Raw genomic sequence first — 45,244 nt, 5'->3', positions numbered from 1 at the left:
TTAGAGTTTTCTTTTTAATAATATTTATTCATGGGGTTGACCAGACACTTCAGCAGATTGAGTTCCAAAATCAACAGTTAATACAGTTACATATTCATGTGTTAATGATACCTTTAAATTAAACGAACCTTTAAAGTGAGCCACTGTATCATCATCAGTCAACCAACTTTTTGTGCTCATACTATTTGTAGTACCAGACCATGCTTGTCCAAAATTAATTCTTTCAATGAGAATAGCACCATCAGTTATGCTTGTTATTCTACCAGTAGCTCTGTCCCAAACATATGTTCCTTTTAAATACCATGATATTTCACCATTAGCTTGATTCTTATGAAGTTCTTTATAAACATGTTTTGAAACTGAATTAGTAACAAATGGAGATCTTGATAAAGAGTTTTGTTTAATTTCTTCTACATAAATTTCATCAATATAATTATTATAATATTCCTTAATTTTTACAAAATTGTTATTTTCAAAATATTGATTATTTGCTTCGAAGAAATCTTGAGTAATATCCTCTTTATTTTTATTTAAAACCGTTACTTTATCAGGATTCAAAAAAACTTCAGTAAAATAATCTTTAAACAATTCAGATACTCGAATCTCGTTTGCAGCAGACACATTAATCCAACTCGAACAAATAAAAGAAATTGTTAAAATAAATGTTAAAATTACATTCTTGATTTTCATAAATATCCTCCTCATACTATATTTCTTAATCTAATTATAATATTGCCTCTTATTATCTATATACTGGAAGTTGAAATACAACTGTATCATTTGTATATTTTGTATGGAAACTCAAAAAAATTTCCTTTGTATTTTCATGAATAGAATACGCTATTTGAGCTGAATATATTTGATTTTTCTTTATGAGTTTAGGTTTGTTATGAATTAATAAACAATCAATATACTCAAGTTGTTGATTTAAATCATCAATTACCTCAAAATTATTTTGATCAATTATGAAATTATCCTCAATATTATTGTTTTTATAAGTAAAATCTATGATAACAATTTCTTGATTAGAGTAATTCTGTACTTTTGATATATTATTGATAGTAAAAGTATAAAGATTTTTATCATTCACTTGAACTCCATACTCTGTTCCAATCGAAAGAGGATTATTATTACTTCTATCATTTTTTCTCATAAGACCAACAAATATAATGACTACAATAAATCCTATCAATATAGCTAGTATCATTTTCTTTGTTTTCACACTTTTAACTCCTCCCTCAAAATATTCTCATATCTTTTCAACAGGAAAAGAATAGATGATTTTAATCTATAAATTTATATTTTAGTAATTCAAAAATAAAATTCTTTTACAGAAGAAATTGCTATTTTAAAGTATTTCTCACCTCTTGTTTATATTCTTCTATGGTTTGATGAGTATCAGACATTTCTTCCTTAACAATCTCATATGCTCCTAAATTTCCACCACAAACCATTTTTACCTGAGAAGCAATAGGTCCTTCATAATCATAGAGATAGAGTATATATTGATGATTTTTTTCAAGAGGTGTAAACATTTCTTGCTCTCTTAAAATGGTTATATTGTCTTTTAATTCAGATTGAGAGTGCAATATATCAGTGATATGAAATGTTATTTTAACAAATGGTATGCCTCCATATTCAAAAGAAGGGCTTATATTAGTCACTGTCCCTTCAAGGATATAAGGTGCTTTAATAAGATCGTCTTCATCTAAATAATCTCCTACTATTTTTGCAGTAGAGTTATCTGGGATATGCTTAACAATAGTGACTTGATTGTTATAAGAATAAAATATAAATGTCATAAAGGCAAACACAATAGCCACAAAACAAACAATTAAAATTTTCCATTTTTTGAGTACTAGTTTCATACAAATCCCTCCTACCATATTTTATGATAACCAGCAATATCCCCAGCATATAAACTGGCTGAACCTTTTAATCCTGTTGAACGCATCAACTCACTTTGACAACTTACATGTCCCAATCCTAAAGTATGCCCTAATTCATGTGCAACTACTTCTGACCTCTGTGTATCATTTTTAACTGCAGAATCATTTAAAAATATTGTATATTTTGTAGTATCTCCAGCCCATGAGGCAGTACCATAAGCTTTACTCTCTATCTTATAAGTGGAATCCCCTAAACTAATGCTTGTCCCTTCAGCGTTCCATTGTTTCATACCATTTTTAATTGAAGTAGTCCAATTTGTACTTCCTTTTTTTGTATATTGAAGCTTAAAACTTTTCTTTCCATATTTTACAGAAGAACTTATTACGTAATGTGTTGCATGTATTTGATCTTCTGATATTCTAGGCGTTAAGGCATTAACGATATGATTTGATGAAATTAAAGTTAAAAATGTAATTATAAATGTAAATATAAATATTTTACTATATTTTATTATACTTGATAACATATATCATACCTCCTTTTAAATACACTCTAAATTTTATGGTTATTGATAAAACACAAAACAATAAGTATAATATTAGTATTTACGCTATGTTATATATTTTACTCATTTACTTTTATAACTATACACTTATGCATTGGAATCACCTTCTTCTATGTTTTCTAACTTTTTGAAAAATAATTAATATGTTCATGATTAATAAGTTTAAGATATAAAATTTAATTTTGAACATTGATAAATTGAGCTATTTTTGACAAATCCTATTCTTTTTCCCTTAAAGAACACTTAAACTATTAAACATTATTTTGAATTATTTTATTAACATAGTATATTAAATCATGTTAAATTGCTAAATATATTTTTTTGTAGACCACTTGGTGCACTTGACATATATTAATGAGAATTCACATTTGATTTGTATTAAAATAACCTAGTTATTTTAGTCAAATCTTTATTTAAATGCAAAAATATTTTATCAAATGGCTCAGATAATCTATAATACATTTTTTATTTTCAAAAATATAACTTTTAACTATTTAAAATGTATCATACATATAAAATAATTAATAGATTTATTGTATAAGTGGTATTATTTTTGTATATTCTGTTTAACTACATAACAATTCTGAATGTCACTATTAATTCATATAACTATCCTAACCGAAGTTAATAGTTCCATTATACACGATAAATATTACATCACAATATTCAACAAACAAAAGCTCTACAAAAAAATCACTATTTGTTATTTGTAACTAAATCTAATTTAAACCGATATAATGAACCATTTTGGACTCTATATTGACAATATTCATTATATGCATAATAAAACATTAACTCTTAATTGTTAATGTTCATATTATATAATTCTTCTTAAATATATTTTAAAATCATTAAAGGAGTATGCTTATTGAGAATATTTTGTGCTTTTTCACGAAAAATTTGATAAGTAATACTTTTTTGCAATACATAGTAATATTTTTATCAATGAAATAATTGGTATCATAAAATACTATAAAAATTGAACAAAATTTTTAATAGATAATAAAGATTCAAGATAGAATCTTTTTTTATCCTATGCACAAAAATAATGACTAGTCATTTTCTCTGGCTTTTTTAATTAATTTATTCAAAAAACAAACTGTTAATAATGAGCATTATTGAAATTATGAAACCATAAATAAAAGTTTACCATTTATAATAATAATTATAGATAATCAATTAATAAATTATTTGATAACAAAAAAACGGATTTCGTTATTTTTTTAAAGTATACATTTGTTTCATAATCTTTGTGATAAAAAATTAATCAATAAAAGTTTTATATCATAAAAAGTAATTATAATAAGATAATACCATATCCAATTATAATTTTATTATTTATCCTGTACTTCTTTTCTCTACATTCATCGTTACTGTTACCTTCTATTGTATAAATAAATTGACTATCTACTGATTCTACAATACCTACATGATCAGGATCATTGTTATTATTCCAGTCGAAAAATATCAAGTCTCCACTCGTGGGCTTATAATTCTTATCAGCCCATTTTTTGTTATCCTTAAACCATTGTATTCCATCTTCAACTCTAGAAAATTTCGGTATACTAATATTCAAATCACCACTTTCGTTTGCACACCAACTTACAAAAATAGCACACCATTCTACATGGGAATCAAAGCCATACCATTCCCAGTATTTTTTTCCACCAACATTGCCTATCTGTGATTTTGCTACTGCAACAATATCCCCATTTGCTATGTGATAATATCTCAAAACGTGTTCTACATAGTCAGGATCACCATAGACATCTACCTTCAGCTTTGCTTTCATTTCATCTGAAAACAGTTTTGCATTAGCTCTGGTATAACCTTCAAAATGTTCTAAAGCCTAATCAATATAACCATTTCCATAGTTATATCCTTGTAAAGCTAACGATATATTTTTCATATCTGATATACTTTTTACATTTGCTGCTTTTAAGCAATCTGATAAATAAAGAATACCACAGTCAATCGAATATTCAACATCTTGAATTCCATCTGGTTGTTTAGAATATTTTTCATTATATGGGCACTCTGAAGATTGCATCGGGTCTAATCCCTTGCCACCACTTTCCTGCATCATTATTGCTTGAATAAGGGGAACATATTCAGAAACTTCATATTTTTCTGCATACCTTTCTATGATTTCTGTATATCCAAGAACTTCAGCCGAAACATACATTGTTCCATTTTCTACACTCGAATCATCTGATAATGCTGAAAAGACACCAATAAAAAGAACTATGACTATCAACAATATCAATCCCGTACCTAAAGATATGATGTTACTGACTCCTGTCACAGTTTTCTTGATTGCACCAACTGTACCTTTAAAAAATTTAATTGAGTGATGAGATGACTTCTCTATCGTAGAAAAAGAATCTTTACTCATTTTTATCTTATTTTTTTGTTTGGCTATAAAAAAAGATTTCATTTGTTGATTATAATGATTTAATACATTCTCATTTGAAATCATAGTATTGTCATTCTTTATTTTTATAACTTTTTGATCTGTTGATTTTTCCATTTTTTTATTCACAAATAAATCTTTAGAATTATTATTTGTCTTTGCTTTTTTGAATTCATTGTTTTGTTCTTCATTCTGTTTTCTATTCTTTCTCTTCATGAATAACTTCTTATTATAACGAAAGCTCTGATATGCTGTTTTCTTTTCTCTATCCACTACCTTATTGACTGCATAATTATTATCCTGCACTTCAGCATTATTTTCTTCTTTTTTATGCCTTTTAAATTCAATACAATTTTTCTTGATGAAATGCTTAAGATTGTCATTCTTCTTATTCGTTTTAATGGTATGATTCTTTTCTTTTGTCTTTATGTTTTTCATTTTTAGCTTCCTTTAAGTTAATGTTTAATTGTATCATTTCTAACACTCCCTCTCAATGATATGAAATTCAACATTCGTACATTTGTATGAAAAAGGCATTATGTTTATGATGTTACTGAGGTGATTGACAAATGGATGAATATTTAAAACAAATTTTTGATCTGTATCTAAACGATGAAATATATTCAAATCAAATTACACACGATAAGCAGTACATAGCTTTACTCGAAGAAATACATAACCTGCAGAAAAAAATAATAAAAAGTTTAAAATGTAATTCAAAAGATTCAAATATGGATTTATTAGTACAGAACCTATTCAATGCACATATGGAACTTTCCAATCTATACCGATACTATGATTTCGTAGAAGGATTTGCTCTTGGTACCCTAAATGGCATAAATTGCACAAAGCATGACGATAAAACTGTCTATAAAATAAATAAAATAATAAAAGATTTAATATTAAAAAACAAAAATATAGATTAAAAAAGAGATTTTCAATTCCCTTAATCAGCCTTTTTTCATTTTTAAAGTATTTAGATACTTTATCCTGCAATAATTAAGAATCATTCATTTGTTCTAGAGATATTATCTATTTTCTAGCAAGTTTTCTTAATTCTTTCTTTTTGAGAAATTCCTTTTTCTATTCAAATAGCACGATAACTTTCCATCTTTGCTAAAGCTAATAACTCATCAATAGAAACAAAATATCAAATATTACCCTGTTAATTTGAGATTTTCAATTCTCCATTGTTTTACTATTTTACATACTTACAATTCAATTGTTCATTTTTTAAATCTTTTCACAAAAATATCTTGATTGCATCTGTATGAATTCTATAATTGATTTTAGATATTTCTCTATGCACATTCCAAGAGAACGAGAACTTAAAATTTTCAGTTAATCTGAAATAATAATCATCTTAAATTCTGCAGAAATCCTCGATGCAAACTCAAAAGCCATACCACTTCTTCCATATCTTTCTGGTTTTCAAATCAGAATTATTAAGAGTTTCCCATAAATCTAAAAATTTCATTGTATATCTACTGTTTATCCCATTTCTAATAACTTCATTTAGTTCATCATTTTTATATTTAGCAGTATCTCTTAAACTTATAAATTCATATGTAAACACTTATTACGCCTTGTGCTTCAATAATTTCATTTGTTTTGACCATAATTTATCTTTCACATATATTTTGAAATCAATAAAGAGAAATAAATTATTTAATATATTCTTATCATATATAAAAATTCATTCGTCATTTTCGACAAATATCAATTTCAATAATAATCATTAATAAGTGATCTATTGATTTATGATGATTTCTCGATAATTGATTCTTATTTTTGTATCTCATCTCAATTATTCTCACAAAATAATATATTTAAAGAGACTACCTAAAACGCTAATAGATTTCGTGAGTTGCTTACATATTGTATACAAATCTTAAAAATTATTTTTTATAAAAATCCTCTAAGATTTATTAGAACCTAAATAGATTTATAAACTGATTCAGAAAATACGCAAACTGTCTCAATCAAAGAGATCTATAAATTATTCTTGCTTTATTACGAGATCATTAACAACCATAAAAAATGTTTCTAACTACAATAGATAGAAATTTTATTTTACAATCTTCGCATCTTAGCTAACTATCATGTTTTTAAGACGTTTACATCATTATCATGACACATGCCAAATAGATTTATCATCTTTTACAATAACAGATTATGATAACTGTAATTTCGTAGTTATGCACTTGTATTGAATGCACAATTTATAACTAACTCAAATTTTGACAAATCATTTATGAAATATATACTCCAATTCCATAATCAATATACAAATATTTTTGTTACTCGTAATACAGATTACTCTTTCTGATCACCAACATAATCATCTGTAATATAAAAAATGAACATCATTTTTATGACATTCATTTTTATCATCTATTCATTTTGGGAAGGATAAAAAGAATAGATTCAACAAAATATGATAATATAACAGAGCAAATATTAGATTTGTCTAGCTGCTATAAATCCTTCATGAATAGCATCGTAAATTTGACGAACTTTCTTGCTATCCCCTATATTATAAACTTCCATTTCTGTATTTTCTTCTAATTGATTTGCAAGATCATACTGAGGAGTAAATCCTGCTGCAATAACAACATTATCAGCATCAACAGTATTTTCGTTACCCCATCTGTCAATTAAAACTACCCCATTATCTTCTACAGCAACCAAACGTTTACCAGTCATAATTTTTATATTTGATTGAGCAATGGCAATATTATAAGCTTGACAAGATGAACCAGAATTAGCTAAGAAAGTATCTGCCATTTCTACAATGGTTACATTTTTTCCATCATTATCTAATTCTAGTGCTGTTTCAGCTCCTGTAATACCTCCACCAATAATAACGACATTTTTTCCATCAACAACTCGAGAACCATTTAAATAGTCATTTGCATAAACAACTGATGACTTATCACTACCTGGAACATCTAAAATTCTTGTTTTACCTCCTATGGCAATAATAACAGCATCATAGCCACCTTGAACAAGCATATCATAATTTGCTTCTTTTTTAACTAAAGTAATATTAGAATCATGAGTAATATGGTCTTCATAATAATTAATCAAACGTTTGATATTTGCCTTATTGTCTGGTTTACTTGCTTCTATCATAGCGCCACCAAAACTTCTCTTTTCAAAAATAGTGACTTTATGTCCTCGTAAAGATGCCGTCAACGCTGCCTCACATCCTGCTGGACCAGCACCTACAATTGCTACATTTTTCTTAACTTCAGCTTCAACAATAGGTTTGCATTCAAATCTGTATAAAGTTGGATTCACTGTACAATGGATTGGTGTATGACCTAACATTCCTTTATCAATACAACCGATCATACAATTGATACATGGTTTAATATCTCTTGCTTTCCCTTCTTTCGCTTTTTTAGCCCATGCTGGGTCAGCCAATTGAGAACGTCCTAAAGCCACAAAATCACCATTTCCTTCAGCCAGCATTTTTTCTGCCTCTTCAGGAGAGAAAATATTGTGTCCAATAAATACAGGAATATGAACAGCCTCTTTAATCATTCTTGTATGTTCAGCATTAAAAGCATTTGGCAATAAGAATTGTCGAGATGCAGTTGCATGTGTCCCACCCATCATATTTAAATGAGATACACCTTCTTTTTCTAATGCTTTCGCAACTTCAATTGTTTCCTCTATACGAATTCCTTCTGGTTCCCAATCTTCAGTACTTAATTTAACACCAATAGGAAAATCAGCTCCACATTTCTGTTTCATATTTCTGACAATCTCTATCAATAATCTCATACGATTATGCAGTGAACCACCATACATATCAGTACGTTTGTTATCATGAGGTGATAAGAAATTTGTAGGAATACATCCAGCAGCCCCATGAATTTCAAGGACTTCAAACCCAGCTTTTTTTGCTCTTAAAGCAGCATCTCCAAATTTCTCTACTAAATCATGAATTTCTTCAATAGTTAAAGCTCTAGGCATTTTAAATCCCATTTCATACCATGGTTCAAAAGTAATTGGTGATGCTCCAATAACATCAGCACTTCCTACAAATGCTGCATCTCTACCAGGATGTGCCAATTGTAGACCAGGAATTGCTCCATGTTCTTTGACTGTTTCTGCCAACAAAGTTAATCCAGCAATAAATTCATCTTTGTCCGCTCTTAAACCACAAGATGTCATAGGAACAGGTACAGCATTATCCATAAAAATAAGTCCAGCACCACCATCAGCAGCTTGTGCATAAGCTTTAATTTGTCTATCAGTGACTGTACCATCTGGATTACCTAAGTACGTTCCCATAGAATTACGTACAATTCTATTTTTGATAACAACGTTTCCAATTTTTCCTTTTTCAAATAGATGAGGGTAATATTTGTTTTTCATACTTTATCTCCTTATATCTTTATTATTTCTATAAATAATGATATAATTATGATAAATAATTAACAAGCGATAAATCACTTAAAAAAGTTGCATATGCAACTTTTTCACAATGAATGTTGCATTAGAGAGGAAAAAATGAGTAAAGATTTAAGAAACATCAAAACAAAAGAAAATATTGAATCACATTTTATCAATTTATTAGAACGCTATAAATTCCAAGACATTACCATTAAACTATTAATTAATGAATGTCAAATCAATCGTTCTACTTTTTATAGAAATTATGAAGACAAATACGATTTAATTTATAAAATAGTTGAAGAACTCATCAAGCAATTTAAAAAAAATATTCATTGCCAATTTATTACTCTTCATTTAAAAAAAGAGAATGATTTTAAACCATATTTTAGTTCATTATTAGATTATTTTAATAAACATAAAGATATTTTTATAGTGTTATACAATAATGATTTACCCATAAATATTTTTGATGAAATGCTGACAATCTATAGTCATTATTTATTAAACGAACTTATTTATCATTATCACATTAGTGATTCTCAAATCAAAATTGCTAATTATTTTTCAAAAATTATTGCTTCAAATATCTTAGTTGCTATAAAATGGTGGCATTTAGAAAGCCCACAAACATCAAAAGAAGAAATATTACAAATCATCACTATTACTATCACAGAAGGTATTTTAGCAAGCTTACAGTCCCAATTTTTATAAATAATTTGAAAATAAAATAATTTTCTCATAACAATACTAGAACACGAAATCATTGCTTTATGACAATTCATTTCTTGTTCTTTTTTTAATCATAAACATATGATTACCAATAATTTCATCATAAATGAGCTAAAAAATATACAAATAAACATTTATATTCAAGATAAAAAAATGAATCCGCATCTTAATTATCAAACTTTTATATCTAGTGAATATTCTTAAGCTTCATTCGTCTTGCTTTTATCTTTCCAAGAACACCCGACAAGTACATTGCAATCACAATTAACATACCAAAGTCCAAACCCAGCCCTGCACTTGCTATATATTCGTATAAACTGTCTGGTGTATTCAAACCTAATGTTTCAATTACTAAAAACGCTATCATTCCTAACAAAGCAGCAATCGTTAACCAAAATAATTTTATTTTTATTTTTTGATTTATTGTTTCCGCATAATCCGATAACTTTAATACTGTTTCTTTGACTTCTTCATTCATTTTCTCGCTCTTCCCTTCTCCATCAATAATTTCAGGGATACTCACATTATAGAACTCAGCCAGATTAACCAAAATGCTTATGTCCGGCATATTTATACCAGTTTCCCATCGTGATACTGTTCTTCCAGAAACATTGAGTTGTTCTGCAAGCTGTTCTTGCGTTAAATTTTTTTCTTTTCGAAGTTTTTTAAGAAAAGCTCCGATTTTCACTTGATCCATATGAGTTACCTCCCTCATTAACAAAATACCATTAACATCATTTTTTGAACACGACACAAAGCGAGAAAAAGTCATTTTCTTTCAATTAGACAAGATTGTCAGTTCTGGTAATATCAAGTTTATACTTCTAAATAAGAATAAAGTAAATCATCAATCTTTACTTATCTTAAAATATATTCTGTGATTTATTTTCACACTTCTGCTATCAAATAGATTATTTTATAGTCCTATACCGAAAGTTATTGGATAATGATCAGAAAATGTAATATCTTCATGCACCTTCATACAAGAACACTTTGATACAAGTTCTCTTCTAACAAAAACATGATCAATACAACTTTTTCTTAAAAGTTCACCTGTTGAAGAAAGGATAACTTTTGTTGGCATATTGCAGATACATACATGACTTTCTAATATATTCCTAAAAATTTTCCAATATGGATATTGATCATAATCACCCGCATTAAAGTCTCCTACAATAATATCTGCATGATTACTAATACTTTTTATATAGGAAAGATTTTCCTGTCCATTTTTTGCATGCAAACCTAATAAACTGTATTTGTCATGAAGTTTAATAGCAACTTCTCTATTTGATGCTATAGCATGAGGATAAACCACATCATCACAATAGTCCCATGTCTTTAATTTTGTGATAATAACAGTCATCATGATAATATATCCATTATTAAAATTGTCATTCTTTATTATGGAATATTCAGTCTCTGGAAAAGCTTCTAAAATTCTCATATATATTGCATGTAAATTCCATTTATTTTCATAATCTTTATATGGTATTTGTTGTAATACAGCAATTGAATTGTTCTGATCTAGAAAACCTTTAATATATTGTAAGATTTCTTCTAAAAATTGATCATCTTCCGTTAATCCTGTATTCCAATTAAGTATATGATACATTTGCTTATCTCCTTTAAACCACTCGAATCAATTCTTAATTTATGCCTTTCTATTTTCTTCTTTATTTAAATATAACATAGCAAACAACAACATCAAACCAAGAAGAATCCAGGGTAATGCGCCATTTATAAAATCAATAACTGGATTATCTTCGAAAATATTTCCAAGAATAATCACAATAACACCCAATACAATAGATATCCAAGCAAACTTTATGATTTTTTTCTCTGCTTTCACTGCCATAGCATCTTTTTCTATTTTTTCCATTAATACTTTATCTCCTTTCAGTAATTCATCAAGACTCACATCATATAAATCACTCATTCGAATAATACTCACAATATCTGGTAAAGATTTTCCATTTTCCCAATTAGAAATAGTCTGTCTGGAAACCATAAGATTTTCTGCTGACTGCTCTTGTGTATATTCTTTTTGTATGCGAGCACTTTTTATTTGATCGGCTATTCTCATTATCCCCACTCTCCTTCACTTACGAGTTTATCAAAATAATATAAATCTTTCTATCAAACATCTTTTACAAAAAGAAAAATTTATGTAAAAATTCTTTAACATCTTCTAAAAAACACATATTATTCAATAATCAAATCATATTCTCTTGGAGACTTAGCATTTATGGTACAAAAACGATATTGTTCTCTTTGTTGATAGGCATGATAACAGATACTATAACCATTTTTTGTTATTGTGGTGTTTTTATAAACTATCTTTTTAAGGTCATTAAAAAGTTGATTAGATAATTCATTTTCATAATGTATAGTTGAAATTTCGGTTGGAAAGAGAATAGAATTATTATACAATCCACCTAAATCAATAAAAATATTTTCTAAATTTTCTTCAGTTAATGTAGAATATTTTTCTGTTGAGAATAATTAGGAACATAATATACTGCAAAATTTTGTTGAAAAGTTAAAAATATGTTTTGTAAATCTTCTTTTGTTGCAAATATTTTCATACTTTTCTTCATTTGATTTACCTCATAAATTTCATTTTTAAAATCTTATAAATATTTGATATTCAACAATAATCCTGAATCAAATCTATTAAATAAATCATAAATAATCTAATGACCCTATTTTATTCTAAAAGAACATTATAAAATATATTGGTAGATAAATAATTTTACCTTTAACCTTTATTTGTCTTTCGTTAGATAAAACATATGCTTTTTGAATATGATAGCTTTCATTTTTCAATAAATTATTAAGAGCACTATGAACTGTATAATCTTTTCCTGATTGCACTTCAGTAGGAACAGCAGATAAGCTATCATAATCATCATATAAGAAATCTACTTCCCCTTTTGAACGATTGTCATAATAATATAACCTCGAACCATGAGCAATAAGCTCACTGGCAACAACATTTTCATAAACTGATCCTAAGTTTATACTTTTTTCATTATCCAATACTGCTCGTATATTAGGTCCATAGAGAATACTTGTAAATATACCAACATCATTGAAATAAAGCTTGAGCAGATTCTTTCCCATTGATTCTATTAACGGAAAAGATGGGTTAGATATTGCTTGTACAGCCAAAGCAATACCAGAACTTATTAAATATTCAAATTCATCAACATAGTCATTGGATGTTTTTCCTTTTTTATTCTCTATATCCTTTATAATCATACGTTTCTTTTTGTTCTCCATATTTGATGGAATCATGTCATATATACATCGTATTTTCAATTTGTTTTCTTGGCCATATTTAGAAGCATCTGTTGCATAATATTCATGAATTTCATTTTGAATTTGACGTACCTCTTGAATATTTTTATTTTCTATATATGAATTTACAGCATCAGGCAAACCACCAACTAACAAATATTTTTTAAATAAATCCATTATTTTCTGATGCACTGATTCATCTAATGATTCTAAATTTTTAAATTTATTTTGCATTGATTCAATAACAAATTGATTCATCCCATTAGCATATAAGAATTCCTCAAAATCCAAAGGATACATATGAATTCTTTTAATACTTCCCATAGGAATAGAGGTTGTTTGAGATAAAATAACTCCAAGTAATCCGCTGGCTATATATGTAAATCTATTATCTTGTGCCAGAAATTTTAATAATGTTAAAAAATGTGGATATGCTTGAATTTCATCAATAAATATAAGAGTCTCTTCTTTTTGACCCATTTTGTTTCCATCTGTCATACTTACTTGTAAATAAAAGTCTTCTACAGATTTTACATTTTCATATAATCTATCACTTATTGAGTCTTCAATCATATTAATTTCAATAAAATTTTTAAATAATTTTTTCCCTACATAACGAATAATATATGTTTTCCCGACTTGACGTGCTCCATCTACGAGTAATATCTTTGAATTCTCTGATAATAAATGTTCTTCAATAACTTGACTTATTTTTCTATATAACATATCTCTCCTCCATATTTTAAATAGAAATAAATTTCAAGATAATAAACTTTTCAATAAAATTATGTAGCTTATTTTATGACTTTTCAATATATTTATGTATAAAATGATAATTTTTCAATGTTTTATCATATTATTGTCGATGAGACATGATTTTTATCATTGATGAATGGTATATAACATTATCATATAACGTCTAATTGTAAATTAAAATATAATTTATAGTTTACAATTAGATGAGCATCTGTTATGATAGCTATAACATTAAAAACAGGTGGTATAAATTATGACAAAAGTAATCTCAAAAAACAAAACAAGTGATATTGTCTATATAGGTATATTCGCTGCGATGATATCAATTTGTTCATGGATAACTATTCCTGCAACTATTCCATTTACCTTACAAACCATGGGCATCTTTACTGCGATTGGTATTTTAGGCGGTCAAAGAGGAACTTTAGCTGTATTGACTTATATTCTTTTAGGAGCTGTTGGTATTCCTGTATTTTCAGGATTTTCCGGTGGTATTGGTATTATTTTTGGAACAACAGGTGGCTATATTATAGGCTTTTTATTTTCAGCAATACTTATGTGGGGAATAGAAGCAATATTTGGAAGAAATCAAATCGTTTTCATTCTTTCTATGATTGCTGGTCTTTTTGTATGTTATGCATTTGGAACAGCATGGTTTATGATTGTCTATACTCAACAATCTGGATTTATTGAGCTCTCTACAGTTCTAGGGTGGTGTGTGATCCCATTTCTTATATCTGATTTTATAAAAATGGCAGTTGCCCTTTTTTTAACAAAAAGACTCAAAAAAATATGCCAATAAAATTCAAGAAAATAAATAAAAAGAATATCATGCTTGTTGTTAACAATATAACACATATTCATAGACGATATTATATAAATGAAAAATGAGAAAGATAAATAAAAAATCTATCTTCCTCATTTTTTCACAACATCATTTAACATTGAATAATATAATAATCATGTTTAATAGAAGGCAGGACTTTCTCAAATAAATCTTTTGTCTTTATTTTCATACTTGTTGTATTGATACAAGGATGAAAACCAATATATTCCCCTTTGAGAATATCCTCATCTACAATGAGTTGTACATGACAATCCGTATCATTGATTAATCCCATGACACTTACTGAGCCAGGCGTTATATCAAGATATTCAAGCATTTTATCATCACTCGCAAAGCTTAACCTTGAACTATGAATCTGTTTTGATATATCTTTTGTTTTAAACTTTTTATGCCCTAATAACATCAATAAATAATATTGACTCTTATTAGAATTGACTAAAAATAAATTTTTGCATATTGCTGCATCTAATTCCTCTTCAATTTTGACACAGTCTTCCATTGTCATAGCACTTTCATGATCAATACGCATATACTCTATAGAAAGAGAATCTAATAAATCATAAACCTTGATTTCCTTTTTTAATCTATTCTCTATATCTATCGGTCTTCCTTTCATTAATACCATAAGATTATCACATCCTTTTCATTCACATAATAACATTATACTCCAATTCGTAATTTTTGAAATTTCTTTTTTTATTTCCTATAAAACATCTAAAAGCTTGACAGTCATAGTAAAAATTGAGATATTAAATTTAAAGAAAATAACATGAGTGAGGGAAAATACTATGAAGAAAAAATATTTATTGGGAGCACTGGTCATTATTGTACTGATATGTTCTATTTACTTTTTAAAAACAAATGATAATCAATATTATAATCCAGCCAATGAAGAGAAGTTTATAAATATTGAAAATATAGAACATCCAGAATTCAGTTATCTATTAGAAACATATTTAAAATTAGAAACCTCTGGCTTAATGGTATCCTTTGATCGAACAGAAAATACTGAAAACTATCAATCTTTAGGAAATGGTAACTATGAAATGTATGCAACAATGCAAGATGTCAGTCAGCCAGAAGAATTATATACACGTTCACCAAATATGATTTTTACAATTGAAAAGAATCTCTTAAAATTTGATGAGTTAGAAGAAGGTGTTTTATCGCGTGATTTTAATGAATTTGTGATACCTGAATTAACCATACCTACAAATATTCATCAAAGTGAAAGCTACCAAACTCTTCAAAAAATGGATTATGATGTTGATGTTTCAATCAGCTTTGCTGATTATGTTTCATTTGAGGATATCACAGCTTTTATGAAGAATTGTGATAATACACAGTTTGTCTGGCTGGCAATTGATAATGTTGATAGAGGAAATATGCATCCACTTGGATTAACACTGTTAAAAGAAACATATACAACACCTGTCACTGAAGAAGCCAATCAGGCATATCCAAACTTATCACTCGTTGATGAAGAGATTTATGATGCTCAAAAATTAAAGCAATCTTATATCTCAAAACTTAAACTTCTCAAAGATCATCCCAATTTTTTAGAACTGATGCCTGATGCAGTTATGCCTAATGATATTCAACCAGATATAATTGATGAATTATATAATGATGCGTTAAATAACAATTCATGTTATGGTATAAGACTTATAACAAATTCTAAGAATGTATTATCTCTTATTGATAAGTTTGATGTTAGTCAAATTTATATTCATGAAAATTAAAACCTATAACAAAAAAGACCTTTTGGTCTTTTTAAATTTGCAAAAGACATGCAATCATATAAGTGATAAAAAATGATGCTACCCCAACACCCACTACTAACAAAAATGTTTGATAATGTCTTTTCCCTATTTCCTGGTTTTTTGAATTTCATCCAATGTCTGTCCTTCTGTAAATGCTAAGATTTCTTTATAGGTATGAATATCATATTTTTTCTTTTGCTTTTCTAATTGAAGTGCATAATATATAGCTACTCCATAAATCAGTATCCAAACAAAGATACCTACAACCTGTAAATAAGCCCATAATGGAACAAGTGATAGAACAGATACAATCAATAAAACTCCATAAATTGCTCCATCTTTATTAAACTTATTGATTTCTTCTTTTTTAATTTGATATTTCATCATTTCTAAATCTCCTTTCACTAATTGATCAATAGAGACATTGAAAATCTGACTCAGTAAAACCAAACTATGAATATCTGGATAACTCTTATTTGTTTCCCAATTGGATATTGTCTGTCGTGATACATAAATTTTTTCAGCTAGCTGTTCCTGTGATAAATGGAATTGGTCACGATATTTTTTCATTTGATTTCCTATTTGCATTCAATTCCCTCCTTGACAACTTCATGATAATCAATTGAGACTTCAAAGTCTATCTAACATCTTTGACATCCTCTTATTTTACTGTGTCAAAACATTTTGACAAACATTATTACCCCTTAGAAAGATCATAATGAAATATTTTCCTAAAAATAAGAAAGCCACATTCCTTTAAAAATCTGAGAATGTAGCTTTGAAATTTATTCTTATGTTAATCAGCTTTGTGGAACTGTACCTTCCATGAAAGTCCAGCTTTCACCTGATAAACATCTTTAAAGCTTCCTTGATTTAGTCCTATTGAAATATAATCAGATGAAGAATTAAAGATAACAGGTTGACCAATATCTACAAATCCAAAAGATTGAGCATAAAGAACATTTTCATCAAAATAAACACCTTGTTCATTTTCTAAAACAATATGAATCATATCACCTTCATGATAACCAACACGATTAAAGTCTTCAGTTAAAACATTAAAGACAATACTTCCAAAAGGATCAGAAACATTAGAAACGATACCATGAATATCTTCATTTTTGACATCCGCTTTTAAATATTCATAATCCAATAAAACAATATCATCAACAGGATAACTTTCTCCTACTTCTTCAAATGTGATTTGTCCACTGGCAAGTTTTGCGGCTGTATATGCAAATAAATCTCGACCATGGAAAACAGATACACTTTCAGTTCCCTGATAACGATTCTTTGTTTCATCAATCTCTCTGATTTCTTCAATCCCTACATTATAATACATATGTGTTAATGTTCCATTATCTGGTGTAACAACATAATTCCCATCTTTTAATAAAGCCACACTGGCTTTTCGAGGTGTCCCTACACCTGGATCAACCACAGACACAAAAATTGTTCCTTGAGGCCAGAAGGGTTCTACATAATTCAATTGTTGACTTGCCTCTAAAACATTGAACTTTTCAATCGTATGCGTACTATCAATACATTCTAATGAAGCATCAACTTGTTTACAAACACCTTTCATTGTTGCAACAAAAGGCCAATCCAAACTGAAATCAGTTTGCCATACAATACATGGTTTCATTCTTTTCCTCCCTATTAAAATGGATACCATACTTCAGATACATTAAAAAATACTCTTCCAATGATATAAGCCACGACAAATATACCTAATAAAATATAAACCACTTTCACTTTTCTATCATTTGGTGTTTCTTCATGTTCTGAGTAATAACTACGTTTCTTTCCTTTACCAAATCCTCTTAAATCCATAGCATTAGAAATATTCCCAATACGATCAAAGGAAGTAATGACTAAAGGAATTAAAATTAATATATTCTGTTTAATTCTTTTGATTAATCCTGTTTTCTTAGGATCAAGTTCAACACCACGCGCCTGCATAGATACTTTAATATTCTGATAATCTCTTGCTATATCAGGGATATAACGAAAAGCCATCTCAACAATTGTACAAATTTTATAAGGCACTTTGCATGAATATAAACCGGCTGCAAATTCACTTGGTGTAATAGCTAAAATAAAATCTAAAGAAATTAGAAATGATGCAATCATTTTTAAAAATCTTGATAACAAAAACCAGACTTCTTCATATGTCACTATATAATGATCTGTGAATTGAAACCAGATTGTTTCATGACCAAAATAAAGCATACCTAAATGTGGATTGGCTAAGTAATACAAAATAATATTGATCAGATTCATAACCACCACAAAAATAATAATATAACGCACTGATTTTAATTTCGGTTTTAATGAGATAAGTCCTATAATACCTAAAATCAAAACAGGTACAATAAGTCTTAAATCAAAAGACATAATCAAATAGACAATCAATACAAAGAATAAACGAACTTTTGTTGTACCTGATAACTTATGCAAAAAAGTTTCACCAGGTATCAGATTAATAATAAAATTATTCATGACGGTTCATCCTTTCATGCTCAATAAAATGTTCAGTAAATTCATCACAAGGAAGACCAATACGTTTTGCTAAAGTGAATAAAGAGGTCTCTTTTAAATGAGCTCTTTGAATGATATCTTCATTACTTAATATTTTAAAGACACTATCATCACCAATACATGTACCTTCACTAAAGACAATTGCTCTATCTGTATATTCAATTGCTAAATGCATATCATGGGTAATGAATAAGATAGTAATACCATATTCTTTATTTAACTGATCTAAGAATGTCATAATTTCAGTATAAACACGATAGTCCTGTCCAGCAGTTGGTTCATCTAAAATCATCACATCAGGTTTCATCGCTAAAATAGAAGCAATGGTCACACGTTTCTTTTGTCCATAGCTTAATGCTGAAACAGGCCAGTTTCTCATAGAATAGAGATGACACATCTTCAATGCTTCTTCAACATTCTCATCAATTTCCTGCTTTGAATAACCATGAAGCGTTAATCCTAAAGCAACTTCATCTTTAATCATATCTTTAACAATCATCTGATTAGGATTTTGCATGACATATCCAATCATTTCACCTATTTCTTTGATTGAATATTGCATATAATCCTGACCTTTTAAAAGAATCTGCCCATGTGTTGGTCTTAAAATTCCACAAAGCAATTTAGCAATGGTACTTTTTCCTGCACCATTTTTTCCAATAATGGCGATTTTTTCTCCTTTATGAATATCAAAAGATACATGTTCCAGAACATTTTGATGTGCATTATAGCCAAAAGATAAATCTTTAACTTCAATAACAACTTCCTGTTGTTGTTGAGGTTGAGAAGGTAGCGTCTGTTGAAAATCTTCTATCAATTGCTGACGATATGGTTCAAGATCAATATCATAAACATTACTAATATGACCAGGTTGCAACTGACATCCAGCATTTTTTAATGCTGTAATATATAGTGGTTCTCGAATACCATTATCTTTTAACAAATGACTCAACAATAATTCATCAGGTGTCATATCAGCGATGATCTGTCCATCCTGCATTAAGATAACACGGTCTACATGTCGATATAAAACATCTTCTAAACGATGTTCAATAATAACGACTGTTTTCTTTTGTTCTCTATAAATACGATCAATCAAATCAATCGCATCATTCCCCATCATGGGATCCAAGGCAGCTAAAGGTTCATCAAATAACAATATCTTAACATCATCATGCATAATACCGGCTAAAGCCACACGCTGTTTTTGCCCGCCACTTAAATCATAGGGAACATGATTTAAAAATTCATGCATGTCTACCATTTTGGCTGACTCATATACACGTGGAATCATTTCTTCTCGCGGCATATTATCATTTTCCAGTGCATATGCAATATCTTCACCAACAGATAATCCAACGAATTGTGCATCCGAATCCTGTAAAACAGTTCCAACTTGACTACTTAACTGAAAAATGCTAGATTGAACAACCTCCAAACTAGCAATTTTACAAGATCCTTTTATCTCCCCATCATATGAAAATGGAATCAATCCATTGATACAATGGGCAAGTGTTGATTTCCCACAACCAGATGGTCCCAGCAGCAACACTTTTTCCCCTTCATAAATCGTCAGATTAATATTCTTTAAAGTTTCTTTAGTTTGTGATTTATAACGAAAACTAAAGTCTTTAAATTCAATGACAGGTTTTTTCATTATTCAGCTTTTAAATTTTGACCGCGAGAATTTCTACTAGCTAAAACTTTTAAAACAGGTATACCAATTACTAATAAAACAATAATATTTGAAATTGATCCTACAACTGATTGGTATAAAGTAATCGTTAATTCTCCACCATACCATAAATATGTAAATACTGGTGTCACAAGACCAAAACTGATTGCACATCCAACAATGCAAAGGATAGCATAAATCACCATATGTTTGATTTCAAAAATACCATCTTCAATATAAGCACCATATAATGGAAGAGCTCCAATAAATAATCCTAAAACAGCATTTCCAATTGACCAGTCAAACCAGAATCCAGATCCACTAATTAAATCAGCAATCACATTACCAACACCAGCAGCAACAGCAGCTGGTACAGGTCCAAATAATCCACCAACAATGACTGGAACAATCATCGCCGTTGTTAAACTTGTATTTGTGAAAATTCTAATAGAACCAAAGTTCATTAATACACCAAATAAAGCTGCCCCTATCGCAACTCCTACAATTGTTTTGGTATTCCAAACACCAATAAATTTCTGTAATGTTGTCTTTTTATTCATAAGACACACCCCTCTCTTATTTTTTCCTATTAAGACATAACAAATGTTAAATCTTTATCTTTTCTTTGTCAACAAATTTATACATTATTCCCTAGATTATTACTCATAGATAATCTTTGGTGCACGACGAATGCTTATTTCCCAATGGATACCTGTTCCAATATTATAAGCTTTCGCAAAACTTCCCTGATTAATCGCTACTGCCATACGATCTAAGCTATTGGCATATAATAATGTTTCTCCAGTAGACACATCAGCAAAGCTTCTTGCATAGACAAGAATATTCTTATAAACAATACGATGCGCATGTTCAATACAGATTTCTACACGATCTCCAAAAGATACATTAAGCTGCTTAAACATTTCACGAGGAATATTTGTCCATAAACTACCAAAGCGCACATCCAATACATCAATTGTTCCCCTTACAATATCATGATCAAATGTTGGTGCAATAGTTGTTAATTCAACAATAGATTCTACATCTATCTCTGGTCCAATCTCTTCAAATGAAATGATTCCTGAAGCCAATCTTGCAGAAGTGTAAGCATAAATATCACGTCCATGGAAAGTATAACTTTCGCCAGAGTTTGGCAACCTGTTCTTTGTTTCATCAATTTCTCTCGCTTCCTCAATACCGACAATCATCTTAAGATGTGTTAAAGTTCCATTATCCGGTGTAATGACATATTGACCATCTTTTATTTTCACAGCAACACTTCTTCTAGAAGAACCAACTCCTGGATCCACAACAGAAACAAAAACACTTCCTGCTTTCCAATAACTGACTGTTTGAATCAAGCGATAAGAAGCTTCCCAAACATCATATGGTTGAATATCATGCGTCAAATCAAAGATTTTCAAATTTTCATCAACACTAAATGCAACTCCATACATTGCACTGACAGCCCCATCTGCCAAACCAAAGTCTGTTTGTAGTATTAATGGTTTCGACATTTTTCTCCCTCCTTTTCATCTCACGCCCTCTATTATACAAAAAATTTTTATTATTGAAAATATTTTTTATAAGTAGATAGATTTTCTCCACGAAAAAAGCCTTCCAAACTGAATTATTTCAGCTCAAAAGGCATTTTGACGCTTATAAATCACAGATTCCTTGATTCTCTCCATAAATAGAATACCAATCACTATTAAAATCATCGACTGCTTTTTCTATATTTGGATTCTTAAAGACTTGCTTTAAGACTGCTACTGGTGCTGTGATAGATTGTGCTCCATTATTGAAGGCATCTCTAACCTGCTGTACACCTTTAAATGAGGCTGCAAGAATCTTGCATTCATATCCATCCATGATGATTCTATTGGAAAGCTCGTTGATCAGTTCCATTGGATCGGCTCCTAGATTTCCTATTCTATTGACATATGGCGCAATATAGTCCGCTCCTGCTGCCAATGCCATATATGCTTGCATCAAATCATAGACAGCTGTCGCTGTGACATGATGTCCTTCTGCTTTTAAGATCTTGATGGCTTTGACACCTTCATAAGAAACAGGCACTTTGATATAAACATCTTCATCGATTTCTTTTAAGATACGATGTGCTTCCTTAACCATCCCATCACAATCTTTAGCAATCACCTGAATATGAAGGCTTCTTTCCTTTCCAATAATCTTTCTGATTGCGCGCATATGATCAAAGAAATGAGCCGGGCTTGTTGCCTTAACAATTGATGGATTGCTTGTCACTCCAACTATTGGCATATACTCTACTGCTTCTTGAATCTCTTCTAAATTCACTGTATCAATAATAAATTCCATTGTTCTTCTCCTTTATTCTATAATTAAATTTTTTAAACCAGCAGCTTTGACAATATCGTAAAAATGTTGCATCTGTTGTTGGTTAAACATTTTATATTGTTTATCCACACCATATTCAAATTCGACTAGATCATATTTTGCTGAAGCCAACGGATTATAATTTAACAATTCATATTGAACTTCAGGATCAATATCAACTAAAAACTGACAAATAGATATGATGTTTTCCTCAGTAGCGGTCATGGTCGGAATCAATGGTGTTCTAATAATCACCTTATGTTTATGTTCACTTTTTAAAACATAGGCAATATGTTCTTTAATGATTTTTGATGAAACCCCTGTATATTCTTGATGTTTTATTTCATCAAAAACTTTTAAATCTATATAAATCAAATCTAAATAAGGTAAAATCTTTTTAATCAAATCTAGTGAGGCATACATAGTTGTTTCAATAGCTGTATGAATTCCGACTTCCTGACATCTTTTTAATATTTCAAAAAGAAATTCACCGTGCATCAAAGGTTCTCCTCCCGAGAAAGTTACTCCACCATCATCTCTAAAGAAAACCTGATCTTCTTGAATTTTTTTCAACAAGGTTTCAATATCGTATTCTTCACTGTCATAGCGAATGGCACCACTTGGACAGGCTCTTATCAGATTATCAAAATCTCCCTGATATTGAGGATTCAAATAAGGACGATCATTGTCATATTTCATCTGATTCTTTTGGGCAAACTGTTCACATCTTCGACAATGAATACAACTATTTTGAAAATAGACAGGTTTTCTTTTTGGGGATAACCCTTCAGGATTCTGACACCAACGACATCTTAATGGACATCCTTTTAAAAAGACAGTTGTTCTCAATCCATGTCCATCATGAACAGCAAACCTCTTAATATCAAAAACCAAAGCCTTAGATGTCTTCATAGGCTGTTCTCTCAATAATTTCATCCTGTAATTTACCAGCCAGCTCAACAAAATAAGCTGTATATCCTGCTACACGAATCGTTAAAGAACGATGCTGCTCAGGATGAACTTTCGCATCTAATAAATCTTCTCGTCTGACAACATTAAATTGAATATGGGGAACTTCCAAATCAACAAATGCTCTTAAAAAGTTTTCAAACTTCAGCATTCCTGTTTCTGTCTTAAAGAATTCCGGTAAAAATTTCATATTCAATAATCCACCATTTGTTGTAAAAGAATTCTTCATTCGTGAAACTGACTTTAAGACAGCTGTAGGTCCAGCCATATCTCTTCCATACACTGGTGACATACCTCCATCAGCAAGTGGCTGCAAAGCATTTCTGCCATCAGGTGATGCACCTACATTTTCTCCCATAGGAACATGTGCAGACACTGTATACATACCTGTATGATAAGGACCACCTCGATAATTTGTATAATCCTTCATGCGTTCTCTAAAATATCCTGCCCATTTAGCACCCAGATCATCAACCCATTGCACATCATTTCCATATTTAGGCGCTTTATTTAATAACATGGTTTGTGTAATTTCATGGCCTTGAAAATCAGCTTTTAATGATTCTAATAATTCATGTTTAGAAATCATTTTTTCATCATAAATCAGCTCTTTAATAGCCGCTAATGAATCAGCCAGATTAGCAACTTGAATCATTTGGATACCAGATAAATTATATTTTGCGCCACCTTTAGTGACATCTAATCCTTTTTCTAAACAATCATCAATCACAGTTGATAAAAAGGCAGTTGGTAAACAATCCTGATGTGCTTTTTCAACAACTTCTTCAGCTTTCATCATTTTTTCAATAAAATAATCAATCTGTTTTTGAAATGCCTTTTCTAAATCTTCAAATGTTTCATAGGTTTCCATATTCCCTAAATCTAGACCTATCTGTTCATTTGTTAATAAACATCTTCCATTATTAAGCGTTAATTCCAAAGCCTTATTCAAATTAAACATAGCTGCATCTGACCAACCCAAATTATTACCATGAGTTGTCAATTCCACACAACCTACAATGGCATAATTTCTGGCATCTTTTTCTTCGATACCTAAATCTTCAATCATCGTATTGATAATGGCCTCATCATTGAAGAACTGTGGCATACCACTTCCTCTCGCTACAACCTTGATAGCTTCCTGCATCAATTCATGAGAAGAATTTTTATTTAAACGCACTGATAGATTAGGTTGAGGTAATCCCAAATGATATTGTGCTCTTAAAATCAATAAAGATAATTCATTATAAGTATTATGTCCCTGTTCATCAACACCACCTATTGCGATGTTAAAACCAATTGGAAAACCAGCAAAATATTTAGCACTATTTTGATTTCTCAAATAAACAATCTGATTAAATTTAAGCCAAAGACATTCTAAGATTTCTAAGGCATCCTGTTGTGAAATCTTTCCTGACTCTACATCTTTTTGATAATAAGGATACATATATTGATCCATTCTTCCTGGTGAAAAAGAGGATGCATTCGATTCCATATGTAAAATCACAAACAGAAACCAAAGAGATTGAACAGCTTCATGGAATGTTTCAGGTGGTCTTTGTGAAAGATTTTGACAAATCATAGCCACACCCTTTAAAGATTCTTTATATTCATCATCCACTTCATCTAACATATCCATAATATAATGATAATATCTCATCATAAAATGACATGCACCTTCTAAAACAATGATGGCACATTCATAAAACTCCTTCTGACTGTCATCACATGTTTTTAGTTTTTGTTGTGCCTCTTCCATGAGACCACGTGGTCCTAACTTTAACCATAACGCTGAATCAGGACAGATATGTCCCTGCGCATGATCCTTTTGATTAATTTTGACAACTTTTGCGATAGCATTGATTTCTTTTCCATACTTTTGTTTAATAACATCTTCCATAGAACGACCATTCCAGTAAGGATAAATACTTTCTCTAAATTCCTGAATATCTTCATCCCTGACTAAGAACTTATCTTGAGGTCTGGTTGGTAATGTTTCAAACTCCTGATTGACCCATGAGCAACCACTTTCTGGAAAAACAACACCATATCGTACACCTTTTGTACGATTCCCTACAATCAACTCTTCTGGCTCTACACCAATTTCCAGCTGTTCTAATGACGCTTTTAATGAAAGAGCTCTTTTTTTAGGAACAGATAAATCTTCATTTTCCTGATAAACACGTGTAATAATGCGTGCCTGCTCAATAGAAGCATATCGAGGAGCACTTAACATTTTATCTTTTAAAATCTGAATTCTTTCTGTTTGAATAAGATTATCCATCTTTGTCCCTCCTTTATTGATTTTTATTGTTTCTTCTTATTGCAATTCTTATTATACATTGTTTTCTATTAATTTCAATAACAAAACAATTATTTTCAATAAATTTTAATAATTTTCAATAAAAAAAGAAATCATTTTCTAAATGACTTCTAAACCAAAATCTTTTAACTTTTTACAAGTTTCCTCATCAGGCATACTTTCGCCAATATATCCTGTAAAATCACCAATATCAGCAAAGACAAAATTCCCATCTAAATGAAATTTCTCTAATTCAGCCACCATATAACATGATTTACTTGAATGAATCACTTCTTTTTTCGTAATACCATCATCAACATGATATGTCGTCACTTTCCCTTCATGAATATCAATACCAACAACACCAATAAATGCCAAATCAAATTTAAACTTCTTAATCTGATCAATCGTAAATGAACCAATAAAGCCATCTTTAGCATTATTAAGCGCACCACCTAAAAAGAAGATTTGTGTTACACAATCCTGAGTAAATATATTCATGATATCAATCATATTTGTGACAACCGTAATATTTAAATTACGTTGATAAATCAATTTGGCAATTTCCAATGTCACTGTTGATACACCTAAAAACACTGTTGTTCCTGGTTTAATGAATTCAATCGCTTTTTGCGCAATCCTTTTCTTCTCCTCGACACGTACACCCTTACGTTCATTAACATTAATAGTATGCAAATTCGTACGAATTTGAGTTGCTCCACCATGAATTCTTTTTAATTTATGTGCTTTTTCTAGAATGGTTAAATCTTTTCGAATACAATCTTCAGTGACATGAAAATCTTGACTTAAATCCTTCACTCTCACTTGCCCTTCTAAATTCAACTTGGCAAGAATCTGATTATGTCTTTCCTGCTGCAACATTTGACTCATCCTTCCTATTATTTTTTATTATGCCATTGATTTCAATAAAAAACAAGAAATTCACATAAATCATATACTAAAAACGAATAAAAAAAGATATAGATTTTCATCCATATCTTACTCTTGTGCTTCCTGAATCCATGAAACAACATCATCCTCAGCGTCTTGTACTTGAGAACCATTGATTGTCAAACCATCTAAGACTGTCGCCTGTGGGCATAACTCTTGAATATCCTCTATAGTATTAGAAAAACCTGAACCACCAGATGTATTAAAAGGAATAATGGTTTTATGAGAGAAATCATATTCTTCTAAAAAGGTATATAAAGGCATTGGCATCCCACCCCACCAGTTTGGGAAACCTAAATAGATGACATCATAGTCTTCAAAGTTTTCCACATGCGAAGCTAATGCTGGTCGTAAATTTTGGACACGTGCTCCTTGCTGTTCATCAACCAAGGCATCATAATCGGCAGTATATGGTGTTTGCGTCTGAATTAAAAACTTATCTCCACCTGTCTGTTCAACAATCAAATTAGCTAAATATTCTGTATTTCCCACTAACTGTTGATCTTCTACAATTACACTTGCCGATGAAGATGTATCGGTATTTTCCGGAAAATCCGTATTTCCAACTCTTGAGAAGTAAGCTACTAAAACTTTCCCATTGTCTTTTCCACTTTGTTCTTGTGTTTCTGATGATGCCTGGTTTGTTATGGTATTCATATTTTCACTTGGTGTTGATTGACATCCGACAAGAATAATTGCTATTAAAATCAATAAAATCTTTTTCATTGTAACCTCCTATTCACCATTATTATGTTTTTGAATGTTATAAATCAAATAATCAATATAATCCAAATGTTTTTGATAAGTATGTAAATGTTCAAGAATAGTTGTTCTAACTTTCTTCAAAATTGGAAGACGATTCTTAGAATGTGTGTAATATGCAACCAGTTCCTGATCATCAAGTCCTAAATTTAAAAGATGCAGCATTTCCATAATATCACGAACATCCTGATCCTGATAGGTTTTCATATTGCCAACAGTACGAACGCCATCCAACAAATGCAAGCTTTCTAGTTTCTGAATATCACTTGATTCAATATAATAACGTTTCTCTAAATCTTCAATATTCATATCCTTCCTCCTCGATATCATTTTAATAGACAGCTGTCTTTATATCTAATACTTCGTCAACATACCACTTATGCTTCATAAGCATTAAAAAAAGTCTCTTTAAATAAGACTTTTTACTGTTCCTCTTTGATTTTCTTATTTAAAAAATCAATAAATTTTGATACTGTAAAACTCATTGACTGATATTTTTTCCAGATAATTAAAGATTTCGTTGTGAGTTGTGGGAAAAGTGGTCTAAAGCATAAATCATCATCAGCTACATAATGATAGGATCCTTGAATGACAATAGCCGATCCAATATCATTGGATACTAGAATAGAGGCTGTTGTTGTCAATTCTGAAACAGCTACAAAATGAAGCTGCTGGTACTGTTCTTCTCCAATCCATTCTTTAAACTGATTTTGTGTTTCTAAACGAGACGTATTGATTAAAGGAAGATTTTTCAAATCAGAAACTTCAACATAGTCTTTTTGAGCCAGAGATGAATCTTTTTTTATCAGAATCCCCCATATTTCTGGTTGGTTTAATCTCAAAAAATCAAACTTCTCTAAATTCATTGGTTCTAAAACAAAACCAATATCTACCAATCCATTTTCAATTGATTCAGCAATCACATCACTATTACCATTACGAATACGGAAAGTCACCTGTGGATATAATGATTTAAATTCTTTCATATATTTTCCCATCGTCTTTGTGGCTTCAGTAATTCCACAGGCCAAGACAATTTCACCAGTCACTTCATGTGTCTGATTCCCTATTTCCAATTCTGTTTTTTCTGACAGATCAATAATTTCTTCTGCTCTTCTTTTTAAAAGCATTCCTGTTTCCGTTAATAAAACTTTTCTCTTTCCTCTAATAAATAAAGCTGTTCCTAATTCATCTTCTAATTGCATTAACTGTCGACTTAAAGTCGGCTGTGTGATATGTAAGATTTCAGCAGCTCGTGTAATATTCCCTTCTCTAGCAACAGCCAGAAAATACTTCAAAACTCTAATTTCCATATTTTCTCACTCCTTATTTCTCATCATTTTTATTATATCATGATTTTAGGCAACGCGATATTCCTGCCATTTTCCTTTGACAAATCTTATGACAAAACATAATGAACGACATAACCACTCCATCCCCATTGCCATCCATACACCAATAATTCCCATATTCAAAATAACACCAAATAAGAATGCTGATCCTAAGCGAAAAGTAATCATTGAAAAAATACCAATATACATAGAATAATGAACATCTCCTGCTGCTCTTAAACCATTAGGTAAAACAAAAGCAGTTGGATGTAAAGCAAAAGCCATGACATTATGCATAATAACCAAAATATAAGTCAATTGTCGTGCTTCAATGGAAAGTGTATATAAATCTAAAATCCATGGTAATAAAACAATAACAATTCCACCTATCAAAGCTGTTGCTAGATAAGAAATTTTCATGAGTTTTTTCAAATAATGTTTTGCTTGCTGATATTGATTGGCTCCAACACATTGACCGACAATCGTCACAATCGCCAAATTCATTGCATTCACAACCACAACTGCAATCTGATCAATGCTTCCAGCTACACTATTGACAGCTATCTGACTCGTTCCAAATAAAGCCACAATACTCGTTACCAGAACTCTCCCTAAAGTAAATAAACCATTTTCAATACCATTAGGTACTGCAATATGAAGAATCTTTTTAATCATCGTAACATCAAAAGAAAAGATATCTTTGATTTTGATATACACACTATGACGTCTATTTAATGAAGAAACAAAAATCATCACAGCAACGACTATTCTAGAAACAAGCGTTGGAACTGCCACACCTGCTACACCAGCATGAAAAACAAAAACACCTAAATAATTTCCAATAATATTAATGATATTCATAAGTAATGATAAATACATAATCATTTGTGTTTTTCCAATAGACCGAAACATGGCCGATGCGGAATTATAGATTCCCAGAAATGGAAATGATAAAGCTGTAATAAAGAAATATGTCAAACTGGCTTGCATAACATCGGCATCAATAGAACCAAAGAAAAGACTTAAAATGCTTTGACGAAAAACAAGGCAAACAATCATAATGATCATGGAAATAATAACAGTGATGGTCATCAACTGCCCTGAAGCAAAAATTGCATTTTTCTTATTTTGACTTCCAATATATTGTGAAACAATGACAGCTCCACCAGTCGCAATAGCTGATAAAACAGTGATAATCAAATTATTCACCATATCTACTAAACCCACACCAGAAATAGCTGCTTCCCCTACATAGGATACCATCATTGTATCCGCCATCCCTACAATCATCATTAAAACCTGTTCAATAATTAATGGAATGATCAGTTTTTTTAAATCCTGATTTGAAAATAACATGCTCTCTCCTCCTTCTTCATCTCTATTATATAATCCACTCATTTATAATGTCTAATACCTATAATAAATAAATTTAATGCTTATAAAGCATGATATATACAAATAAAAAATAGTTACCATAGGAGATAACTATTTTAAACTCTATCAATGATTTTATTTTTTTCCATAACCATATCCGTATCCATAGCCATAACCATAACCATAGCCATAATGACTATTTTGTCCAAATAATGTTGGTTTAACTTGATTAATGACAACCCCCAAAATAGATGGAATTCGTTCGTTTAATTCTTCTAAAGCATCGGCTATATCAAAACTGTTGACATAATCTTGTTTTATAACAATGAGTGCAGTGTCACAATATTGTGATACCAATAGTGCATCTTCCATCATATATAATGGTGGGACATCCAAAATAACATAATCATACTCACTTTTTAATTTATCAATCAGTTCTTGCATTTTATCTTTTGATAACAACTCAGTTGCTTCCTGAGAAGATTGAACACCATAAATAATATCTAAAGAATAGCCATTGAATCGATTAATAATTTCCTCATATAAAAAATTATTTTTTAAGTAATCAATAATATTACCACTAATATTTTGTCCTTTTACCATCTGATATATAGATGGATTTCTTAAATCCAAATCAACTAAAGCAACTTTATATTTCTTATCAGCTAATGCAAGAGCAGTATTAACGGCGGTAATCGTTTTTCCTTCATTAGGCATAGTGCTTGAAACCATAATAACTTGAATTCCACTTTTTTTATGTGTCTGCTCAATTTTTAATCTAATATCAGAAAATGATTGCTTAAACTGATATTGAATTCGAGGATTAGATAACAACAAGTTTTGTTGTCTTCCATATTTTTTAGAAGATGGGACATAAGGAACTTTCGCAACACTTTCTAAATGCAAATATTTTTTAATATCTTTTTCATTTAAAATAGTATGACGTAGCAATGTATATAGAAGAGTTATCATAAAACTTATAATAATTCCCAATATAATTCCATAAATACCACTTCTTAAATAATCAGGATAAGCATCAGGCTCGCTTGCTAATTGTGGTGTATCCAATATTGCTAAAGAAACATCACTCATAACAATCTCTGTAACTTGACTATAATTATTAATAATACAATTAATAGTATCATATGCATCCTGTGCTTGTGGCGATGTCACTTTTAATTCTATGAGATTTGTATCTGTAATACGTGACAAAGATATTTGTCCAGGTACTGATGAAACATTCAATTCATTACAAATAATTTTTTGCATCATACTCCCTGTTAACAAGTTACTAAAAGTTGTGAGAAGATCATCATTATCATCACTTTGTGAAAAAACATTTGTTTGTTCATTTTGATAGGCAATAAAAACAGCACTAGAGCTGTAAACTGTATCAAAGAAAAAGACAGTTCTTACCTCTAATAAAAGAAAACATATAACAACAATCAATATTAATCTTTTTTTCAACTTCATTAAAGAAATATAAAAACGATCAAAATACTGTGTTAAATCAATTTTATCTTCATTATTATCTTTCATTCATCTCACCTCTTATCTTGTCGTCTATATTGATTATATCCATAACGATAACCATAGACCTTATTTGATTTTCTTAAATCAATTACACTCGCATTATAAATACATCCAATAAGATTATTTTTCATCGAAACTAATCTGTTAATCATATCATTAATTAAATAATCTGTGGCGACATTTTGTTTCACAACCAATAAAGATGCATCAACCATCTCGGTCATAATAAGTGAATCATTTAATCCTAATACAGGTGATGTATCAATAATAACAAAATCAAATTCTTTCTTTGCACTTTCAATAAGCTGTTTCATACGTTCAGATTGAAGTAAATCTTCCGCATGAGATAAATCCTGCATTGCACATAAAACAAACAATTCATTCTTATTTAAATATTGAACCTGTTTTTCCCATTGACTTTCACCATTTAAATATTGATTAATATTGCGTTGTGTTGTAAGATGAAAAATCTTATGTAAAGATGGTTTTCTCAAATCACAATCAATAATCAATACCTTATGATCATTAGCAGCTAAAGCTAATGCTAAATTAGCAGCAATAGATGATTTTCCTTCATTTTCTAATGAACTTGTTATCATCAATGTCTGATATCCATGTTTTTGACATGAAGCTTCTACGCGACTACGTAATTTTTTTATAGACTCCTTATATTTGAAACTCGTTTTTAAAGAAGTAATCAGTATCGCTTGTTTATTACGTTTCCAAAACTTTTTTTGGCGTGGTTTATGTTCTTTAGGAATTTTTGCAAACAAACGACAATCAATATATTTTTCAATATCTTTTGGTGTTTTGATTGTGCGTCTAAAATAAGCCAGCACACAAAAAACAACAATAAATATAGCACCACTAAACACAGCTCCCTGAACAAAATTACGAATATGATGATTGGTATTCACTGGCATCTCATTAATAGTTGATTGTTCCAAAATATCTAATTCATAAGAAAAACGATATTTATTAACATTTTGCTGATACCAGGAAATAATAGCATCTAATGCATAGTAAGATGTTTGTCTTTTATGAGAAGATACCTGAATATTAATAATATTTGTATTATTTTGACTCGTAACTGTACAATGCATATCTAAATCATCAACCTGCATTTGTTCTTGAACATAATTTTTCACAACTTGCCCATTAAAAATATAATCAAGTGTTTTTATATAATTTCGAACTTCTTCTAATTGAGAATATGTATTTGTTTCTGAACTCAAAGTTGCTGTGACAGATGAAACATATTGAGGTTGATATGTGAATGTTCTATACATATCTAATGCCATCCCAAATATAATAATACAAACTATAAACCATTTCCATTTTTTCAAAAGAGAAGAAAAAACGCATGTTAATCTTAAAACGATATCTTGATTTTGATTTGATTGATTCATTTTCTCCCCTCCTACTCTACAATAACAACAAGTCTTGTAATTCCATAGTCACCATTACTTCTGTTAATACGATAAATAAATTCATAAGTTCCTTCTTTACTTGAATCATAATTATCGGTAATTTCGACATCACTTTTTAAATAATCATTTTCTACACCTAAGTCCTCAATTTTTTCAATATAGCTTCTTGGATAAATTGTTTCTCCCTTTTTAACTCTAATTAAATAATCACTTAACTGAATATCAATATTTGGTTCATAATTCAACCAAGTTGCTTTCGTCTTAAAAGTTGTTGTTGTCCCACAGCTATCTGTAACTGAATAAGTTACATAAAATTCATCATCCTGATTATATGCACTACTCTCAACAGAAATCTGAGAAGATAAATCTCCATCAACCACACTACTAGCACTGACATAATCTTTAAGTTGTTCTGTTGAATCTAAATAATAAATAAATAATGCTTTTTTTATATTAATTTCCGGAGCTTCATAATCCGTATAAGTTATTTGTCGTGTTGCTCGTGTAATATTATCATCTTCATCAAAAACAGCATATGTCACTGTACGTTGCTGATTCTCATCAAATGTAGATATATTCTCTATAAAAACTTTTGATGTAATATCTCCATCTTCAGCATCTGATGCCTTGACTCCTTTTAATAAATCATCTTCTTCATCTTCAACACTTATTTTCAAAACACTTTCTGGCACTTGCAATTCAGGTGCCGTCCCTGTATCCAAGTTTCTCTCGCTAAACATTAAAAAAGCTCCATATACAATGATTAAACAGGCAATGACAAGAAGAAATTTTATTGTTTTATTCATTGGTACCCCTCTTTCTTATATCCACATCTTTTAACATTTTCTTTGCATTCTCTTTAAAAATTTTATCAGCATAATCTTGGCCATAATAGTCTCTTACAAAACAATAAGAATCATACATTAAAGAGGTTCTTCTTTGCAAACCATGCGCATCACTTCCTACAAAATGGTATTGATGGGCTTCTAACATCTCAAGTGCAATATCTCTAGCCATACTCCCATATTTCCCAAAAATACTTCCTTTATTCATTTGTAACAATGCTCCATGGTTAATCATATCCCAAGGGAGATGTGAAGAAACTTGAACTGTTTCATATCTTTCAGGATGAGCAATAATTGGAATAAGATTATTGACTGTTACAACATCAATAGCATCTAAAATAGTCTTGTCATCAACATCAAAAAAGAATTCCATTAAAATATATTGTGTATGATTCATATGTGTAATATCTTCAAGATGTTCTAAAAAAACATCAGGTGAACTCATTAAAAATTCCGTTCCTAAATATAATTGAATTGGTATATGTTCTTGTTTAACAATATTTTGAAAATCTTCAAATAAATTTTTTATATATGAATATGGATTTTCAAATCCATATTCATATGCCAGATGAGGTGTTAAAACAATCTCATCAGTTCCATCTTCATATGCATTGATGAGCATCATCAATGAATCTTCAACTGATTGCGATCCATCATCTACCATTGGCAATATATGAGAATGAATATCAATCATTTTGTCACTCCATTCTATAATCTATCTATTGCATTATAACATATCTTATATTCAAAAAACAATTTAACTAGCCATATCCTTAAAAATCAATTGCCATTTTTGCTGATTCTTCTTCAGTCAATTGAGTTAAATGTGTATCCATAACACGATAAACCCTTTGACACATGTTTAAAACACTTGGCCTATGTGTTGTCACAATACATGTTTTATGTGGATGATTTAAAATAATATTATGTAATACCTTTCTTTCAGTTTCAACATCTAAAGCACTTGTTGCTTCATCTAATAAAAGAATCGGTGCATCTCTTAAAATAGCACGTGCAATAGCAATTCTTTGTGCCTGTCCTTCTGATAAACCTTTACCTCTAGCACCAATTTCACTATTGATTCCTTTATCTAAATTTTTGACAAATGAATAAGCACACGCTGATTCTAATGCCTGAATAATTTCCTCATCTGTAGCATCCTCTTTCACCATTCTCAAGTTATCTGCAATTGTTCCAGAAAAAATAGTATTTCCTTGTGGCACATAAGCAAATAAATGTCTTGTAGAAGCTCCTAACTGATATTCATGACCCTGATAATCTTTTAAAACTGCTTCACCATCTTGTGGTAAGATTAATCCCAAAAACATTCTAATCATTGTTGTTTTCCCTTCACCACTAGGTCCAACCAATGCAATAATTTCTCCTGGATGTGCACTCATAGAAGATGATACCAATACTTTTTTATTTTCTACATAAGAAAAACATACATCTCTGATTTCAATCGAAAAACCATTTTCACTAATTTCTTCTAAATAGTCTATCGTTTCTATATTTTCTTCTTCTTTAGGCAAACGAATCAGTTCCATAATACGTGCTGCGGAAATTGTTGCACTTATTGTAGAAGGTATAATCCCAACTACAGAACTAAAAGCTGAAGATAAGCGTCCTGACTGTTGCAAAAATAATGTCATTTCTCCATAATTTATAGCTCCAGCCCATAATCTATAAACTGCCCAACCATAAAATGAAAATTCTATGACCATTCCAATCAAAGATAAAACCAAATTCGTTTTAATACTAAAAAGATTATAATCCAAATTAACGACTTTGTATCGTTCTTGAAACTTTTTCAATTTATCACTAAATAACGTAACAAGATTAAAAGATTTAATAGAATCTATATTACTAAAAGTTTCAGATTCAAAAGACATCATTTCACTATTCATTTCTTTCACTTTCATATTATAATCACGCATACGTGATAATAATATCTTAGAAGAAAATAACATAATTGGTGCATTCACTAAGGCAAGTAACATCATTGTTGGATCATAATATAAAATCAATCCCAATGTCGCAATAAAATTAAAAAGATTGACTATCAAATTAGGTACCCAACCTATGGCACTATTAGCAACCATTCCAATATCACTGCTAAAACGATTCAAAATATCACCACTATGATAACGAGATAAATCCATCCAATTGACCTTAATGATCTGATCAAAAATATCAGCTTGAATTTCATTTTGAATACGTATACTTATTTTTAATGTTATACGTGACATAGCTTGCGAAAAAAACAAGCTAAACAATGACATGGAAACCATTAACACAGCCATCTCTACGGCCCTATTTGTTTGAATTCCTGTCACAATATTAATCAATTCTTTACTGGCAACTGAACTAATCAATGACATAATTGTTGAGAAAACACCTAAAATAGTATAAAAAACTATTTCCTTTTTATATCTTTTACCATAGGAAAACATCCATTTAAATTCTTCCCACATTTCTTTAATACTACCATCTTTGATTTTTTCAATAATCATTCTGATTGATTCCATAATTCCACCCCAGTCAAATTATTTACATTATAAAGTGATTTATTTTTGAATGCAACATAATCATGAATTTTATATGTGAACATAACAAAAATATTATATTGCTTTACTTCCTCTCATAAATAGAGTAATATCAATGATAGAAGAAATATTTTCTTCATAGTCATTATTAATTAGTTAATATTGACTATATGTGTTGGATATTCTTTAATCAATGCAAAAGAATCCTTGCCAATAAGTTTTTAAGTTATGATGACAAAATCTATCTTTTCATGAATAAAGATATCTATTTCAAACATAAAACTTTAAAGACAAGAAAAGCTCTTGTCATTTTTTTGCACATGTATTCGAATCTTTCTAAAAAGCGTAGTGTAAGTTTTTGACAATGTCGGATGTCTTATATAAGACATAAAATGGATATATCATCTGTTTTTATACACTAAAGAAGACATGTATGTTCAAAGACTTATCCAACAATAACGATTATGATGAAAGGAGAATTGGAATGATCTATTTTAGATATTTCAAAAAAAGAAGACATGGACAAAAAGTTTATTGTAGACAGATTAATTAAAAAAGCTCAGTTAAAAAACATACCTATTACAGGTGAATTATCTTTAACACCTCCAGAAAGTCAATATGTATTACAATGTAGTAAGCAAAATTTATGTTCACTAGAAGAATGGTTAAAGATTGCTAAAGAAATGCAAAACAATCAAGTATTATTTCTAGAACTTTCTGGCGAACCATTACTATATCCTCAATTTCAAGATCTTTATTTAGCATTAAAAAACCTAGGAATGGTCTTAACTATTCATACCAATGCTATTCTTATTGATGAAGAAATAGCATTATTTCTTGGAAAACACAAACCTAAATGTGTCAATGTGACATTATATGGTTCAAATCAGGCACATTATCAACGATATTTTCATAATGAGACAGCCTTCCAAAAAGCGATAAATGGATTATATCTCTTAAAGAAATATGGTATCAACGTCATCATTTCAAATCATTCTGATTGTTCATCAGAATATGAAACAAGACAAATTAGAAATATAAGCCAACAGCTTCAAATACCATTTCAAACAGCGAAATATAACATATCTTCTCAATCTATTTCCGCTGTTCAAGCTGCTCGTTATAAAATCACAGAGATCAAAAATAAAATGGATGAAGAATCATTTAAAGAACTTGTCAATCAAAAGTTATCTGTTCTTCAACATCAGTCAAACATTCACAAACATTCCTGTCTGGCAGGTCAATGTGCGTTCTTTATTGATTATAACGGAATGATGAGTGCATGCTCTACTATTCGCTATCCATCATATGATGTTTTAAATATTGGTTTTCAATCCATCTGGACAAAGATTGTAAAAGAAACAGAATTAAAAAGACAGCTTTCTCCATGTAGACAATGCATTCTTTTCAATAACTGTGAAACATGTTATGCTTGTCCATTATGCCAGAATACAGATGACAATACACCTTTATATATGTGTCAATATTCAAAAGAAGCCTTACGTATTTTTCAAGAAGAACAACTTTCTTAATTTGAAAAGGTCAGAAAAATTTAAACTTTTCTGACCTTTGCTATATTTTTACCAATTTTTTTGGGGATCAGATAATGTAATTAACCCCGTTTGTAATAAATGATTAATAAAGATGACTGCGTCCTTAGTAGCAGTTTCTTCATCTATATCATATTCCTTTAATATCGTCTGAACAAGCTCTTCAAATGAATTGACTTCTTCTATATGATTATAAATAAAAGCTGCTGTTTCCGTTAAAGTAATAATTCCATTAAATTCTTCTGTTGTATGACCGGTAGGAATCAAGATATATTCATCTGCAACTTCCCTTAAAATAAATTCTTTAATCTTCTTCATATTTTCCCTCCATTTGTTTTAGCCACAATAAAATTTCATTAATATAGTACATAATTCAAATTCATTAGAAATAATTTACATATACTTTCTCTATAAAATGTAACACTCATCCTTATAGTTTATTTTTGCCTGATACTTCAGCAATTTTTTAAGTTATAAGTATCCCAGCTTACTTCATTTGTTTTACAATGTCTAACGCATCCATATTTTATCCTCTTTTAATTGATTTTCTAAACAAATAACAGCATTTTCACTTATATCGCATTCAAGATGATAAATTGGCACATGAATAATTAAATCATCTATAAAATCCATGACTTTATTAACAAAAGGTGCATAATGATAATTAATCGTTAATTCACTGATTAATTTTTTGACCTTTGTTTTATAATCCAATTTTTCTATTTTATTTTCTTTAGCTTGACTTAAGAAAACAATACATTTCAATGGATATGTTTCATTAAAACAAATACGAGATGATCCACACACTGGCCAACCATTCGCAAAATACTGATCGTTTTCTTTTGATATCAATGTACGATCTCCATTAATCGTACGTGTTCCTCGATACTTTGTCCATAAATCAGCTTGTGTTGATTTACCTGTTCCAGAAGGCGCACTAAACAATATGGCTTCACCATTATGCAGCATATAAGCACTATGTAATATAAATTTATTTAAAAAATACATTCTCTTTTCTAATGAAAGAATAGAAGCAAATATTGTATCACTTTCAAATAACTGAACATATTCTTTTTGAACATAAACGACAGTGTGACCTTCATGCATTCTTAAACATAAGCCATAAGGTCTATGATCTCCTGGTAAATATAAATATCTTTTATGAAACTCATCTTGCATAAATATTTTGATATTATTCTTATTTAAAATAAATTTTTCATTTTCAGTTTCAATATAATCAATCATATATATATCATATAAATGGTCATAGCAATCAGCATCTACACGAAATAATTCTAAATTCTTTGGTGTAGGAATATGATCATGATTATTTATTTCTATTATTAATCCTCCAATATTATACATATCCACTTCCCCTTTTATCCAAAACATATATTTCATGAAATAATATATAAAAAATCTTATATATGTCAATAATAATGTTCTTTTTTATATAAAAAAGTTTATCATATTTCACCATGTTTTTCATTATTTTATTTACTCCTTATATAAAAATTTAGTCACATATTATTTGTGGAAAATTTTGTGATTTTATCGCATCACATCAAATCAAGACAATTATTTTATAAAATTTTTTATCAAAGGAGGAATCAATTTATGAAGACATATATTAAACCTTTAATGAACTATGAAATATTTACAGCCAATGAATATGTAAGTGCCTGCTATAATGTACAATGTGAGATTGGTCAAGGAAATAAACCATATGCAAAGATATTACATAATGGGAATTTCTTTAGTGGATTCTTAGAAAAATATAGTAGTTTAACTCAATACACAGGTGATAATTTAGCACATGGCTCTGCTTGTGGTTCTCATACCGTTATTAGAGATGATGGAACAATATTTGAAAATGGTAAAGGTTCTCAAGGTGATATTGTACAAATCGTAGATAACGATCATTCCGGTGGTTTATCAGCTGGCGATTATGTCTATTGGTATACTGGAGACATAAACGGAACTGGAAGATATAATCATTTTGGAACAGCTTATAGTGTAAACTCTGAAAACCCAAACTTATCTTAAAAATCACTAAGAATGATGAGTTCTTGACACTCTAATTCTTAGTGATTTTTCTTTCCCATAAATAAGCCTAGTATAATCTTATTTGTAGAAAATAGATAAAAACTAGGAGGGATATATAGATGAGAGAATACGTAAAACCTATGATGGATAGTGAAGTTTTTGCAGCTAATGAATATGTTTCTGCATGTGCTGATAATACTACTTATAATTTCAAGTGTGATGCAGGTGGAGGCAGATATGGTGGCTTATATGATATGGATTGGAATCGTATAAGTAATACTTCAAGTTCATATCATGCATGTGGTGAGACTCACAAAGCATCTACATCTGATGAATTTATACGTGGTTATTTTGATCCTGATAAACAACATAATAATGGGAATGAATTAGAAGTATATATATGGTTAGAAGGGTATCGCTTACCATGGGGACCATGGGTTACTACTAATAGACATGCCACTACAGAATTAGATATAAACAAATGGAAAAATCATTCATAATGAGTTATATAGGAGCAATCAAAGCTCCTTTTTTTGTTTGTGTCAAACTATATAACTTTACATTAATAAAAAAATAAGATAATATTTTGTTTAGAAAAAATATTATTAAAGGGGAATAAATCAATGAATCCAATGGAAGATGCTTTATATGTTGAAAAAAGACTTATTAATAAAGCTAAATTAAATAAATCACCTATTAATGGAAGTATTGAACTACTTCCATTATGTAATATGAATTGTGATATGTGTTATGTGCGTTTAAGTAAGAAAGAAATGGATCAAAAAGGAAGAATGCGTACAGCTAAAGAATGGCTAGAAGTTGCTAAAGAAATGCAAAAATCTGGAACATTGTTTTTATTATTGACTGGTGGTGAACCTTTTCTCTATCCTGAATTTAAAGAAGTATATTTAGGTTTGAAAGAATTGGGTTTTGTATTGACAATTAACACAAATGGAACTCTTATTGATGAAGATATGGCACAATTTCTAGGTAAATATAGACCTAGAAGAGTGAATATTACTTTATATGGTGCAGATGAAAGAGCTTATACAGAATTATGTCATTATCCTGGTGGTTTTGAAAAAACAATGAACGCCATTAAATTATTAAGAAAGTATAACGTTGATGTGAAAGTAGCTAGTAGTTTGACTAAAGCTAATGCACCAGATATGGATAGAATTATTGCTTTACAGGATGAATTAAATGTTCCTGTAAGAGTTGATACATATATGATGCCTGCTACTAGAGAACGTGATAAACCATATCAATATCAATCAAGATGTGACCCTATTACAGCAGCACAAATTAGATTTAGAATGTTAAAAACAGAAATGGGAGAAGAAAACTATAAAGAATATATACGCTTGAAATATGAACAAATTAAAAACTTTGTACCTGAAGAAGAACCAAGAAAAGTGACATGTATGGCTGGAAACTGTTCATTTACAATTAATTGGCAAGGAGAAATGAGACCATGTGTTATTTTAAGTCAACCATCTATTTCTGTATTTGAAGAAGGTTTTGATAAAGCTTGGAAACAAATTGTTGATGAACTGGATAAAATAAGACTTAATATAAAATGTAGTCAGTGTCATTTAAGACCATTATGTCAAACATGCAGTGCATGTGCATTATTAGAAGCAGGTAGTTATGATGCTATACCACAATATATGTGTGACTATGCTGAAGAATCGTATAGAATTTTAGAAGAAGAATACAAAAGATTAAAGGAAGAAAAAGATTAAATGAATATTTTAAATATAATGAAATATTCTAACTTTTTCATTTAATTAATAAAAATTATAAAAACTGTGCAAATAAAAGTGATATAACATAATTGCACAGTTTTTATTATGAACAAGTCTAATTTAAACATTATGTTTTAAAGAATTAAAAAGACCTAGAAATCAATATTTCTAAGTCAAATTTACTTTAAATATAAAATTTAATTATTAAGAATGATTTTTCCATTTATTCATATCCAATTCAGTTGTAGCATGTCCATTCCAACGTGGTCCCAATATACTCCATTCTAAATTTCTCCATACAATAACACCTTCGCCAGAATCTTGCTTTCCATTTCTATTTCTATCTACAAATCCATCATAAAAATCACCAGTAGTAGGTGCACTGTGAGTATCACCACAAGGAGTATAAGATCCCATTCTCTCTGCTCTACCCTTACCTTCATAAACACCATCTATTTTTCCATCACTTTCAGGATAATAGTAAAGTGTACCAGCGGGGGCATTACACTGAAAATTATAAGTAGTAGTATCAGCGCATGCAGAAACATATTCATTAGCTGCAAAAACTTCACTATCCATCATAGGTTTTATGTATTCTCTCATCTATATATCCCTCCTAGTTTCATCTGCTTTCTACAAATAAGATTATACTAGGCTAGTTTTTAGATCATAAATTTATTCAATTAAATAATTCTTGTATTACCCTATTATATTGAATTTAAAGATATATCCATACAATTAAGGATTGACTATTGATTTTTGTTTCGCTTTTAATGGGAAAGCTTTGTATAATGCTTTTCTTTTATTTACTTCATTAACATGAGTATATATATTCATTGTTGTTGTAATATTAGCATGACGTAATAATTCTTGTACAGCTTTTAATTCAGCACCATTACTTACTAATCTAGTAGCTAGTGTATGTCTTAACATATGAAAATGAAAATGTATATCTAAGTCATTAGATATTTTCCATAAAGTATACTCTAATTGTTTTGGATTCAAATATTTTCCATATTGATCACTAATGACATGTTTATGAGGGTGATGTTGAAACCATTTCAATAATATTTCTTGTAAATGTTTATGAAATGGTAAAACAGCTTCAGAAGTCTTTGTTTTCATTTTATCAGTAACAAATAATTCATCTCTAGTTTTATTAGCATAAACCATTTTTTTAGAAACATAAATATATTGATTTTGAAAATCAAAATCATCTTTATCTAAAGCAAAAACCTCTGATATACGTAACCCCGTATATCTACCGATATATAAAGCAATGATATAAGCATATCGTTTTTCAGATGGCCTTTTTAAAAGTTCGTTTATGATTTTATGAAAATCTGAATCTTTATAAACAAGATTATCCTTAGATTTATTATTGCTTTTACCAACAATATGAACTAAACGTAAAGGATTATGCTCAATATAATTACATTTTATTGCAAAATTCATAATCACATTTAAGATATCTTTTAATTTATAATTGGTTGATAAACCAATATGACTATTATCATTAAAATAAGATTGAAATACTTTATAATCAACATCCATAATTAAAATATTTCCTAATCTATTTTGAATATGTTTATAATATCTATTCTTATAATCAATAATAGTATTATCTTGGTAATGAAAGATAGCTTCTAGTTCTAACCATTCATGAAAAACTTGATCAATAGTTATCTTATATTTTTTTATATATCTTTGGGTAGAACTCAATTCTAATTTTTTTGTTTTTCATATAATTCTGCATCCTCATATGAATTGAATCCACTTTTAGAAAAACTTTTACGTTCTTGCGTTAAAAAATCAATATAATTAAAATACACTTGATAAGTAAATCCTGTTATGGATTTTTTGCTTTTTCTTTGTCTAATACTCATAATTCTATTCTCCTTTATTTTTTAATTTTGACATGTTTTTGTCATTATTTTTTGATCAGAAAATATGACAAAAATATGTTATATGCTAATTTTATCTATATTTCAATTTCTTAAAAATAATAATAAATATATTAAATTTTTCTGTTTTTCATAAATATACATTTTTTCTCAAGAATTTCTCATAATTTTCTCACATTTTTCTCATAATTGTTTGCATTTTATTTATAAGAATAGTATAATCTTATTTGTAGAAAGTAGATAAAACTAGGAGGGATATATAGATGAGAGAATATGTAAAACCTACGATGGATAGTGAACTTTTTGTAGCCAATGAATACGTTGCAGCATGCGGTGATCATGGTACTGTTTATAAATTTGTATGTGATGCCGGTTGGACTGGGATAACAGGGTCTACAGTATATACTAATGGTCCAGATGGAATTATGAGTACTGACGATGATATAAGCTTAGGATCATATCATAAATGTGGTGAAACACATTACGCAAGTACGACTGATGAATTTATTGAAGGATATTTGAAAAAAATGTTCTCGGCGTTCCAGTAGGACAACCACAAAAAGTAATTATATGGCGTGGAGAAAATGGTGATAATGTTCATTGTACCAAAAATATAGATATGAATTCATGGGAAACTGCAAAATCATAATATAAAGGTAATTAGACTTAGAAGCATCAATTTCTAGGTCTTTTCTTTTGCCTA

At 29.5% G+C, this 45,244-nt stretch carries 46 protein-coding genes; 9 read left to right on the top strand and 37 right to left on the bottom strand.

Annotated features, from left to right (window positions below; translation table 11 throughout):
• Positions 1 to 24 precede the first annotated feature (24 nt).
• From ACZYT4_RS10910 to ACZYT4_RS10885, 6 genes are all read right to left on the bottom strand, one after another.
• Positions 25 to 690 carry a hypothetical protein gene (locus ACZYT4_RS10910; protein WP_463785623.1) on the bottom strand — a complete coding sequence of 222 codons (666 nt, stop codon included), beginning with the start codon at positions 688 to 690 and terminating at the stop codon, positions 25 to 27.
• A gap of 52 nt (positions 691 to 742) precedes the next feature.
• Positions 743 to 1,222, bottom strand: coding sequence for a DUF4352 domain-containing protein (locus ACZYT4_RS10905; RefSeq protein WP_463785621.1), 480 nt, complete (start codon positions 1,220 to 1,222; stop codon positions 743 to 745).
• Between the two features lie 121 nt (positions 1,223 to 1,343).
• A complete protein-coding gene (locus ACZYT4_RS10900; protein WP_463785618.1) occupies positions 1,344 to 1,868 on the bottom strand; it encodes a hypothetical protein in 525 nt (174 codons plus the stop codon).
• Between the two features lie 11 nt (positions 1,869 to 1,879).
• A complete protein-coding gene (locus tag ACZYT4_RS10895) occupies positions 1,880 to 2,416 on the bottom strand; it encodes a matrixin family metalloprotease (RefSeq protein ID WP_463785615.1) in 537 nt (178 codons plus the stop codon).
• A gap of 1,336 nt (positions 2,417 to 3,752) precedes the next feature.
• On the bottom strand, positions 3,753 to 4,190 hold the full coding sequence (locus ACZYT4_RS10890; RefSeq protein WP_463785613.1) for a CHAP domain-containing protein: 438 nt from the start codon (positions 4,188 to 4,190) through the stop codon (positions 3,753 to 3,755).
• A 114-nt stretch (positions 4,191 to 4,304) separates the two neighbouring features.
• On the bottom strand, positions 4,305 to 5,306 hold the full coding sequence (locus tag ACZYT4_RS10885; protein ID WP_463785611.1) for a lysozyme family protein: 1,002 nt from the start codon (positions 5,304 to 5,306) through the stop codon (positions 4,305 to 4,307).
• 131 nt (positions 5,307 to 5,437) lie between these two features.
• On the opposite strand from ACZYT4_RS10885, the gene ACZYT4_RS10880 reads away from it, so the two are divergent.
• Positions 5,438 to 5,794, top strand: coding sequence for a DUF6809 family protein (locus ACZYT4_RS10880; RefSeq protein ID WP_463785609.1), 357 nt, complete (start codon positions 5,438 to 5,440; stop codon positions 5,792 to 5,794).
• A gap of 1,534 nt (positions 5,795 to 7,328) precedes the next feature.
• On the opposite strand, the gene ACZYT4_RS10875 is transcribed toward ACZYT4_RS10880, so the two are convergent.
• Positions 7,329 to 9,257 carry an FAD-dependent oxidoreductase gene (locus ACZYT4_RS10875; protein ID WP_463785607.1) on the bottom strand — a complete coding sequence of 643 codons (1,929 nt, stop codon included), beginning with the start codon at positions 9,255 to 9,257 and terminating at the stop codon, positions 7,329 to 7,331.
• Positions 9,258 to 9,392: 135 nt separating this feature from the next.
• Here ACZYT4_RS10875 and ACZYT4_RS10870 point away from each other — a divergent pair, with 135 nt between their 5' ends.
• Positions 9,393 to 9,989, top strand: coding sequence for a TetR/AcrR family transcriptional regulator (locus tag ACZYT4_RS10870; RefSeq protein WP_205090246.1), 597 nt, complete (start codon positions 9,393 to 9,395; stop codon positions 9,987 to 9,989).
• A 205-nt stretch (positions 9,990 to 10,194) separates the two neighbouring features.
• Here ACZYT4_RS10870 and ACZYT4_RS10865 read toward each other — a convergent pair whose 3' ends face one another.
• The 5 genes from ACZYT4_RS10865 to ACZYT4_RS10845 form a co-directional block, all read right to left on the bottom strand.
• On the bottom strand, positions 10,195 to 10,704 hold the full coding sequence (locus tag ACZYT4_RS10865) for a helix-turn-helix domain-containing protein (protein WP_463785602.1): 510 nt from the start codon (positions 10,702 to 10,704) through the stop codon (positions 10,195 to 10,197).
• A gap of 219 nt (positions 10,705 to 10,923) precedes the next feature.
• Positions 10,924 to 11,622 carry an exonuclease/endonuclease/phosphatase family protein gene (locus ACZYT4_RS10860; protein WP_463785599.1) on the bottom strand — a complete coding sequence of 233 codons (699 nt, stop codon included), beginning with the start codon at positions 11,620 to 11,622 and terminating at the stop codon, positions 10,924 to 10,926.
• A gap of 39 nt (positions 11,623 to 11,661) precedes the next feature.
• The gene (locus tag ACZYT4_RS10855) at positions 11,662 to 12,093 is read right to left on the bottom strand and encodes a helix-turn-helix transcriptional regulator (protein WP_463785597.1); all 432 of its coding nucleotides are present in this window, start codon (positions 12,091 to 12,093) and stop codon (positions 11,662 to 11,664) included.
• Between the two features lie 388 nt (positions 12,094 to 12,481).
• Entirely contained in the window at positions 12,482 to 12,607 is a 126-nt protein-coding gene (locus tag ACZYT4_RS10850; protein ID WP_275068659.1) for a hypothetical protein, read from the bottom strand.
• A 115-nt stretch (positions 12,608 to 12,722) separates the two neighbouring features.
• Positions 12,723 to 14,036: an ATP-binding protein gene (locus ACZYT4_RS10845; RefSeq protein WP_087360315.1), complete on the bottom strand. Its 1,314-nt coding sequence runs from the start codon at positions 14,034 to 14,036 to the stop codon at positions 12,723 to 12,725.
• A 283-nt stretch (positions 14,037 to 14,319) separates the two neighbouring features.
• On the opposite strand from ACZYT4_RS10845, the gene ACZYT4_RS10840 reads away from it, so the two are divergent.
• Positions 14,320 to 14,868, top strand: a complete 549-nt coding sequence (locus ACZYT4_RS10840) for a biotin transporter BioY (RefSeq protein WP_463785593.1) — start codon at positions 14,320 to 14,322, stop codon at positions 14,866 to 14,868.
• 136 nt (positions 14,869 to 15,004) lie between these two features.
• Here the strand turns inward: ACZYT4_RS10840 and ACZYT4_RS10835 are convergent, their stop codons facing one another.
• On the bottom strand, positions 15,005 to 15,538 hold the full coding sequence (locus ACZYT4_RS10835; protein WP_463785590.1) for a prolyl-tRNA synthetase associated domain-containing protein: 534 nt from the start codon (positions 15,536 to 15,538) through the stop codon (positions 15,005 to 15,007).
• Between the two features lie 163 nt (positions 15,539 to 15,701).
• On the opposite strand from ACZYT4_RS10835, the gene ACZYT4_RS10830 reads away from it, so the two are divergent.
• Positions 15,702 to 16,655 (top strand): hypothetical protein, encoded by a 954-nt coding sequence (locus tag ACZYT4_RS10830; protein WP_463785588.1) that lies wholly within the window; start codon positions 15,702 to 15,704, stop codon positions 16,653 to 16,655.
• Between the two features lie 126 nt (positions 16,656 to 16,781).
• Here the strand turns inward: ACZYT4_RS10830 and ACZYT4_RS10825 are convergent, their stop codons facing one another.
• The 19 genes from ACZYT4_RS10825 to ACZYT4_RS10735 all read right to left on the bottom strand — a co-directional run bounded on the left by ACZYT4_RS10825 (position 16,782) and on the right by ACZYT4_RS10735 (position 37,275).
• Positions 16,782 to 17,264, bottom strand: a complete 483-nt coding sequence (locus ACZYT4_RS10825; RefSeq protein WP_463785586.1) for a helix-turn-helix domain-containing protein — start codon at positions 17,262 to 17,264, stop codon at positions 16,782 to 16,784.
• Between the two features lie 208 nt (positions 17,265 to 17,472).
• Positions 17,473 to 18,321 carry an SAM hydrolase/SAM-dependent halogenase family protein gene (locus tag ACZYT4_RS10820; protein ID WP_463785584.1) on the bottom strand — a complete coding sequence of 283 codons (849 nt, stop codon included), beginning with the start codon at positions 18,319 to 18,321 and terminating at the stop codon, positions 17,473 to 17,475.
• Between the two features lie 14 nt (positions 18,322 to 18,335).
• On the bottom strand, positions 18,336 to 19,178 hold the full coding sequence (locus tag ACZYT4_RS10815) for an energy-coupling factor transporter transmembrane component T family protein (protein ID WP_463785582.1): 843 nt from the start codon (positions 19,176 to 19,178) through the stop codon (positions 18,336 to 18,338).
• Positions 19,171 to 20,874, bottom strand: coding sequence for an ABC transporter ATP-binding protein (locus ACZYT4_RS10810; protein WP_463785579.1), 1,704 nt, complete (start codon positions 20,872 to 20,874; stop codon positions 19,171 to 19,173). Before ACZYT4_RS10810 ends, ACZYT4_RS10815 begins: the two co-directional genes overlap by 8 nt.
• On the bottom strand, positions 20,874 to 21,452 hold the full coding sequence (locus ACZYT4_RS10805; protein WP_463785576.1) for an ECF-type riboflavin transporter substrate-binding protein: 579 nt from the start codon (positions 21,450 to 21,452) through the stop codon (positions 20,874 to 20,876). The genes ACZYT4_RS10810 and ACZYT4_RS10805 overlap by 1 nt, the downstream gene beginning before the upstream one ends.
• A gap of 99 nt (positions 21,453 to 21,551) precedes the next feature.
• The gene (locus ACZYT4_RS10800) at positions 21,552 to 22,409 is read right to left on the bottom strand and encodes an SAM hydrolase/SAM-dependent halogenase family protein (RefSeq protein WP_463785574.1); all 858 of its coding nucleotides are present in this window, start codon (positions 22,407 to 22,409) and stop codon (positions 21,552 to 21,554) included.
• 142 nt (positions 22,410 to 22,551) lie between these two features.
• Positions 22,552 to 23,232: a fructose-6-phosphate aldolase gene (locus ACZYT4_RS10795; protein ID WP_463785572.1), complete on the bottom strand. Its 681-nt coding sequence runs from the start codon at positions 23,230 to 23,232 to the stop codon at positions 22,552 to 22,554.
• A 12-nt stretch (positions 23,233 to 23,244) separates the two neighbouring features.
• On the bottom strand, positions 23,245 to 24,162 hold the full coding sequence (locus ACZYT4_RS10790; protein WP_463785569.1) for a glycyl-radical enzyme activating protein: 918 nt from the start codon (positions 24,160 to 24,162) through the stop codon (positions 23,245 to 23,247).
• Positions 24,149 to 26,503, bottom strand: coding sequence for a glycyl radical protein (locus ACZYT4_RS10785; RefSeq protein ID WP_463785567.1), 2,355 nt, complete (start codon positions 26,501 to 26,503; stop codon positions 24,149 to 24,151). Before ACZYT4_RS10785 ends, ACZYT4_RS10790 begins: the two co-directional genes overlap by 14 nt.
• Before the next feature lie 138 nt (positions 26,504 to 26,641).
• Positions 26,642 to 27,412 (bottom strand): DeoR/GlpR family DNA-binding transcription regulator, encoded by a 771-nt coding sequence (locus ACZYT4_RS10780; protein ID WP_463785566.1) that lies wholly within the window; start codon positions 27,410 to 27,412, stop codon positions 26,642 to 26,644.
• Between the two features lie 108 nt (positions 27,413 to 27,520).
• The gene (locus tag ACZYT4_RS10775) at positions 27,521 to 28,198 is read right to left on the bottom strand and encodes a flavodoxin (RefSeq protein ID WP_463785564.1); all 678 of its coding nucleotides are present in this window, start codon (positions 28,196 to 28,198) and stop codon (positions 27,521 to 27,523) included.
• 9 nt (positions 28,199 to 28,207) lie between these two features.
• The gene (locus ACZYT4_RS10770) at positions 28,208 to 28,543 is read right to left on the bottom strand and encodes a hypothetical protein (protein ID WP_463785561.1); all 336 of its coding nucleotides are present in this window, start codon (positions 28,541 to 28,543) and stop codon (positions 28,208 to 28,210) included.
• A 113-nt stretch (positions 28,544 to 28,656) separates the two neighbouring features.
• Entirely contained in the window at positions 28,657 to 29,547 is an 891-nt protein-coding gene (locus tag ACZYT4_RS10765; protein ID WP_463785559.1) for a LysR family transcriptional regulator, read from the bottom strand.
• 45 nt (positions 29,548 to 29,592) lie between these two features.
• Positions 29,593 to 30,921, bottom strand: coding sequence for an MATE family efflux transporter (locus ACZYT4_RS10760; RefSeq protein ID WP_463785557.1), 1,329 nt, complete (start codon positions 30,919 to 30,921; stop codon positions 29,593 to 29,595).
• Positions 30,922 to 31,074: 153 nt separating this feature from the next.
• Positions 31,075 to 32,478 (bottom strand): polysaccharide biosynthesis tyrosine autokinase, encoded by a 1,404-nt coding sequence (locus tag ACZYT4_RS10755; protein WP_463785555.1) that lies wholly within the window; start codon positions 32,476 to 32,478, stop codon positions 31,075 to 31,077.
• A 5-nt stretch (positions 32,479 to 32,483) separates the two neighbouring features.
• Positions 32,484 to 33,881 (bottom strand): tyrosine-protein kinase domain-containing protein, encoded by a 1,398-nt coding sequence (locus ACZYT4_RS10750; protein ID WP_463785553.1) that lies wholly within the window; start codon positions 33,879 to 33,881, stop codon positions 32,484 to 32,486.
• Between the two features lie 11 nt (positions 33,882 to 33,892).
• On the bottom strand, positions 33,893 to 34,708 hold the full coding sequence (locus tag ACZYT4_RS10745) for a hypothetical protein (protein ID WP_463785551.1): 816 nt from the start codon (positions 34,706 to 34,708) through the stop codon (positions 33,893 to 33,895).
• Positions 34,701 to 35,441: a tyrosine-protein phosphatase gene (locus ACZYT4_RS10740; protein WP_463785549.1), complete on the bottom strand. Its 741-nt coding sequence runs from the start codon at positions 35,439 to 35,441 to the stop codon at positions 34,701 to 34,703. The genes ACZYT4_RS10745 and ACZYT4_RS10740 overlap by 8 nt, the downstream gene beginning before the upstream one ends.
• Before the next feature lie 79 nt (positions 35,442 to 35,520).
• Entirely contained in the window at positions 35,521 to 37,275 is a 1,755-nt protein-coding gene (locus tag ACZYT4_RS10735; RefSeq protein WP_463785547.1) for an ABC transporter ATP-binding protein, read from the bottom strand.
• A 536-nt stretch (positions 37,276 to 37,811) separates the two neighbouring features.
• Between ACZYT4_RS10735 and ACZYT4_RS10730 the strand changes: the two genes are divergently transcribed.
• Positions 37,812 to 38,825, top strand: a complete 1,014-nt coding sequence (locus ACZYT4_RS10730) for a radical SAM protein (protein WP_463785545.1) — start codon at positions 37,812 to 37,814, stop codon at positions 38,823 to 38,825.
• A gap of 48 nt (positions 38,826 to 38,873) precedes the next feature.
• Here ACZYT4_RS10730 and ACZYT4_RS10725 read toward each other — a convergent pair whose 3' ends face one another.
• Together ACZYT4_RS10725 and ACZYT4_RS10720 are read right to left on the bottom strand one after the other, a co-directional pair.
• On the bottom strand, positions 38,874 to 39,161 hold the full coding sequence (locus ACZYT4_RS10725) for a PqqD family protein (RefSeq protein ID WP_463785542.1): 288 nt from the start codon (positions 39,159 to 39,161) through the stop codon (positions 38,874 to 38,876).
• Between the two features lie 192 nt (positions 39,162 to 39,353).
• Positions 39,354 to 40,208, bottom strand: coding sequence for a hypothetical protein (locus ACZYT4_RS10720; RefSeq protein WP_463785539.1), 855 nt, complete (start codon positions 40,206 to 40,208; stop codon positions 39,354 to 39,356).
• 252 nt (positions 40,209 to 40,460) lie between these two features.
• On the opposite strand from ACZYT4_RS10720, the gene ACZYT4_RS10715 reads away from it, so the two are divergent.
• The 3 genes from ACZYT4_RS10715 (at position 40,461) to ACZYT4_RS10705 (ending at position 42,634) form a co-directional block, all read left to right on the top strand.
• Positions 40,461 to 40,889, top strand: coding sequence for a hypothetical protein (locus tag ACZYT4_RS10715; protein WP_463785536.1), 429 nt, complete (start codon positions 40,461 to 40,463; stop codon positions 40,887 to 40,889).
• 119 nt (positions 40,890 to 41,008) lie between these two features.
• Complete coding sequence (locus ACZYT4_RS10710; protein WP_463785534.1) at positions 41,009 to 41,389, top strand: hypothetical protein; 381 nt, start codon at positions 41,009 to 41,011, stop codon at positions 41,387 to 41,389.
• Between the two features lie 123 nt (positions 41,390 to 41,512).
• Positions 41,513 to 42,634: a radical SAM protein gene (locus ACZYT4_RS10705; protein ID WP_463785532.1), complete on the top strand. Its 1,122-nt coding sequence runs from the start codon at positions 41,513 to 41,515 to the stop codon at positions 42,632 to 42,634.
• A 207-nt stretch (positions 42,635 to 42,841) separates the two neighbouring features.
• Here ACZYT4_RS10705 and ACZYT4_RS10700 read toward each other — a convergent pair whose 3' ends face one another.
• The 3 genes from ACZYT4_RS10700 to ACZYT4_RS10690 form a co-directional block, all read right to left on the bottom strand.
• Complete coding sequence (locus tag ACZYT4_RS10700; RefSeq protein ID WP_463785529.1) at positions 42,842 to 43,240, bottom strand: hypothetical protein; 399 nt, start codon at positions 43,238 to 43,240, stop codon at positions 42,842 to 42,844.
• Positions 43,241 to 43,375: 135 nt separating this feature from the next.
• Positions 43,376 to 44,191: a site-specific integrase gene (locus ACZYT4_RS10695; RefSeq protein ID WP_463785527.1), complete on the bottom strand. Its 816-nt coding sequence runs from the start codon at positions 44,189 to 44,191 to the stop codon at positions 43,376 to 43,378.
• A gap of 170 nt (positions 44,192 to 44,361) precedes the next feature.
• Positions 44,362 to 44,523: a hypothetical protein gene (locus tag ACZYT4_RS10690; protein WP_463785525.1), complete on the bottom strand. Its 162-nt coding sequence runs from the start codon at positions 44,521 to 44,523 to the stop codon at positions 44,362 to 44,364.
• A gap of 281 nt (positions 44,524 to 44,804) precedes the next feature.
• Between ACZYT4_RS10690 and ACZYT4_RS10685 the strand changes: the two genes are divergently transcribed.
• Positions 44,805 to 45,089: a hypothetical protein gene (locus tag ACZYT4_RS10685; protein ID WP_463785522.1), complete on the top strand. Its 285-nt coding sequence runs from the start codon at positions 44,805 to 44,807 to the stop codon at positions 45,087 to 45,089.
• Positions 45,090 to 45,244: the final 155 nt, after the last annotated feature.

The organism is Massilimicrobiota sp. mt181, assembly GCF_055420065.1.
The sequence above is the reverse complement of the archived record's forward strand: the minus strand, read 5'-3'. Positions and strand labels throughout refer to the sequence as shown.

Coding starts and splice junctions, on each gene's coding strand:
- ACZYT4_RS10825 (WP_463785586.1), bottom strand. CDS start 17,264: ATGCAAATAGGAAATCAAATGAAAAAATATCGTGACCAATTCCATTTA.
- ACZYT4_RS10895 (WP_463785615.1), bottom strand. CDS start 2,416: ATGTTATCAAGTATAATAAAATATAGTAAAATATTTATATTTACATTT.
- ACZYT4_RS10760 (WP_463785557.1), bottom strand. CDS start 30,921: ATGTTATTTTCAAATCAGGATTTAAAAAAACTGATCATTCCATTAATT.
- ACZYT4_RS10745 (WP_463785551.1), bottom strand. CDS start 34,708: ATGAATAAAACAATAAAATTTCTTCTTGTCATTGCCTGTTTAATCATT.
- ACZYT4_RS10780 (WP_463785566.1), bottom strand. CDS start 27,412: ATGAGTCAAATGTTGCAGCAGGAAAGACATAATCAGATTCTTGCCAAG.
- ACZYT4_RS10800 (WP_463785574.1), bottom strand. CDS start 22,409: ATGTCGAAACCATTAATACTACAAACAGACTTTGGTTTGGCAGATGGG.
- ACZYT4_RS10750 (WP_463785553.1), bottom strand. CDS start 33,881: ATGAATCAATCAAATCAAAATCAAGATATCGTTTTAAGATTAACATGC.
- ACZYT4_RS10855 (WP_463785597.1), bottom strand. CDS start 12,093: ATGAGAATAGCCGATCAAATAAAAAGTGCTCGCATACAAAAAGAATAT.
- ACZYT4_RS10880 (WP_463785609.1), top strand. CDS start 5,438: ATGGATGAATATTTAAAACAAATTTTTGATCTGTATCTAAACGATGAA.
- ACZYT4_RS10690 (WP_463785525.1), bottom strand. CDS start 44,523: ATGAGTATTAGACAAAGAAAAAGCAAAAAATCCATAACAGGATTTACT.
- ACZYT4_RS10785 (WP_463785567.1), bottom strand. CDS start 26,503: ATGGATAATCTTATTCAAACAGAAAGAATTCAGATTTTAAAAGATAAA.
- ACZYT4_RS10875 (WP_463785607.1), bottom strand. CDS start 9,257: ATGAAAAACAAATATTACCCTCATCTATTTGAAAAAGGAAAAATTGGA.
- ACZYT4_RS10815 (WP_463785582.1), bottom strand. CDS start 19,178: ATGAATAATTTTATTATTAATCTGATACCTGGTGAAACTTTTTTGCAT.
- ACZYT4_RS10770 (WP_463785561.1), bottom strand. CDS start 28,543: ATGAATATTGAAGATTTAGAGAAACGTTATTATATTGAATCAAGTGAT.
- ACZYT4_RS10705 (WP_463785532.1), top strand. CDS start 41,513: ATGAATCCAATGGAAGATGCTTTATATGTTGAAAAAAGACTTATTAAT.
- ACZYT4_RS10850 (WP_275068659.1), bottom strand. CDS start 12,607: ATGAAGAAAAGTATGAAAATATTTGCAACAAAAGAAGATTTACAAAAC.
- ACZYT4_RS10820 (WP_463785584.1), bottom strand. CDS start 18,321: ATGAAACCATGTATTGTATGGCAAACTGATTTCAGTTTGGATTGGCCT.
- ACZYT4_RS10835 (WP_463785590.1), bottom strand. CDS start 15,538: ATGGTATTAATGAAAGGAAGACCGATAGATATAGAGAATAGATTAAAA.
- ACZYT4_RS10725 (WP_463785542.1), bottom strand. CDS start 39,161: ATGAAGAAGATTAAAGAATTTATTTTAAGGGAAGTTGCAGATGAATAT.
- ACZYT4_RS10765 (WP_463785559.1), bottom strand. CDS start 29,547: ATGGAAATTAGAGTTTTGAAGTATTTTCTGGCTGTTGCTAGAGAAGGG.
- ACZYT4_RS10790 (WP_463785569.1), bottom strand. CDS start 24,162: ATGAAGACATCTAAGGCTTTGGTTTTTGATATTAAGAGGTTTGCTGTT.
- ACZYT4_RS10840 (WP_463785593.1), top strand. CDS start 14,320: ATGACAAAAGTAATCTCAAAAAACAAAACAAGTGATATTGTCTATATA.
- ACZYT4_RS10700 (WP_463785529.1), bottom strand. CDS start 43,240: ATGAGAGAATACATAAAACCTATGATGGATAGTGAAGTTTTTGCAGCT.
- ACZYT4_RS10885 (WP_463785611.1), bottom strand. CDS start 5,306: ATGAAAAACATAAAGACAAAAGAAAAGAATCATACCATTAAAACGAAT.
- ACZYT4_RS10810 (WP_463785579.1), bottom strand. CDS start 20,874: ATGAAAAAACCTGTCATTGAATTTAAAGACTTTAGTTTTCGTTATAAA.
- ACZYT4_RS10755 (WP_463785555.1), bottom strand. CDS start 32,478: ATGAAAGATAATAATGAAGATAAAATTGATTTAACACAGTATTTTGAT.
- ACZYT4_RS10775 (WP_463785564.1), bottom strand. CDS start 28,198: ATGAAAAAGATTTTATTGATTTTAATAGCAATTATTCTTGTCGGATGT.
- ACZYT4_RS10910 (WP_463785623.1), bottom strand. CDS start 690: ATGAAAATCAAGAATGTAATTTTAACATTTATTTTAACAATTTCTTTT.
- ACZYT4_RS10830 (WP_463785588.1), top strand. CDS start 15,702: ATGAAGAAAAAATATTTATTGGGAGCACTGGTCATTATTGTACTGATA.
- ACZYT4_RS10865 (WP_463785602.1), bottom strand. CDS start 10,704: ATGGATCAAGTGAAAATCGGAGCTTTTCTTAAAAAACTTCGAAAAGAA.
- ACZYT4_RS10870 (WP_205090246.1), top strand. CDS start 9,393: ATGAGTAAAGATTTAAGAAACATCAAAACAAAAGAAAATATTGAATCA.
- ACZYT4_RS10720 (WP_463785539.1), bottom strand. CDS start 40,208: ATGTATAATATTGGAGGATTAATAATAGAAATAAATAATCATGATCAT.
- ACZYT4_RS10730 (WP_463785545.1), top strand. CDS start 37,812: ATGGACAAAAAGTTTATTGTAGACAGATTAATTAAAAAAGCTCAGTTA.
- ACZYT4_RS10710 (WP_463785534.1), top strand. CDS start 41,009: ATGAGAGAATACGTAAAACCTATGATGGATAGTGAAGTTTTTGCAGCT.
- ACZYT4_RS10715 (WP_463785536.1), top strand. CDS start 40,461: ATGAAGACATATATTAAACCTTTAATGAACTATGAAATATTTACAGCC.
- ACZYT4_RS10795 (WP_463785572.1), bottom strand. CDS start 23,232: ATGGAATTTATTATTGATACAGTGAATTTAGAAGAGATTCAAGAAGCA.
- ACZYT4_RS10735 (WP_463785547.1), bottom strand. CDS start 37,275: ATGGAATCAATCAGAATGATTATTGAAAAAATCAAAGATGGTAGTATT.
- ACZYT4_RS10845 (WP_087360315.1), bottom strand. CDS start 14,036: ATGTTATATAGAAAAATAAGTCAAGTTATTGAAGAACATTTATTATCA.
- ACZYT4_RS10685 (WP_463785522.1), top strand. CDS start 44,805: ATGAGAGAATATGTAAAACCTACGATGGATAGTGAACTTTTTGTAGCC.
- ACZYT4_RS10695 (WP_463785527.1), bottom strand. CDS start 44,191: ATGGATGTTGATTATAAAGTATTTCAATCTTATTTTAATGATAATAGT.
- ACZYT4_RS10860 (WP_463785599.1), bottom strand. CDS start 11,622: ATGTATCATATACTTAATTGGAATACAGGATTAACGGAAGATGATCAA.
- ACZYT4_RS10805 (WP_463785576.1), bottom strand. CDS start 21,452: ATGAATAAAAAGACAACATTACAGAAATTTATTGGTGTTTGGAATACC.
- ACZYT4_RS10740 (WP_463785549.1), bottom strand. CDS start 35,441: ATGATTGATATTCATTCTCATATATTGCCAATGGTAGATGATGGATCG.
- ACZYT4_RS10900 (WP_463785618.1), bottom strand. CDS start 1,868: ATGAAACTAGTACTCAAAAAATGGAAAATTTTAATTGTTTGTTTTGTG.